Source organism: Ferrimonas sediminum, from assembly GCF_900100175.1.
GTDB classification, from domain to species: Bacteria; Pseudomonadota; Gammaproteobacteria; order Enterobacterales; family Shewanellaceae; genus Ferrimonas; species Ferrimonas sediminum.
The window spans coordinates 56719-114389 of the sequence record NZ_FNEM01000006.1 but is presented as its reverse complement, the minus strand read 5'-3'; the positions used below and the strand labels follow the sequence as shown (position 1 = coordinate 114389).

51 protein-coding genes and 1 tRNA gene (2 of these 52 only partly in view) are annotated in these 57671 nt (G+C 58.5%); 21 read left to right on the top strand and 31 right to left on the bottom strand.

What is annotated here, in order from left to right:
* Positions 1-740, top strand: the 3' portion of a protein-coding gene (locus BLT77_RS09400) for a DUF4785 domain-containing protein (RefSeq protein ID WP_143026601.1). 547 nt of this gene lie to the left of the window's left edge; only the last 740 of its 1287 coding nucleotides appear in the window; its start codon lies off the left edge, out of view; the stop codon is at positions 738-740.
* A 29-nt stretch (positions 741-769) separates the two neighbouring features.
* On the opposite strand, the gene BLT77_RS09395 is transcribed toward BLT77_RS09400, so the two are convergent.
* The 3 genes from BLT77_RS09395 to BLT77_RS20595 form a co-directional block, all read right to left on the bottom strand.
* The gene (locus tag BLT77_RS09395) at positions 770-1438 is read right to left on the bottom strand and encodes a LysE family translocator (protein ID WP_090365018.1); all 669 of its coding nucleotides are present in this window, start codon (positions 1436-1438) and stop codon (positions 770-772) included.
* A 39-nt stretch (positions 1439-1477) separates the two neighbouring features.
* On the bottom strand, positions 1478-2281 hold the full coding sequence (locus BLT77_RS09390) for a helix-turn-helix transcriptional regulator (RefSeq protein WP_090365017.1): 804 nt from the start codon (positions 2279-2281) through the stop codon (positions 1478-1480).
* Between the two features lie 85 nt (positions 2282-2366).
* Positions 2367-2888, bottom strand: a complete 522-nt coding sequence (locus BLT77_RS20595) for a sugar O-acetyltransferase (RefSeq protein ID WP_425431730.1) — start codon at positions 2886-2888, stop codon at positions 2367-2369.
* Positions 2889-3369: 481 nt separating this feature from the next.
* On the opposite strand from BLT77_RS20595, the gene BLT77_RS09380 reads away from it, so the two are divergent.
* The 5 genes from BLT77_RS09380 (at position 3370) to BLT77_RS09360 (ending at position 10157) form a co-directional block, all read left to right on the top strand.
* A complete protein-coding gene (locus BLT77_RS09380) occupies positions 3370-4302 on the top strand; it encodes a DmsE family decaheme c-type cytochrome (protein WP_090365015.1) in 933 nt (310 codons plus the stop codon).
* Positions 4303-4314: 12 nt separating this feature from the next.
* Entirely contained in the window at positions 4315-6312 is a 1998-nt protein-coding gene (locus BLT77_RS09375) for an MtrB/PioB family decaheme-associated outer membrane protein (protein ID WP_090365014.1), read from the top strand.
* A gap of 56 nt (positions 6313-6368) precedes the next feature.
* On the top strand, positions 6369-8789 hold the full coding sequence (locus tag BLT77_RS09370) for a DMSO/selenate family reductase complex A subunit (RefSeq protein WP_090365013.1): 2421 nt from the start codon (positions 6369-6371) through the stop codon (positions 8787-8789).
* 12 nt (positions 8790-8801) lie between these two features.
* On the top strand, positions 8802-9437 hold the full coding sequence (locus BLT77_RS09365; protein WP_090365012.1) for a DMSO/selenate family reductase complex B subunit: 636 nt from the start codon (positions 8802-8804) through the stop codon (positions 9435-9437).
* Positions 9438-9506: 69 nt separating this feature from the next.
* On the top strand, positions 9507-10157 hold the full coding sequence (locus tag BLT77_RS09360) for a TorD/DmsD family molecular chaperone (RefSeq protein WP_090365011.1): 651 nt from the start codon (positions 9507-9509) through the stop codon (positions 10155-10157).
* Between the two features lie 86 nt (positions 10158-10243).
* Here BLT77_RS09360 and torS read toward each other — a convergent pair whose 3' ends face one another.
* The gene (torS, locus tag BLT77_RS09355) at positions 10244-13060 is read right to left on the bottom strand and encodes a TMAO reductase system sensor histidine kinase/response regulator TorS (protein WP_176819259.1); all 2817 of its coding nucleotides are present in this window, start codon (positions 13058-13060) and stop codon (positions 10244-10246) included.
* A 77-nt stretch (positions 13061-13137) separates the two neighbouring features.
* On the opposite strand from torS, the gene torT reads away from it, so the two are divergent.
* Positions 13138-14112, top strand: a complete 975-nt coding sequence (gene torT / locus BLT77_RS09350; protein WP_176819258.1) for a TMAO reductase system periplasmic protein TorT — start codon at positions 13138-13140, stop codon at positions 14110-14112.
* Here torT and torR read toward each other — a convergent pair.
* The 3 genes from torR to BLT77_RS09335 all read right to left on the bottom strand — a co-directional run bounded on the left by torR (position 14082) and on the right by BLT77_RS09335 (position 16345).
* A complete protein-coding gene (torR, locus tag BLT77_RS09345) occupies positions 14082-14810 on the bottom strand; it encodes a two-component system response regulator TorR (protein WP_090365008.1) in 729 nt (242 codons plus the stop codon). The two genes, torT and torR, sit on opposite strands and share 31 nt — an antisense overlap.
* Positions 14811-14969: 159 nt before the next feature.
* A complete protein-coding gene (locus tag BLT77_RS09340) occupies positions 14970-15488 on the bottom strand; it encodes a hypothetical protein (RefSeq protein ID WP_090365007.1) in 519 nt (172 codons plus the stop codon).
* Positions 15489-15514: 26 nt separating this feature from the next.
* Positions 15515-16345, bottom strand: coding sequence for a cytochrome c3 family protein (locus BLT77_RS09335; protein ID WP_245709909.1), 831 nt, complete (start codon positions 16343-16345; stop codon positions 15515-15517).
* Between the two features lie 470 nt (positions 16346-16815).
* Here BLT77_RS09335 and BLT77_RS09330 point away from each other — a divergent pair, with 470 nt between their 5' ends.
* Together BLT77_RS09330 and BLT77_RS09325 are read left to right on the top strand one after the other, a co-directional pair.
* A complete protein-coding gene (locus BLT77_RS09330; RefSeq protein WP_176819257.1) occupies positions 16816-17529 on the top strand; it encodes a winged helix-turn-helix domain-containing protein in 714 nt (237 codons plus the stop codon).
* The gene (locus BLT77_RS09325) at positions 17522-18037 is read left to right on the top strand and encodes a hypothetical protein (protein ID WP_090365005.1); all 516 of its coding nucleotides are present in this window, start codon (positions 17522-17524) and stop codon (positions 18035-18037) included. The genes BLT77_RS09330 and BLT77_RS09325 overlap by 8 nt, the downstream gene beginning before the upstream one ends.
* A 509-nt stretch (positions 18038-18546) precedes the next feature.
* Here the strand turns inward: BLT77_RS09325 and BLT77_RS09320 are convergent.
* Positions 18547-18620: transfer RNA gene (locus tag BLT77_RS09320), tRNA-Cys, on the bottom strand.
* A gap of 150 nt (positions 18621-18770) precedes the next feature.
* Between BLT77_RS09320 and BLT77_RS09315 the strand changes: the two genes are divergently transcribed.
* The gene (locus BLT77_RS09315; RefSeq protein WP_176819256.1) at positions 18771-19628 is read left to right on the top strand and encodes a gluconeogenesis factor YvcK family protein; all 858 of its coding nucleotides are present in this window, start codon (positions 18771-18773) and stop codon (positions 19626-19628) included.
* Here BLT77_RS09315 and BLT77_RS09310 read toward each other — a convergent pair.
* Positions 19620-19970: an Hpt domain-containing protein gene (locus BLT77_RS09310; protein ID WP_176819255.1), complete on the bottom strand. Its 351-nt coding sequence runs from the start codon at positions 19968-19970 to the stop codon at positions 19620-19622. The two genes, BLT77_RS09315 and BLT77_RS09310, sit on opposite strands and share 9 nt — an antisense overlap.
* Positions 19971-20088: 118 nt before the next feature.
* Here BLT77_RS09310 and BLT77_RS09305 point away from each other — a divergent pair, with 118 nt between their 5' ends.
* Positions 20089-21147 (top strand): glycosyltransferase, encoded by a 1059-nt coding sequence (locus tag BLT77_RS09305; protein ID WP_176819254.1) that lies wholly within the window; start codon positions 20089-20091, stop codon positions 21145-21147.
* On the opposite strand, the gene BLT77_RS09300 is transcribed toward BLT77_RS09305, so the two are convergent.
* From BLT77_RS09300 to BLT77_RS09230, 15 genes are all read right to left on the bottom strand, one after another.
* Complete coding sequence (locus BLT77_RS09300; protein WP_090365002.1) at positions 21098-22522, bottom strand: sigma-54-dependent transcriptional regulator; 1425 nt, start codon at positions 22520-22522, stop codon at positions 21098-21100. The two genes, BLT77_RS09305 and BLT77_RS09300, sit on opposite strands and share 50 nt — an antisense overlap.
* Entirely contained in the window at positions 22488-24002 is a 1515-nt protein-coding gene (locus BLT77_RS09295) for a SpoIIE family protein phosphatase (protein ID WP_090365001.1), read from the bottom strand. Before BLT77_RS09295 ends, BLT77_RS09300 begins: the two co-directional genes overlap by 35 nt.
* Positions 23999-24658 (bottom strand): hypothetical protein, encoded by a 660-nt coding sequence (locus BLT77_RS09290; protein WP_090365000.1) that lies wholly within the window; start codon positions 24656-24658, stop codon positions 23999-24001. The genes BLT77_RS09295 and BLT77_RS09290 overlap by 4 nt, the downstream gene beginning before the upstream one ends.
* Positions 24655-26745 carry an SLBB domain-containing protein gene (locus BLT77_RS09285; protein ID WP_425431729.1) on the bottom strand — a complete coding sequence of 697 codons (2091 nt, stop codon included), beginning with the start codon at positions 26743-26745 and terminating at the stop codon, positions 24655-24657. The genes BLT77_RS09290 and BLT77_RS09285 overlap by 4 nt, the downstream gene beginning before the upstream one ends.
* 2 nt (positions 26746-26747) lie before the next feature.
* Positions 26748-27590 (bottom strand): OmpA family protein, encoded by an 843-nt coding sequence (locus tag BLT77_RS09280; RefSeq protein WP_090364998.1) that lies wholly within the window; start codon positions 27588-27590, stop codon positions 26748-26750.
* Positions 27587-27901 (bottom strand): STAS domain-containing protein, encoded by a 315-nt coding sequence (locus BLT77_RS09275; protein WP_090364997.1) that lies wholly within the window; start codon positions 27899-27901, stop codon positions 27587-27589. The genes BLT77_RS09280 and BLT77_RS09275 overlap by 4 nt, the downstream gene beginning before the upstream one ends.
* 171 nt (positions 27902-28072) lie before the next feature.
* Positions 28073-29839 carry a sugar transferase gene (locus BLT77_RS09270; protein ID WP_090364996.1) on the bottom strand — a complete coding sequence of 589 codons (1767 nt, stop codon included), beginning with the start codon at positions 29837-29839 and terminating at the stop codon, positions 28073-28075.
* On the bottom strand, positions 29830-30882 hold the full coding sequence (locus tag BLT77_RS09265) for a glycosyltransferase (RefSeq protein WP_176819253.1): 1053 nt from the start codon (positions 30880-30882) through the stop codon (positions 29830-29832). Before BLT77_RS09265 ends, BLT77_RS09270 begins: the two co-directional genes overlap by 10 nt.
* 35 nt (positions 30883-30917) lie before the next feature.
* Complete coding sequence (locus BLT77_RS09260; RefSeq protein WP_090364994.1) at positions 30918-32363, bottom strand: GumC family protein; 1446 nt, start codon at positions 32361-32363, stop codon at positions 30918-30920.
* On the bottom strand, positions 32353-32733 hold the full coding sequence (locus tag BLT77_RS09255) for a hypothetical protein (RefSeq protein ID WP_090364993.1): 381 nt from the start codon (positions 32731-32733) through the stop codon (positions 32353-32355). Before BLT77_RS09255 ends, BLT77_RS09260 begins: the two co-directional genes overlap by 11 nt.
* An 89-nt stretch (positions 32734-32822) precedes the next feature.
* A complete protein-coding gene (locus BLT77_RS09250; protein WP_176819252.1) occupies positions 32823-33938 on the bottom strand; it encodes a glycosyltransferase in 1116 nt (371 codons plus the stop codon).
* Entirely contained in the window at positions 33928-34599 is a 672-nt protein-coding gene (locus BLT77_RS09245) for an acyltransferase (RefSeq protein WP_218126920.1), read from the bottom strand. The genes BLT77_RS09250 and BLT77_RS09245 overlap by 11 nt, the downstream gene beginning before the upstream one ends.
* Positions 34596-35924 carry an O-antigen ligase family protein gene (locus tag BLT77_RS09240; RefSeq protein ID WP_245709915.1) on the bottom strand — a complete coding sequence of 443 codons (1329 nt, stop codon included), beginning with the start codon at positions 35922-35924 and terminating at the stop codon, positions 34596-34598. Before BLT77_RS09240 ends, BLT77_RS09245 begins: the two co-directional genes overlap by 4 nt.
* Positions 35921-37276 (bottom strand): lipopolysaccharide biosynthesis protein, encoded by a 1356-nt coding sequence (locus BLT77_RS09235; protein ID WP_090364990.1) that lies wholly within the window; start codon positions 37274-37276, stop codon positions 35921-35923. Before BLT77_RS09235 ends, BLT77_RS09240 begins: the two co-directional genes overlap by 4 nt.
* Positions 37273-38418 (bottom strand): glycosyltransferase family 4 protein, encoded by a 1146-nt coding sequence (locus BLT77_RS09230; RefSeq protein ID WP_090364989.1) that lies wholly within the window; start codon positions 38416-38418, stop codon positions 37273-37275. Before BLT77_RS09230 ends, BLT77_RS09235 begins: the two co-directional genes overlap by 4 nt.
* A 260-nt stretch (positions 38419-38678) precedes the next feature.
* Here BLT77_RS09230 and BLT77_RS09225 point away from each other — a divergent pair, with 260 nt between their 5' ends.
* Entirely contained in the window at positions 38679-39590 is a 912-nt protein-coding gene (locus BLT77_RS09225; RefSeq protein ID WP_090364988.1) for a glycosyltransferase family 2 protein, read from the top strand.
* Positions 39591-39618: 28 nt separating this feature from the next.
* On the opposite strand, the gene BLT77_RS09220 is transcribed toward BLT77_RS09225, so the two are convergent.
* Entirely contained in the window at positions 39619-40809 is a 1191-nt protein-coding gene (locus BLT77_RS09220; RefSeq protein WP_090364987.1) for an amino acid aminotransferase, read from the bottom strand.
* A gap of 178 nt (positions 40810-40987) precedes the next feature.
* Positions 40988-42334 carry a CDP-diacylglycerol--serine O-phosphatidyltransferase gene (pssA, locus tag BLT77_RS09215; protein WP_090364986.1) on the bottom strand — a complete coding sequence of 449 codons (1347 nt, stop codon included), beginning with the start codon at positions 42332-42334 and terminating at the stop codon, positions 40988-40990.
* A gap of 516 nt (positions 42335-42850) precedes the next feature.
* On the opposite strand from pssA, the gene BLT77_RS09210 reads away from it, so the two are divergent.
* A complete protein-coding gene (locus BLT77_RS09210; protein WP_143026599.1) occupies positions 42851-44149 on the top strand; it encodes a hypothetical protein in 1299 nt (432 codons plus the stop codon).
* 36 nt (positions 44150-44185) lie between these two features.
* Complete coding sequence (locus BLT77_RS09205) at positions 44186-44494, top strand: hypothetical protein (RefSeq protein ID WP_090364984.1); 309 nt, start codon at positions 44186-44188, stop codon at positions 44492-44494.
* A 58-nt stretch (positions 44495-44552) separates the two neighbouring features.
* Here the strand turns inward: BLT77_RS09205 and BLT77_RS09200 are convergent, their stop codons facing one another.
* Together BLT77_RS09200 and BLT77_RS09195 are read right to left on the bottom strand one after the other, a co-directional pair.
* Positions 44553-46316, bottom strand: coding sequence for an acyl-CoA dehydrogenase C-terminal domain-containing protein (locus tag BLT77_RS09200; protein WP_090364983.1), 1764 nt, complete (start codon positions 46314-46316; stop codon positions 44553-44555).
* 165 nt (positions 46317-46481) lie between these two features.
* Entirely contained in the window at positions 46482-47090 is a 609-nt protein-coding gene (locus BLT77_RS09195; protein ID WP_245709908.1) for a TetR/AcrR family transcriptional regulator, read from the bottom strand.
* A 199-nt stretch (positions 47091-47289) separates the two neighbouring features.
* Between BLT77_RS09195 and BLT77_RS09190 the strand changes: the two genes are divergently transcribed.
* Genes BLT77_RS09190 through BLT77_RS09160 form a run of 7 tightly spaced genes read left to right on the top strand, consistent with a single transcriptional unit; the run spans position 47290 to position 55707 of the window.
* Entirely contained in the window at positions 47290-48165 is an 876-nt protein-coding gene (locus BLT77_RS09190; RefSeq protein WP_090364981.1) for an SDR family oxidoreductase, read from the top strand.
* A 2-nt stretch (positions 48166-48167) separates the two neighbouring features.
* Positions 48168-49769 carry an acyl-CoA carboxylase subunit beta gene (locus BLT77_RS09185; RefSeq protein ID WP_090364980.1) on the top strand — a complete coding sequence of 534 codons (1602 nt, stop codon included), beginning with the start codon at positions 48168-48170 and terminating at the stop codon, positions 49767-49769.
* Positions 49770-49786: 17 nt separating this feature from the next.
* Positions 49787-50938, top strand: a complete 1152-nt coding sequence (locus BLT77_RS09180; protein WP_090364979.1) for an acyl-CoA dehydrogenase family protein — start codon at positions 49787-49789, stop codon at positions 50936-50938.
* Between the two features lie 7 nt (positions 50939-50945).
* Positions 50946-51770 (top strand): enoyl-CoA hydratase/isomerase family protein, encoded by an 825-nt coding sequence (locus BLT77_RS09175; protein ID WP_090364978.1) that lies wholly within the window; start codon positions 50946-50948, stop codon positions 51768-51770.
* A complete protein-coding gene (locus tag BLT77_RS09170; RefSeq protein WP_090364977.1) occupies positions 51767-53719 on the top strand; it encodes an acetyl/propionyl/methylcrotonyl-CoA carboxylase subunit alpha in 1953 nt (650 codons plus the stop codon). The genes BLT77_RS09175 and BLT77_RS09170 overlap by 4 nt, the downstream gene beginning before the upstream one ends.
* 9 nt (positions 53720-53728) lie before the next feature.
* Complete coding sequence (locus BLT77_RS09165) at positions 53729-54559, top strand: SDR family oxidoreductase (protein ID WP_090364976.1); 831 nt, start codon at positions 53729-53731, stop codon at positions 54557-54559.
* A 2-nt stretch (positions 54560-54561) separates the two neighbouring features.
* A complete protein-coding gene (locus BLT77_RS09160; protein WP_090364975.1) occupies positions 54562-55707 on the top strand; it encodes an acyl-CoA dehydrogenase family protein in 1146 nt (381 codons plus the stop codon).
* Positions 55708-55765: 58 nt separating this feature from the next.
* Here the strand turns inward: BLT77_RS09160 and BLT77_RS09155 are convergent, their stop codons facing one another.
* The 3 genes in view from BLT77_RS09155 to BLT77_RS09145 are tightly spaced (at most 17 nt apart) and all read right to left on the bottom strand, a layout consistent with a single transcriptional unit that may run on beyond the window.
* Positions 55766-56404 (bottom strand): DUF2987 domain-containing protein, encoded by a 639-nt coding sequence (locus BLT77_RS09155; RefSeq protein WP_090364974.1) that lies wholly within the window; start codon positions 56402-56404, stop codon positions 55766-55768.
* The gene (locus BLT77_RS09150) at positions 56405-57187 is read right to left on the bottom strand and encodes a glucosaminidase domain-containing protein (RefSeq protein ID WP_090364973.1); all 783 of its coding nucleotides are present in this window, start codon (positions 57185-57187) and stop codon (positions 56405-56407) included. It abuts the gene before it with no gap.
* A gap of 17 nt (positions 57188-57204) precedes the next feature.
* Positions 57205-57671, bottom strand: the 3' portion of a protein-coding gene (locus BLT77_RS09145; protein ID WP_143026598.1) for a hypothetical protein. 325 nt of this gene lie beyond the right edge of the window; only the last 467 of its 792 coding nucleotides appear in the window; its start codon lies beyond the right edge, outside the window — the gene reads right to left on this strand; it ends in the stop codon at positions 57205-57207.

The window sequence follows — 57671 nt, the reverse complement described above, 5'->3', positions numbered from 1 at the left end:
GCCTGAAGCCAGGGGCCTATCGTCTGACCGTCGGTCAACCGCTATTGGCAGACAGTCGCTACCTGGTGCACGTCAAGGAGAAAGGCAGCCCCCACCAGCTGGTGCTGACGGCCCCCTCCTCCCTCAGTCTCGCCGACACCGGCCTGGAACTGAAGATCGACTGGCCCGGGCAGCTGGTCGCCGACAACGGTCTAACGGCTTTTGTGGTACTGGAAAACGGCCAGCGTCGTGAGGTAACGCTTCACCCGCAGCAGGATCATTACACCGCCCGTTTCGACGTCATCGATGATCCCATCGTTGCCACCGGCTTCAGTGAAATGATGGTCGACAGTGTCAGCCTCATTGACGGTATTAAGGTAAAACGCAGAGTCAAAACGGCCTTTAAGCGAGTAGCACAAACCGCCGCTTTGACCGGGCTTGCCCATGAACAGTGGCATCAGGGAGAGTTACAAGCGCTGATCACCGATGTCACCGTCGCCAAGGCAGGACGCTATCAGTTGCGTGCGGTTCTCGGCGGTCACAATGTCAGCGGAGAGCTGCGGGCGGCAATGCGCAGTGACATCGCCCTGTGGCTGGAGCCGGGCAATCATCAGGTGACGATTCCGGTGGACCCGGCCCGGTTTCACGCCCGGGCCGTCGGGGCGCCCTATAGCCTGTTAGCACTGACCCTCACCGATCAAAGCCAGATGGCCGTGCTCGATGCTCTTAGCGAAGCCGTGACGCTGAACCCGCCCCGCTAGCCCCGTTAGGCGCTGATCGACCGCTCCGGCTAGGTCAGCGCCATCGTCAGGCTCTGCAGCACAATGGCGCCCCCCAACAGAGTGAAAATACCACCGCACACCGCATCAATGCCCAATCGGGCCCGGTTCAGTCGCTGCTGCAGTCGCTGACTGGTCAGCAACCAGGCCAGGGCGGCAAACCAGCCCAAAGAGAGCCCCCAGATTATCAGCAGCGCCATCAGTTTGCCCTGGGTCGACATCGACACCGGCACCAACGACGACATCAGGCTGACAAAAAACACCAATGCCTTGGGGTTAAGGATGTTGGTGGTGAACCCCTTAACCAGCGCCCGACCGGCACTGGCACTGGCGCTGCCGGCTGCGGCGGCCACCGGGGCCGCGCCCAGACTATGGCGCTGTCGCCAATGACGCATTACGTACTTCAGGGCCCCTACCCCCAGCCACAGCAGGTAACTGCCCCCGGCCAACTTGATGCACAGAAACCACAGCGGATGCTGCTGAATCAGAAAACTGACACCGGTCAGGCTGAACAGCGCATGCAACAAAATCCCCAATGACAGTCCCAGGGCAATAAACACGCCGGTGCGTCGGCCATGGCGGCCGGCACTTTGCACCACCAGGGCAAAATCCGGGCCTGGGCTCATTAAGGCAACAAAGTGTACTGACGCCAGGGTCAGTAACACGGTGGTCTCGTTCATGGGGTTCCTCGATCTATCAAACGAACGATCGCCAGGCGATCAATGGCGGGTGGCAAACAGCTGAGACGGTGCCACCAGAAACTGGCGCTTAAACGCCTTGGTAAAATGGGATTGATCATAGTAGCCGACCTGCAACGCCACCTCGGCAATGGGCAAGCCCTGACGCAACAGTGCCATCCCCTGCTCCAGTCGAAGCCGCGCCAACCAGGCGTAAGGCGTCATGCCGGTCAGGGCCTTAAACTGGCGCAGCAGCTGTGAGGGACTGAGTTGACACAAGCGGCTGAGATCCTCGAGCCGAATACGTTGGTCCAGGTGGGCCATCAGGTAGTCTCGAATCTCAAACAGCTGCCTACGCCCCAGCGGCGTGTGGCAATCGACGCTACGGCCGCCATGGCGCGCTAGGAGTAAACCGATGGCCTCCAGCGGCAAGCAATCCTCGGCTAGTTGCGCCAGCTCCGGCTGTCTGAGCCAATGGTGGCACTGGCTCAGTTGCGCGTACAAGCCGGGGTCGGTGATCTGCTGGCATGCCAGAGTGTTCCGATGATGATCTTCGGCGCCGGTTTGTTGACGCAACCACCCCGCCCCCAGGGCGAACACCTTGACCCGGTAACCCTGGTCCGCCTCGGGCTGACCATCGTGGGTCTCTCCGGGCGGCATGATCACCAACTGGCCGGGACCGGCGTGATGCCAGCTGCCGCGGCAGTAGTAGCGCTGCTCCCCTTCGGTGATCAGCCCCAGGTGATAATCCAGATGAAAGTGACGTTCAAAAGCAAACCGGCGGTAGTGGGCGTCAATGAGGCTGACGTCCTCAATACTGGTTTTATGATAACTGACTCGGTTCACTTCGGCTCCGGCCCTGCTCCTTGAATGGCGGTCATTACAGCACAGCGGGTTGACGTTGGCTTGTAAAAAAGTGACACGGACTGAATCAGCCAAGCACCCGTGCCGGATTGCCGCCAACCCGGGTACCGGCGGCCACGTCTTTCGTGACCACGGCGCCGGCGCCCACGATCGCCTCGGCGCCGATGGTGACCCCGGGCAGAATGATCGCCCCACCACCAATCCAGGCCTTATCCTCGATCACCACCTCGGCGGCAGTTTCCTCTCCGGCAGCCCGGGCGTCGGCATCCAGATCGTGGGCCACGGTGTAGATCTGCACCTTGGGGCCAATCATCACCTGGTTGCCAATTCGCACCCCGCCGTGATCCAGTATCACCGCGTCCCAGTTGACAAAACTGTGCTCGCCAATCTCGATATGGCAGCCATAGCAGGTGCGAAATGGCTGTTGAATGTGGGCACTGGGGTGCATCTTAATCCCCAGTTGCAGCAGGTAGTCGCGCCGAATCGTCGCATCCGGTTCATGATTGAATTGAAACACCAGCCGCTCGGCTTTTTTTCGAATCTCGTGCAGCTGAGGATCAAACAGATTATAGGGCAAACCGGCTTTCATCTTCTCAAGAGAGGTCATGGGAACTCCTGTAGGGCGTGACTGTTATTATTGCTGTAACCACCTGAGGCACAGAGCCAGGGATCTTACTCCAAAATACTGCTTCATCTATGATTCACATCAGCCATTGACCCTCGCCGTTCAATTAGCCGCCACTCCCTTATTTGGGCCGCCATCGAGAATGCCTCTCAGTCAATCAGTTCAGGGGATGGTAGCGGCAAAAAAAGTTCTATTACCCCTATTGAGGTAGCTCACGATTTTTAACATTACTCCCCCAATTAGCCTCCGGCTTTAGCGGCAAAACTTTGGCGCCAATCACAATATCGACGCCGCCATTCACATTTTTTCATAATTACAAGCCGCCCATTCATAACCACACCCAACTTATTCATATCAAATTTTTATTCTGTCCACTCTTGAATAACTAAGGTCTTGTCCCGTTTCGGGTTTGGCCGCCAATAACGCTGACATGAGAGTGAACCAGATGAAAAATCGTCTGCTAATCGCATTGCTGATCTCCGGCACCTCCCTGGGTGCCAGCGCCGCGCCCTGGAGCAACCAGAGCCAACAGCAGATCATGGATACCCTGGTCGAAAAATTTGAACAGGGTAACTACTCCAAAAAAGGCGCTGACAGCTGCCTGATGTGCCATAAGAAGAATGAAAAAGTGATGGCTTTGTTTAACGGGGTTCACGGTTCGCTGCAGGGCAACAGCCCCATGGCCGGCCTGCAATGCGAAGCCTGTCATGGTCCCCAGGGCAAACACAACCGCGGCGGTAAAGAGCCGATGCTGGATTTTGGCAGCCAGGCCCTGGCCACGGCCCAGGCACAGAACAGCGTCTGCCTCAGCTGTCACCAGGACAGCCCGCGCATGAGTTGGCACGCCAGCAGCCATAACCTGGAAGAGGTCGCCTGCGCCAGCTGTCATCAGGTGCATACCGGCCAGGATCCCATCCTCGACAAGCAACAACAAAACGGCGTTTGCACCGAGTGTCATAGCCAGCAGAAGGCCCAGATTCACCAGCGTTCCAGCCACCCGATGAAGTGGGACCAAATGCAATGCAGTGACTGCCATAACCCCCACGGCAGCCAGAGCGACGCCGATCTGAAACAGGTCACCCTCAACGACACCTGCTATCAGTGCCATGCCGAAAAGCGCGGTCCGAAATTGTGGGAACACGCCCCGGTCATGGACAACTGTGCCAACTGTCACAGCCCCCACGGCAGCGTCAACGACAACCTGCTTAAGGCGCGGGCACCGCTGTTATGCCAGCAATGCCACAGTGGCAACGTTCACGCCTCGCGTCCTTACGCACCTGGTGGCGATACCGGCTTCAGTGCCGGTGGCAGTTGCCTGAATTGTCACAGCCAAATCCATGGCTCAAACCACCCCCAAGGCAAGGCGCTGCAGCGCTAAGAGGAAAGGACGATGAAATACAACCTGATTACTCTGGCGATCATCGCCGCCAGCTCACCGGCACTGGCGGTAGACTTCGGCCTCGCCAACGCCAATACCGACGGCGTCAACACCAGTCAATGGCAGTGCAAGCGCTGCAGCCCGGCGACAGCCAACCACGGCCAACTGGAACTTGGCGCCGGCTACGCCGACATCGATGACGCCCACGCCCAAAACGCCCTGGGCAGCGACGACAGCGGCGCCGTAGCCAGCATGAGCGGCCAGGCCCGGGTGGCCAACGACTCCGGCTGGCGCCTGAAAGCCACTGCCCATGACCTGGGATTGGAACACGGTGATTTCGATGCCCGGTTGAGCAAAGACGATCGCTACCGGCTGACAGTTAACTATCGACAGCTGGCGCAGGTAGACAGCGATCAGGCGGTGAGCCAGTACCACTATGGTAACGACCAGTTGACTCCGGCGGCCCAGGCTTACCCCACCACACTTGGCATCAAACGGGAGCAGATTGGCGTCGGCCTGTCCGCCAACCCGCCGCTGGCGGGGTTGCCCGTCACCACCTACCTGGACTATCGCACCGAAGACAAAACCGGTCACCAGCGCAGTTCGGTGGTCACGCCCAGCCCGGTCAACCTGGCGAAGCGGGTTGACAGCACCACCGACACCTTTGCTGCCGGCGCACAGCTTCAGGGACAGCAGTGGCTCGCAGCTTTGGACTATCAGGGCTCGGTCTACCGCAACCACCTCGATGAAATTTACCATCAGACTTTTGGCAGCCTGCTGGCGATGGATCCGGACAACGAATCCCACCAGATCACCCTTTCCGGTAACCTGCTGTCGTCATTGGGTCAGTTCGACGGTCGCATCAGCAGTGGCCGCCTGATTCAGGACGACCAGCTGGTGAACGCGGCCCAAAGCCCAATCCAGAACTGGGACGGACAGATCGACACTCTGGATGCCAGCGGCCGCTACACCACGGTGGTTGGCGATGCCCTGAAACTGCAGGCCAGCGGCAAATACAGCGATCGTGACAACCAAAGTTCGGTGTTTGAGTTCGCCCAGTATGACTACAACGCCGTTACCGGCCTCGTCTCGGAAAATGTCCTGCTGGATCACCGCTCCAGCGACGCAAAACTGGCGGCCCAATATCGTGTCGCAAAAGGCTATCGTTTCGACGCCGAGTACCGTTACGACAGGGATGAGCGTTCTCACTCCGACCGGGAGGTCACCGAACAACACGGCATCGGTGCCGGCTTTAAGGTGACCGCCCTAGACCACTGGCGCATCGAATTTGATGCCGGTTTCAGCCAGCGCGATGGCAGTCGCTACCAGGCTAACTCGGTGACCTCCACCGAACAAAATGAGTTGATGCGCAAATACTACCTGGCCGACCGCAACCGGCTGGAAACCCGCCTGACCCTGCGTCACCAACCGACCAGCGCCCTGTCGATGGATCTGTCACTGCAATACGCCAGTGACGACTACACCGACACCGAGATCGGTCTGACCGATGCCAAGGATTACGGCTACCAACTCAATGCCAGCTACCTGGTGCAGCGTCACCTGTCGGTCTACGGCTTTGCCGGACAACAGTGGATCGATGCCAACCAATCTGGCTCCCAGGCCGGCGGTCTGGCGGACTGGACGGCACAGATCGAGGATCGCTTCGTTACCCTTGGCGCCGGATTTGAGTGGTCAGGGCTGATGCAGGACAGCCTGACTCTGGGCGGTGACTACCTGTTTGCCAACAGCGACAGCGATGCCAGCAACAGTGGCGCCGCCAGCACCGGCTTCGACGACTACTACAGCTACAGCCACTCTGTGGGCCTGTTTGCCCGCTACCTGCTGTCGCCGCGCAGCCATCTGAAGCTGGATTACCGCTACGAGCGATACTACGACACCGACTACGCCGACGTGGCCGTCGATGCCGTGAATGGCCTGACCACCCTGGGTGATCTGAACCACAACTACAACGCCCATCAGCTGATGCTGACCTATTCCATTTCTTTGTGAGCGACACAAGCCGGGCAGCCACCCTGCCCGGCCACCAATAAAAGAGGGTTTAACCTATGGAACGCCGCGAATTTCTAAAAATGAGCGCCGCTATGAGCGCCGCAGCCGCCGTCACCGGCTGCAGCTCCGAGTCTGCACAAACCACGCCGCCGGAAACGATTCCGGTTGAGGAGAAACTCAACTGGAGTGCCTGCCTGGTGAACTGCGGATCGAACTGCCCGGTCAAGGTGTACAGCCGCGACGGCATCATCACCCGCATCGAGTCTGAGTTCACCACCACAGACGAGTACGGCAACCACGACGTCCGTGCCTGCTTGCGGGGCCGCTCCTTGCGTAAGCGGGTTTATGCGCCGGATCGCCTCAAGTACCCCATGAAGCGTGTCGGTCCTCGTGGCAGCGGTCAGTTCGAACGCATCAGCTGGGATGAAGCCCTGGATCTGGTCGCCGAAAAACTGCAGACCACCATCGACAACTATGGCAACGAGTCTATCCACTTCACCTACAACTCCGGTGCCCGCTATCACTTCTCCGGCAAACAGTGTCTGTACCGTCTGATGAACCTCAAAGGCGGTTACCTGAATGCCTACGGCGATTACAGCTGGTCGCAGATCTATGAGGCAGCTGGACAGACATACGGCTCTGCCGGTCCTGGCTGGCAAGGCAGCAGCGTCTCCGAGATGCAAAACTCCGATCTTGTGTTGATGGTGGGCTACAACCCCTCCGAGATCCGAATGAGCGGCTCCGGTGAAGGCTACGACTTCCTGATGCAGAAACGTCAGAAACAGTTCAAGACCATCATCATCGATCCTCGCTACACCGATTCCGCTGTGGGTAAAGAGGATCAGTGGATCGCCATCCGCCCCGGTACCGATGCCGCGCTGTTTGAGGCCCTGGCCTTCGAGTGGATCACCAAGAACCGCGTTGATCAAGCGTTCCTGGACAAGTACTGTGTCGGCTATGATGAAAAAACCATGCCTGCCGGCGTAAGCTATGAAGAGAGCTACAAAGCCTATATCCTGGACAACACCACCATTGGTGACCTGACCCCGGGTGCCAATGCCAAGACGCCAGCCTGGGCCTCCGCCATCACCGGCATCGAAGAACACATTATCGTGGAACTTGCCCGTGAACTGGCCGACGCCAAAGCGCCCTTCATCCAGATTGCCGCCTCTCTAAACCGTCAGGCGGCCGGTGAAAACAACACCCGTGCAGGCTACATGCTGCCCATCCTGTTGGGTCAACTGGGTCTGCCAGGCACTAACTGTGGCGGCCTGTGTAAGGGTTCCTACCTGACCGCTCCCTTCATGCCCACCGGCTCCAACCCGGTTAAGAAGGCTATCTCCTTCTTCACCTTCACCCAGGCTATTGAAGACGGTGAGAACATGACCGTACTGGCGGACGGTGTTCAAGGTGTGGACCTGGACGAAAACGGCGACGGAAAGCTGGGCAACAGCATCAAGGCGATCATCAACTACGGTGGTAACGCCCTGATCAACCAGCACTCCGACGTCAATAAGACCACCAAGATCATCGCGGATGAGAGCAAGTGCGAATTCATCCTGGTGGTAGATAACTGGATGACCCCGAGCGCCAAGTTCGCCGACGTCCTGCTGCCTGATGTCTCCTGGTTGGAGTCCGAAGACCTTATCTACCAGAGCTACTCCGCTGGTGACACCGCCACTCTGGTACAGATGAGCTCCAGTGTTGGCCCCATGTTCGAAGCCCGCCCCATCTATGAGGTGTGTGTAGATCTGGCCAAGCGCATGGGGGTTGAAGCGGAATTTACCGAAGGCAAGAGCCGCGAAGACTGGCTGAACCAGTTCTATGCAGAGGCCAAGGCGGCTACGCCTGATCTGCCTGAGAAAGAGGTGATGCTCCAGCAGGGTATCCACCGCAAGTACCTGCCCAACGGCAGCTACATTGTCCTGGAGGATTTCCGTAAGGATCCCGATGCCAACCCTCTGGGCACCCCGTCCGGCAAGATTGAGATCTACTCCTCTCGTCTGGCAGAGAAAGCCAAGACCTGGCAGCTCAAAGAGGGAGACGTTATCTCCGCCCTGCCCAAGTATGTGCCTACCTGGGAAGGTTATGAGGACACAGAAACCAAGAAGAGCTACCCGCTGCAGCTGTTCGGTTACCACACCAAGGGCCGAGCACACTCCAGCTACCACAACGTCCCATGGCTGCGTGAAGCGGTACAGGACGCCGTATGGATGAACCCCATTGACGCGAACAAGCGCGGGCTGCAAACCGGCGATAAGGTTCACGTATTCAACGACCGCGGCACCATCGAGGTAGAGGTGAAGGTGACCCCTCGCATCATGGTCGGCGTGGCTGCTGTGGGCCAGGGCGCCTGGTTCCAGGGCGGAAACGTGGATAAAGGCGGCTGTGTCAACGTACTGACCACCCACCGTACTACCGCAATTACCAAGGGTAACCCCCAGCACACCAACCTGGTTGAAATCCGTAAGGCTTGATAGGAGTTTACAATGAGTACTAATGTTCAATACGGCTTTCACGTCGACACCAGCAAGTGCACCGGTTGCAAAACCTGTCAGATCGCCTGTAAAGACCGTTCCGACCTGCCGGTAGGCGTGAACTGGCGCCGCGTATATGAGTACGGTGGGGGCATCTGGAACGAAGCCGCCGACGGCACCGTCAGCCAGAATGTGTTCGCCTACTACACCTCTCTGGGCTGTAACCACTGCTCCGAGCCGGTGTGTACCAAGGCGTGTCCTACTGGTGCCATGCATAAGCGTCGCGAAGATGGCCTGGTGATGGTCGACGCGACCATCTGCATCGGCTGTGAGAGCTGTGCCCGCGCCTGCCCCTACGACGCACCACAAATCGACAGCGCCAAGGGTGTAATGACCAAGTGCGACGGCTGTTTCGACCGCATCAAGGATGGCCGCCAGCCCAGCTGTGTCGAGTCCTGTCCAATGCGCGCCCTGGACTTCGGTCCCATGGAGGATCTGAAAGCCAAATACCCCGGAGCCCTGGCCCCGAACTTTGCGCCCATGCCATCCAGTAATGTCACTACTCCGAATCTGCTGATCACGCCAAACCGACTGACTCGCCCCAGTGGCAGCAGCGAAGGCGAAGTATTAAATTCAGCCGAGGTGTAAGACGTACCGCCCCAAGGAGGGGAGCCTCGCTCCCCTGTTCCAAAAACCCACACAAAGAGAGTGACTGTGATGCTCAATTCCGACCAACTGGCGTACTACCAGGCCCAGGCGAACGTGCTGTACCACGCACTGTACTTTGAGCCCAGTGAATTTTTGCTGGATCAGTTCCGCGACAACCAGGTATCGGACACCTGGCCAACCACGGGCGAAGCCCGCAGTCGCCGTGATGCGCTGGCGCTACTGAAACCCGCATTGGCAGAGGACAATGAGACTCTGCTTCCGATCCTCAAGCGGGATTACACCCGCCTGTTCATCGGCCCGGGCGAACTGGCTGCGATTCCGTGGGGCTCGCCCTACCTGCATGAAAAGCGGTTGCTGTGCGGACCATCGACCGAGGCGCTGGCGGCCTTTTTGCAGCATCACGGCATTCTGGTCTCCACTCAAAGCAGGGAGCCGGTGGATCACATCGGCCTGATGCTCTCGGTGGTATCCGGGTTATTGGGGGATGAGATCAAGCAGCAAAATGGCATCGCCCTCAAGGTCCTGTCGGACTTTTTGGGCCAGCACCTGCTGCCCTGGGGCCTGCGATTTTGCACATTGATGTTTGAACAGGCTGACAGCGACTACTATCGGGCCATCGCCCTGTTAACCGGCAGCCTGTTGAAAGGGCTGCGCGAAGACCTGGCGGTTACGCCATTGTCCCTGCAACTGTTTCAGTAAACCGCATCCTCTCACGTTTCTCTGCAGCGGGCCGGCGGCCTCATCATCACCGCCGGTTCGCCCCCTTACTTCCCGTCCCGCCACCTCTACGACTGTTGCTGCAACCACACCTTTAAGGACTGCAGACCGGTCTCCACCTGCTGCCTCAGTTGCGGCATCAACCGGCTACGCTGTTCCGGTGCCTGCTCGTAACGACCACACCAGCGGGCCAGGGCCATCAGCCCCAGTGAACCGGCGCCACCTTTTAGGCGGTGCAAGCCGGATTGCCAATCGGCCCCCTGCCCCAGTTGCTGTAACAGCGCCTGAGTATCCTCCTCAAACCGCTGAATCATGGTGCTGATCACCTCGATACCCAGCACACCAAGGTCCTGCTGCAACTGATGGCTGTCGAGACAGTGATCCGACTCGGGCGCTACGGACGTCGGCTCAGCTTCTGACGAGTCGACTTCAGCACCATAACCGGCCAATAGCTGGCTCAGCGCTGCCAGCCGCAATGGTTTGGGCAGGAACGCATCAAATCCGGCGCCCAGAAAACGGTCTACCTGTTCACTGAACACATGGGCCGACATGGCGATACAGGGCAGCACCCGGTCAAACCGGCGTTGATGAACCTCCCGCAAGTGCTGCTGCAGTTCGCTGCCATCGGTATCCGGCAGATTGATGTCCACCAAAGCCACGTCGAACGGCCCCTGTTGGCACAGCTGCATCGCCTGCTTGCCGCTGTCGGCCATGCGATAGACCAGGTTCAGTTTCTGCAGGTAACCGGCAATCACCAGTTGGTTGGTTGGGTTGTCCTCCACCACCAGCAGGGTCAACGGCGCCACTGGCACCGGCACCTGGCTGTCCGCCACCGGCAAAGCACAACGGGGCAGGGTCAGTTCAAAGGTAAAGGTGCTGCCCCGACCCGGCTCACTGTCGACGGTCAGTCGCCCCCGCATCAGTTCGGCAATCCGCTTACTGATGGACAGCCCCAGCCCGGTGCCTCCCGGCGTGTGCTGGTGGCTGGCCTGTCTGAATGGCTGGAAGATGATCCCCTGGCGATCGGCCTCAATGCCGATGCCGGTATCGGCCACCATTATCCGTAACCGGTCGTTGTCTTGATCCCGTCCCAGGGTCTCGACCGTAACGGTCACCTGCCCCTGTTCGGTGAATTTAATCGCGTTGCTGATGAGGTTAACCAGAATCTGCCGCAGTTTACTGCGATCGCACAGGTAGCCTTCTGCCAGCGCGGAATCCAGCTGCACCCGCAACTCAATGCCCTTCTCTTCGGCGTTCATCGACAGAGTGGCGGCCACCTCCCGTACCAGCTCGTCCAGTGCCATGGGTTTTATGCACAGCTCCAGGTGGCCAGCTTCAATTTTGGAGTAATCCAGCACGTCATTGATCACCTCCAGCAGGGACTCACCTGACCGCCGAATCACCGCCAGTTGCTGCTGCTGTTCGGCGGTCAGGTTATGCTGGTCCAGCAGCTCGGCAGTGCCGAGGATGCCGTTCATCGGCGTGCGAATCTCGTGACTGATGGTGGCCAGGAAGGTGGTTTTCGCCCGGCTGGCTTCCTCCGCCTGACGACGGGCCCTGGCAGCAACCTTAAGCTGGTCACTGAGTTTTTGGTTGACCAGCGACAGCTCCACGGTTCGCTCGGATACCGTTTGTTCCAGTACCCGATGCTGCTGACGCAGTTCCTCTTCCGCCTTGCCCTTGGCCCGAGCGGTGTCTTTAAAGGTTTCGATGGCGCCAGCCAGCCGGCTCAGCTCATCCTGGCCCTGACGGCTCACCTGAATATCCAGCTCTCCCTGACTGAGGCGCAACAGCGCGTCGGTGTAGTAGTTGATGCGATACACCACGTCTTTGAGGACCACCTTCCACACCACCAACAGGCCGATAAACAGCGCCATCAGTCCGATAACCACCAACATGACCCGCGACAACCGGTAGGCATCGTCCGCCTGGGACGAGGCGCTATTGATGGCCAGGTTGGCACGGTTAAGCAGCTGATCCATGCGAGTATTGAGCTGGTCAAACTCATTCTCGATGTCGGCATTGAGCAGCACCGTACGATCTTCAAACAGCAACTGCTGCCGGCGCATGCTGTAAAGTTCTCGACCGCCGGCCACCTGGTTCAGCAAGCCGGTCATCTCCTGCCGGCGTTCGGGATCCTGCACCTCGCCCACCATCAGCGGCAGATAGCTCAGCAACTCTTTAAACCGTCGTTCGATGGCATCCAGGGCGATGGGATCCGCGGTCTGGGGCAGCAGCACCAACTGCTGTCGCAACCGCACCAGGTTGTACTTCAGCTCATTCATCCGCCGCAGTTGCAGCAGGTCAACCTCAACCAGATCGTCCACCTCCCGAGCCAGCTCGCCGCGGGGCTGATACAGGGCCAGACTGCGGGCCACGATGGCGGTTTGCGCATTCGCCAACTGGGAGTCCACCAGGTTGGCCACATCCAGGGCCAGCTGATTGACCCGGGCAAATTCGCGCTGGAAACGACGATTCAACTCGATGCGCTCACCCACCACCTCCACCAGTTGGTCGAGGATCCGCCGAATCTCATCCCCCCCCAAAAAAGCGCTTCGATTCTCCGGCCCCCCCTTGAGTTGCTCCAGTTGCGCCAGCTGACTGGCCAGGGCCTCAAGGTCGCGATCCAGAGCCTGGTTAACCCGGCCCAACTCTTTTGCGGACTGCACCTGGGACAGAAACTGGCCGGACAGCACGATCCGCCCCCCTTGTTCGGCAATGCTGCGTGACAGGTTAAGGATCGGCACCGCCCGCTGGGCCAGGCCATCATGACGGTCTTTCAATTGTGACAGGCTCATCCAACCGACAAAGGCGGAAAAGGCAGACAGCGAGGCCACAAACAGGAACGCCACCAGCAGTTTGCTGGCCAGTGAGGTCTTTGGCAAAAATCGATGGGAGATCAAAGCTAACCACGAATATCTGATACACTCACTACAGTGTACTCGAAATTAGGTTACTGCCGGTGCAATCCCCTGTCCGAGCCTTGGTGTTGATCCCGTTTTTACTGTTATCCAGCCCGATTGTTCAGGCTAAGCCACTGAAAGTGTGCGCGCTCTACCCACACCTTAAAGACTCGTACTGGCTGAGCGTCAACCAGGGAATGGCCGAACAGGCCAAACTTCAAGGGGTCACACTCAAGGTGATGGAGGCCGGCGGCTACCGCAATCAAGCGGTTCAGGTCAGCCAGTATCAGAAATGCCAGCGATGGGGCGCCGACGTGGTACTGCTGGGCAGCGTCAGCTACCGCCTGGATCCCGCCATCCACTCACAGCTTGGTCACACTCCGACTCTGGCGGTGGTCAACGCCGTCGAGCCCGACAGTGTCATCGCCACCATCGGCGTTTCCTGGTATGAAATGGGCCAAAATCTGGCTCGCTATATCAATCAAAATCTGGCCACCGGAGCACCTTTAGAGACTCTGTTGATGCCGGGGCCTGAAGGACGCGGTGGTAACCAGTTTCTGAAACAGGGGCTGCTGGATCACCTGCAGCCGGGCAAGCTGAACATTGTCGCCACCCTGTATGGCGGCAACAGCGTTGCAGTTCAGCGGCAGCTGTTGACCGATTACCTGGCCGACCACCCGGCCCCGCAGCTTATTATTGGCGGAGCGGTGTCTGCGGAAGTGGCCATCAACGAACTGCGCAGTGCCGGTCTGAGCGACACCACCCAAATCATCAGCTCCTACCTGACCCATGCGGTCTACCGCGGACTGATGAGGAACAGGGTGTTGATGGCCAACAGCGACCAGATGCGGCTACAGGGAAGATTGGCGGTGGATGCCGCCCTACGCGTCGCCGGCAACCAGCCCCTGGCAGCCCTGTCCGGTCCAGAGATCCTGAGCCTGACCCAGGATAACGGTCGGGAACTGATCGACGACAGCCTGTCCGATCCCCAGTTCAGAGCCGTCTACGAAGTCACCGCAGAGCCAAACAGATAACCCTCACCGTGCACCGTCACAAACAGTGTCGGGTACCCTTCCGGTTTCTCCATTTTCGCCCGCAGTCGCCGAACCAGCACATCCACGGTGCGGTCATTGGGCGCATCGACCCGATGGGAAATCAGCGCCAGCAGGCGCTCTCGGGCCAGCACCTGTTGCGGGTGCTGGACAAAAGCGGCCAACAGCTCAAACTCGGCGCGGGTCAGTTTGACCTGATGATCCCCGCGCCACAACTGGCGACTGGCAGGCTGAAACGACCAGCCGGCAAAGCTTAGAGCATCGGCTCCAGCCGGAGTTGGCATCGGTTCACTGGCCGTGGCCGCCAAACCGATACGCCAAAACAGGTTTTTTACCCGCACCAGCAGCTCACGCATCTCTACCGGTTTGGTGACGTAGTCGTCTGCCCCCATCTCCAGGCCGACAATTTTGTCTACCGAGTCGCAGCGACCGGTAACCAGAATAATGCCAATATCGGATTCACTGCGCAGTTGCCGGGTCAACATCATGCCATCTTCGTCGGGAAGGTTGACGTCCAGCAAAATCAGATCAAACGACTGCAGCCGCATCTGTTGCCGCATTTCGGCTGCGGTTGAGGCCACTTCCACCTCATAGCCGGCTTGTTGAAAGTAGCCGCTGTGTCGCAGTTGGGTTACCGGGTCGTCTTCCACCACCAGGATTCGCTGACCAACATGACCCATACTCGAGACCGCTTCTATTGATAAACAAACCTCGATTTTGCTTAAAGCGACCGCCCCTTGCAAGTGACCCACGCCGTAAATCCACGAATTGGCCGTTTTTGCAGCAGACACAAAAAAGCCGGCGCAAGCGCCGGCTAACGAGTCTAACAATGATGATTATTATTGGACGATTTCAGCCAAATCAGTCTTTGCTGTAATCGTTTCGTTACCAACGGACAATGCCGCCTTGATGGTAACCGGGGTGCCTTCCCAACCGAAGTTGTCAGGGGTCAGCGTATAGCTGCCAGGTGCGGCTTCACTTTCAACAAGAGCAAAGTTACAAGCTTCACCCTCACAGACAAACTGCTGCTGCTCGTGAACTGGCAGGGTCATCTTCAGAGTGCCGGCCATGTGGCTTCTGACTTTTGGCTCAGGCAAACCGATGTAAACCAGCTTGGCATCGGTCAGTCCACTGATGGCCACCTCTTCCTCTGTTGCCAGAGCAAAGGTTACCGCGCCAGTTTCGCCATTGAAGACAACGTCGCCGATGGCAATGGAGGTCGCTTCTGCGATATCCACAGTCTCAACCGGTTCTGGGCCTGGGCCAGGACCTGGATCAACGTCGTTGTTGTCATCGTCGCTACCACAGCCCACCAGGGCCAGGTTTGCGAGCAGCAAAGCGATTAATGTGCGTTTCATAAATATTCTCCTATCGCTTGCAGCAATTAGTCGTTACCGTGGCAGGTATCACACTCCATGCCAGACATTACGGACGCACCCATGGTGCCAGCAGTGTCATGGCAGCTGCCACAGGAAGTAGTCTCGGCAGTCTTACCTGGGAAGACGCTCAGGTCACCTTCAGCCAACGCGGTGTTCAGGATGACGGCAATCTGGTAAGCCATAGAAGCAGACAGCAGCTGACAACGCATGCCCTTCTGCTTGATGGTCATGTCATTGGCGTCGGCCCAGCGAGTCAGAGAGGCGTGGCACAGCAGGCTGTGAGCAACGGTAGGCTCACCCACTTTCTCAGCAAATACTTCAGGAGTCAGGGCAACTTCATCATCAGGGTCAGCAACACCAGCCAGGAACTCAGCGGTGTTGATAGGCAGTGCAGTCTGCTCATAGTAAGCAGAAACATTGGTCAGCAGAGGCGCGGCAGACGCGCCGTTAACGCTGATCAGCTTGAAGAACATGCCGGCGGCGTTGTTGTTACCACAGATGGTGCCCTGGCTGAAGATACCGCCACTGCCGTATACAGACAGCGCAGTAGGGATGGCGGCGAACTTGGCTTTATCTGGGCTTTCAGAAGCGGCCAGCGCAGTGATCAGGGCATGGAACACCTGGTACATGCAGCCTTTATTACGTACGTCGGCATCATAAGCGATCTTCGCTACTGCCATTGGGTCAAGCTCGGCGTAGGCCAGGGTACCCAGGTCAGCTGGAGTCAGGCTCCAGGCTTCGCCTTCGGCTTGGGCAGCAAAGGAAGGTACCAGGGTGGCGCCAGCAGCGCAGGTGGTGATACCAATAATGTTTTTCAGTGCGTTTCTACGGTCCATACTCATCATCATTACCTCATAGTAGGTTTAAACGGTTGTAGCCATCTCAGTAGCTTCGATATCAATGCTAGACATCCCACCGCCATGGTAATGTGACCAAGGTCGCGGTAATCTGCGGCATTTAGAAAATGCTAATATTACAAATGCTAAATAAGAAAAAGACACCCCAACAGCAGAAGTGTCGACCCTGGGCGCCAAGAGAAGAGATTGCATCTGGATATTCCCCATTAATAGCGATTACCACTGCGGTAATAATGGGAATCTGTGGGAGCAGGCTCACAATCGGTGGGAAATCGGCCTTTATTGACCCCGTTAACGGTTTCGATAACGCGCCAATTTTCCGGAGCAGAAGTTGGCACGGATCACTGTCCTTGTTACATTAAGTTTTTACAATGTACTTGCCATTACAAGAGTATAAGAAACCCTTTATGTTATTGGGAAAATTTAAATTTTTACCTGAATGCGGCTGTTTGCAGCATCAGGAAACCGGTGAGACAAAGACTCTGACCCGCAGTGAACTGCTGGTACTGACGCAACTGACAGAACATCAAGGGGTCACCTTGAGTAAGTACCGTTTGAGTTGCGGCGATGAGGAGGCTCCGGTGATCAGCGAGTCGGCGGTGGTAAAGGCGATCTTTACCCTGAGGCACACGCTGGGCGAACCTGCCGCCAACTGCATCCACACGGTACCCAAGGAGGGGTATCAATTTGTTGCCAACCTGAATGACACCCCGGTAAGTTCCCCAGCCCACAGTAAACTGTCGCCCAAGCTGGTTCGCACCATGCAGATCCTCAGCGTACTGGCGGTACTCTTAGTATCGGTGCCTGTGATGGTGCAGTCCTTCAGTCACAGCTACCAGGCTCCGCCACTTTCCACCGAGGTGATTGAGGTCAGAAATGAATTTAATCAGCAGATGGAGGTGGAGATCGTCACCAGCGCGCAATCCAATATAAAGATGATGCAGGTGTATGCGGACTACCTGACCCAGCACCTCGGGCATTGCGTCTACTCGCCGTGGAAGAAAATAAAGCTGGCCCTGTCCCACGACCAGCAGATGCTGAACGTGACCCTGTTTGGCGATGGCGAAGACAGTGATATTCGAAACATGAAGATCAGCGATTTTCGAGCCGATCCGGAGTTCATCACCCCTCAATGGCTAAAGCAGGTATCCATTTGTGAATAAATTCTATTTTCGGATGATCAATCTGTTTGTCCTGCTGTTGCTGGTGGCCGTACTGGTAAGCAACCGCTACAGCGACAGCATGGACGCCGATCTGACCCTGAACTGTCGCAATGAACTCTATGATCGCAACGGCCCCCAGGACGCCAGGCACTACTTAATTGCTGACTTTGTCCTTAAGCAGGATCAGGCCAGCATCAGTTACCGGTATTTTGGTCACGATGGTCAAGCTCACTCCCGCATCTCGATGACCGGCCAGATCGTGGATGGCTCTTTGAAGCAGAACATCTTCGAAATGGCCATCGACGAAGTTAATACCGAGTACTATCAGGCGGACGCCGCTCCGGTGCCCCATATGCAGTATCTGAACTCATTTGCCAAGAGCAACCTGGCTAACGTGGGTTCCCATAACCTGACATTACGGTTGCTGGAACGCAACGACGAGGCGGGTTACGCAGCGGTGTTTTTCCAACCCTCTAACGCCGTCTGCGGTTGCCGTTTGGTAGACTGATCCGGCGACAAAAAAAGTGGCCTTTACGGGCCACTTAAATCCTGGTTCCTAAGCCCACCCCTGAGAGGGCATTATCATCAGGAACAACAACAAAATTGCGAATGAGAACAGATAGAAACGAAAAAAGTGAATGACTTTCATGCCGAGCCTCCATGCTAAACCTCGCTCGCCGATATCAACCGATGAATCGGCGCCCCGCTTGCGACAGGGACTGGTAAGTGTAGACCCGGAACAGGCGTTGGCCATCTAGGCCGACGACAAAACTCCGGGCTTTCCCCTCACCAATGCCCGTCGACTCTAATGAGACGGTAGCCGGTTGCCATATCGAGCCCAAACGAAAAACGGCGACCCTATTTAGAGTCGCCGTTCGTCGAAATATGGAGGCGCGTCCCGGAGTCGATTGGGGATCACGAATTGGGGTCCACGGATTGCCCGTCCGCCTCAGCCAGGGTTGCGAGTCCAAACGAAAAACGGCAACCCTATTCAGGGTTGCCGTTTCTGCTTAAATATGGAGGCGCGTCCCGGAGTCGAACCGAGGTCCACGGATTTGCAATCCGCTGCATAGCCACTCTGCCAACGCGCCAGTGTTCAGTGGTTTGTGAACGCTGCGAATTAAAGCAAATGCCGCTGCCGGGTTCAAGTAACCACGCAGGTTTTGACGCATTTATTTTGAAGTCACGCAATAATGAGTCATTATTCAACGGAATGCGATGGACAAACAGACAGAGGATTCATGAAAATTGTCGCAATCGGAGGGGGGCATGGCTTAAGCCGGGTTCTGCGGGCCATGGCACCCTACCCCCATGACCTGACGGCCATCATCGCCACCACCGACAACGGCGGCTCCACCGGTAAGCTGAGGCAAACCTTTGGGGGCATCGCCTATGGAGACATTCGCAACTGCCTCAGCAATCTGGTTGCCGATGACCACCTGGGCAAACTGCTACTGGACTATCGCTTCGATCATGAGTCGGATCTGGATGGCCATAATCTGGGTAACCTGATGCTACTGGCGCTGGACAACCTATGCATTCGACCCAGCGATGCCATCGAGGTGCTGTGCCGGTTAATGGACGTCAAACAAACTCTGCTACCGATGTCCGATCAGCCGACACAACTGCTGGCCCAGTTCCCGGACGGACAGCAACTGATAGGGGAAACCACGGTGGATGACGCTTCAAGTCTGCCGACAGGCCTGAGCCTGCACCCCGGTGTTGAAGCCCCTTTGGCCGCGGTGGACGCACTGATGCAAGCGGAACAGATTCTGATTGGCCCGGGCAGTTTGCTTACCAGCCTTGCCCCGCCCTGTCTGGTTGAAGAGATACAGCTCGCCATCAACCGCAGTCGGGCACGCACCACACTCATCAGCAACTTAGCGGCGGAAAATGGCTGTGTCGGCAGCCTGTCACCCGAGGGGCAGAAACAGGTATTTGAAGCCCTTACCGGGGTGCAGATTGATCATCTGCTCAGCCACAGCACAGATGCCTTTGACCAACCCAACCACTGGCACCGGCCACTGCTGGCCAACCAGCAACGCTACCACTGTCCCATTCGACTGGGGAAAGCACTGCAGGAGCTGTGCTTACGCTGACGACGAACGCAGCTGTTCCAGATAACCCTGATAGCGGCTGCGGGTCTGAGCCAAACACTGCAACAAGACTGGCACCTGTTCGCTCACCTCGCGGCTGCCGCCTCTGGCTCCGGACTCCACCTCTTTGGCAATTTCAGCCAACGCCTCGGCGCCAAAGGTCATGGCCGAGCCTTTAATGCTGTGGGCCAGATCCTTATATTGCTGCAACAAACTGGCCTGTTTTACCTGTGCCTCTCGATGGGTCATCTCATCAATAAACACCGTGATCAGCTCTTCAAGCAGATCGTATCCGGCGTCACTGGCCAGGGCGTCGATGCAACGCTCATTGAGAATTTTCGCCATAACCTCTCCTTGTTGAATGTCACTGGCATTAACTTTGCAACCTCTGTGCCATGACCCGCTTTTCATGACCGCTGACGAATTGGCATATTGTCTCATCGCGGCCGAATGGGAGACCCTTATGACCCCTACCCTCGCAGTAAAACTGGTAATAGACGGCCGCCACTTCGGCGGTATCGAAGCCCATCTGTGCCTGCTCTACCAGCGTCTGCATCAACAACGGGTGCCCTGCCAACTGGTGCTGTTATCGGCGTATTCAGAGTCTAGTTTCAAAACGCAACTCAAGTTGCAAAAAATCCCCTTTATCGAGCTCAAGGGCAGTTGGCTGAGTAAACTGCGCCAGTTGGCCGCCCTGTCCCACCATTCTGTACTCCACAGCCACGGCTACAAGGCCAACGTACTGACGCGGCTGGCCTGCCGCTTGAGCGGAACCCGGCCCGTGGCCACCTTTCATGCCGGTGAGCCGGGCCAGGGCCGGTTGGCCTGGTACAACCGGCTGGATAAAGGCAGCGCCCGCTTCAGTCTCAATGTGGCCGTATCCCGGGCCATCGCCGAGCGTGTCCCCGGACCTTGCCCGGTCATTCGAAATTTCGTCTCGCTGGCCGCCACCGAAGCCCGAACCCCAAGCTCGTGCCTTAGGGTGGGCTTCATCGGCCGCTATTGCCGGGACAAGGGCTTCGATCGCTTCTGTCGCCTCAGCCAGCAGTTACCCCAGTATCAATGGCACAGTTTTGGCCAGGGGCCACTGTCCGGACACATCGACGGCAACGCCATCATCGACCATGGCCATGTGCACGACATCGGCCGGCATCTGGCCAACCTGGATCTGCTGGTGATGCCATCCCGGTTTGAAGGCTTACCTCTGGCCGCCCTGGAAGCCATGGCCGCTGAACTGCCCATCATCGCCTATGACGTCGGCGATCTGACGCAGTTGGTGAACCATCAGGTAGGTGCGCTGATCGACGCCGGAAACCATAGGGCGATGATCGAAGCCATCGAGCATTTTGCCACTCTCAACCATCAGCAGCGCCAACACTTAGGCCAACAGGCCCGGGCCCGGGTGGAGAGGGAGTGGAATGGTCAGGCCACCCTGGCCACCTACCTCTCTCTCTATCGACAAGCAGGACAATTCACGCCTGCTGCCAGACCTGCATTTTTCGATAGATGGTTGAAGGGCTAACCTCCAGCAGGCTTGCAGCCTGAGTAATGTTGCCCTCGCAGCGGGTGATGGCATCTTCGATGGCCTGACGCTCAATGTCGGCCAATGACTGCGGAGCGCCGGCCTCCTCGACAGGCGCCGGCGGCGGCGTGCTTGAATCACTGCCCGGCTGACTCCATTGAAACTGGGCCGGCGTGTCCCGGGGCGGCTCGCAGACCACCTGACTCAGCGGCGCAGGTAAGTCTTCTTGCGCCACTTTACCTCCGGGGTGGATCACCGCCAGTTGCCGCATCACATTCTGCAACTGCCGCACATTGCCCGGCCAGCCAAATTTGCTCAGAGTCCACTCCGCCTGGCGACTGAAACCAACGAAGCGTTTGCCCTCTTCACTGCCATACTGCTGCAAAAAACGTTTCGCCAGCAGCAGCACATCATCACCGCGACGCCGAAGGGGCGGAAGCGTAATCGGCACCACGTGCAGCCGGTAATAGAGATCCTCCCGAAACCGTCCCGCCTCGACCTCTTTCCAGGGGTCACGGTTACTGGCACAGATGATCCGCACATCCACATCGATCAGCGTGTCACTGCCCACAGGTTGAACCTTGCCGGACTGCAGACAGCGCAACAGTTTGGCCTGCAGGTCCAGCTCCATTTCGCAGATCTCATCCAGAAACAGCGTGCCCTTGTCGGCAGCCTGAATACAGCCCTGGCGGTCTTTCTGGGCACCGGTAAAGGCCCCTTTGATGTGACCAAACAACTCGCTTTCCACTAACTCTTTGGGAATGGCCGCACAGTTCAACGGTACAAACGCCTGCCCCTGGCGACTGCCGGCCTGATGCAGGGCTTCGGCGCACACCTCTTTGCCAGTCCCGCTCTCGCCAAGCACAAACACCGTGGCCCGACTGTCGGCACTGCGCTCTATCATCTGGTACACCGCCTGCATCGGCGTGCTGGCCCCCACAAAGCCATGAAAACCGGCCCGCGTATGCTGGGTTTCGTACTTATCCACCAGGCGGTTAAGGGCGTAAAAGCTGAGGGCATTGTTGACGGTGACCTGCAAGCGTCTGGCTTCCACTGGCTTACTGACGAAATCATACGCCCCCAGTCGCATCGCTTCGACGGCGGTCTCTACCGAACCGTGGGCGGTAATCACAATGACGGGAACCGTGCAGCCGCTGTTGTGAAGCATGCGCAGAATGTCGATGCCATCGTGGTCCGGCAGGTTCAGATCCAGCAACACCAGCGATGGCAGTTGGTTCGCCAATTTGACCTTGGCATCCGCGAAGGTGGTCACGTGTTCCACCACCACGGCACTGTCTCTCAAATACGCCTTATACACCTTCGCCAGTGATTCGGTATCTTCAATCAATAACACGCGTTGAATGGGGTTGGCCATCGTGAAGCTCCCTCTTTGCCAGTCCGACCAGCAGCAGTGTGGCATCATCCATAAAGGCGCCCTCGCCCTTACGCCATAACACCTCGATCATCGTTTCAGGGTCTTCCTGAAATCCAATCTCAGGAAACGTTAAAAACCTCTCCTGCCAACCGTCAGTGTAGAAAAGCAAACGAGAATTGTCGTCAAACCTATATGAAAATTCCTGATATTCCTGATTTTTTGCCAGTCCTAACAAGGGTCCTTCCACCTGCAGATCCTGGTTAATTCCCGGCCCCAGGAGGCGCGGCGGCGGATGGCCGGCCGCCGCCAGAGCCAGTGAGCCGTCGGTTTCAATCAGGCAGACTAGCGCCGTCGCCGCGGCATCAGGCACGTGGGCACAGCACTCCAGCGCATCGGACAACCGTGCCAACAACGCCCCGGGCCGCCAGGGGTGCTGAGACAACATGGAGTGAATCAAACCACAGGTGGTATGGGCAATGAGTTTGGCACTGACCCCGTGACCCTGGCTGTCCACCAACAACAGCATACGAGTCCCATCCGTCTGGTGCTGATCAATCAGCAGATCGCCTCCCCCGAGGGTCTTTGGCTGATGCCTCAGGCAAAACGATAACGCCGCGGTATTGGCCGGGCAACTGGGACTCAGGGGCTGGGTCAACTGCCGGGCGAGTCGATCTTCGCTTATCTGCCGTAGTTGTCGGTGACGGATCAGCGCCCGCTCGATGCTCTGTTGTAGGCGCCTGCCGGACAAGGGCTTGGTTAATACCTCATCGATGCCACACGATGCCAGCTCGGCCATGCGCTCGCCATCCGCATCACTGCTCATGGCCAAAAAGGGCAATGCCGCCCGCTCCGGCCGTGTCGACAACCAATGACGCAAAGCCAGCCCATCCCTGTCAGGCATGTGCAGATCGCTCAGTACCAGATCAATCGGCTCCTGATCCAGCCAGCGCTGGGCTTGACTGACGCTGGTGCAACTGATCACTCGATACCGGGGCGACAGCCAGGCATTGATGACCGCCAGTTGGCTGCGATCATCATCGATAACCAGAATATTGGCGGCGGTCGGCCGGTCATGAAACGGCAGTTCAAACAGATTCGCCTCGTGATGCCAGCGGTAATGGGCCCCGGGAACACAATGACTGATCAACCCCAGCCCCATGGCCGATTCCGCAAACGCCAAAGGCTGGTTCATCGCCTCTCTCAGGCGTTTATTCAGAGCCATAAACGGCGAGCCATTGTCCTTGATCTGCACCACATACAGTGCACCGGGCCGCCGGTACAGGTTAATTTGCACGACGCTCGGAGGGCAGCGGGTGTGCCCCAACAGGTTAGCCAAGTACTCCGACAGCGCCGTTAACACCGGATCGGTCACCCATTCTGCCAATCCCAGGCTCCGCATCCCTTCCCCCAGCGCTATCCTGGCCTGGCGAACGCCCGCGTTGGTCGGGGTCACATCCAGTTTCAACATTAACGCCTTCATCTCCACTCTCCATTGCAGTAAGCGGTACGAGACAACCAATTGGCAAGGCGGTCACACCAACCCGGTAGGCGATGCCGACGGGCCATAATGGAGGACGCCAGCGACTGCCCCAGCCTGGGCATAAAGCGGTTGTCCATCACCACCGCCAGCACCGTCAGGCCGTAATGAGACATCTCCAGGGAGAACGCCTGCAGCTCGGAATCGGTGGTCTGGCCAGCCGCGACCATCAGCACGACATGGCGACACCCGACCTGGGCACTGATGGCATCCGCGCCGGCGTAGTAATCGCAGCTAAACACCACACAACGATAGCACTGCTGCCAGCGAAGCAGTGCCTGGGCCACACTTTGTGCATTCAAACGGTCGCCGCCTTCCAAAGCCAACGATAACTGGTCAAACACCTGATCTTCCGCAATCAGGGTGTGACTTGAGATGTCATCGAGACTAAGGCAGGTGTTGGCGTCAGACGTCACCTCGCTTCCCATATCGACCATCAGGCTGTGGTGCTGGCACCGACTCAGCTGGCGACATAGCTGCGACGCCGCCGCTCTCGTGGAGTGCGCCTGACCGGCGCAGACGATGGCCACCTGGTTAACGCCCTGACAGGCGATCAGGGTGGCCAGAGAGGAAAACGCCTGTTTGCCGATATCATTCATATCGCTGCTCCCAGTGCAAACAGTGCCACAATGCTCAGGGCGTCGCGGACACCGTCAATGAAGATGCGCCAGTTGGATTGATCCTCGTTGGGCACATAAACGGTATCGCCGGGTCTCACCAACGGGATGCGAGCGTAATCCGGATCGGTGACAAAAGCCTGCAGATCAAACACCCGGGCCTGGGGATCGCAGCAACTGTGCTGTACCACGATGATCTTTTCGATGTAAGCGTTATCCGACGGTCCCCCGGCCTCTGCCAGCAAATCCAGCAGGTTCATCGAGTTATCAAAGCTGTAACGCCCGGGCTTGCGCACCGCCCCCATCAGTCGCACCACCTGCTCCGAGGGTTTTTCCAGCCACTGCCGCTCCCGCTGCGGCAGGAAGATGGTGTCGCCGGGCAGCACCTTGGGCAATACGCTTTCATCGCCGGTTTCAAAATAGCGGGCCAGGTTCAGTTGGGTCACCCGGCTCGTAGCGCCATTTCGATGAGTAATCCGAATCTGGCCGAGATCCGCCTCATCGGTAGGGCCATCGGCGGCTGCCAGTATGTCCAAAAAACCAAGCTGGTCGTTGAACGCATAACGTCCCGGAGACTCCACCTGGCCGAAGACGTAGATCGAGCTTTCCGGACTCTGACGCACCCAGGTTGACTTGTTGTCGGTGGGATCCCATGGCAACTCGTTAACCACCACGGTGTCGCCGGATACCAGGGTGGGCAGAGACGCGTACTCGCCCCCTTGCTTAATGAACTTGTCCAAATCAAATAGACGCTTATTGCCATTGTCTTTAATGATCTCGATCTCCGCCAGGTTGGCATGCTGCAAGGGGCCGCCGGCATGGGCAAACAGGTCGAGAAACGTCATGCTCTCGTCCCATTCGTAGCGCCCGGGCCGATTCATGGCACCGATGATCTTGATCGCCTTGTCCGACGGGATTTTCAGCCAGGACTTCTCATTGACGTCGGTTTTTTCCGGTACGAAAATCACATCGCCGGGTTCAATGGGGGGCAACCGGCCGTTGGCCCGGTTCTCGGTGTAAGACAGCAGGTTCACCTCCACCACCGACTGGTCCTGACGCAACAACCGAATGTTGCGGGTCTCCGCAAAGCGGGTCGGGCCGCCGGCATTGGCCAGCAAATCCAAGAAGGTCACGTTGTCGCCAGTTTCGTAAGCGCCCGGCGCCTGAACTTCCCCCATAACGTAGACCGTACGCTGGGTGTTGGAGACCACGTCCACCTGAATCGGGACATAGATCAGGGTTCCGGCACCGATGGGCGGCAGCATCTCCGCAGTCCCCTCATCAAGGTAGGTTTTGAGGTCAAACAGGTAGGGCACATTGTCACTGATCACCCGAATGTGGCTAACGTCGGCATACCGGGTCACCCCTTCGGCCCGCATCAGCGCATCGACAAGGCTCATTTCCCCCTTGAGGACAAAACTGCCCGGGTTGCGAACCTCGCCGAACAGAGTGATGGAATCGGCATCACCGCCGCCATCGCCACCGGCGATCAGCGAACGGGCATCAAAATTGACCTCGACGTTGCCGGTCAGCGGCGACGCCGGAACAAACAACTCATCTTCAGTTTGCAGTCGAGGCAACAGCTCGGCATCGCCACTGTCCAGATAGGCCTTGTAGTCAAAACTGAGCCGCTGTGCTCCCCGACGTACCTGTAACTTATCCAGCTGAGCCCCCGGGCGAAGGCCACCGGCCGCCTGTATCGCCATCTGCACATTGCCGTCGGCGGGCAGCAGCACCTCTCCGGGCGCCTGGACATAACCCAGCACCCGAATCAGTAACTGGCGCTGACTCAGCTCGATGTCAAACTGATCCAGGTTGAGGTACACCGTCGACAACGCCAACTGAATGGCACTGCGCGCCTGATCCAGAGTCTTGCCCCTAAGGTTGATCTTGCCCACTTCCGGCAAACGAATCTTCCCCTGCTTATCCAGAGAAAATGGCTGATCGAATGCAGACTCGCCCGGCATGATAATCACCACCGCATCGCCCGGTTGCAGCAATCGGTCACTGTCCTTGGCCACGCTCAATGTCGGCAACAGCAGTATCAGGATCATCAGCAGACGGGTCATCATCACTCCCTCCGAAACGACTCTGGCCACTGACTCAGAGTCAGGGGGGCGGGAGACGACGCCGTCTCGGACGGCAGAGCCAGCAGCTCAAAACTCACACGCCGATTCGCCAGACGACCGCTGCGGTTGGTATTCGGGGCCAAGGGCATGCTGGAACCGGCTGCCACCACCCGTAACTGCACCTGAGGGACGCCATCGGCTTGCAGATGATCGGACACCGCATTGGCCCGCGCCAGTGCCAGCGCCTGATTGTGCTGGTCATCGCCCTGGTCATCGGTATGCCCGGTCACCGTCAGCACCCAGCGTGGATTATCCCGAAGCATTTGCGCCATTTGCCGCAGCCGAAGCTGAAACTCCGGCAGCAACTCATCCCTATCCAGGGCAAACTGCTCGGATTGCAACAACCCCGGCGCCACCTCATTAACATTCACTCCGCCGGCAGTAACGACGCCCTGCTCGACACCACGACACCCCATATGCTGAGTAATGAAATTCAGTCGCACACCGAGGCGGTGAATCTGATCTTCAAGAATCAACAACTGCTCGCTGGCGTCGGCATACAACCCCTCTGCCACTTCACCACGAATCTGTCCCAGACGCTGTTCAGCCTGATACTGGCGCTCGGGCAGGCAGGCAACGGTACCGCGAAGTCGAAGCAGCTCCAGACCGATCTGGGCTTCTACCACCCGCTGCCTCAACGCCTGATGCTCCTGCAGAAAGGCAGGAGATAGCAGGTAACTGTCCCAGGGGGTGCCCTCGGCTGCCATCTGTCCCTGCCCCTCTTCAGGCCATTGCGCGCAGCCGGCCAGGAGCAGCATCAAGGTGATGCTCACTCGTTTCTTCATGACTGTTCCCCGGTGAATGCAATCGCCTTATCCACCTTCAGCATGGTCAGTATCCGTTTCGGCTGACCATGCACGTCCGCCAGTTGCAGCACCCGCTGCTGGCGCTTTAGCCTCTTAAACAAAAAGATGATGGCGCCAATGCCGGAGGAGTCGATGAATTCGGTGGCTTTCAGGTCGATGACCACCAGTTGGTTGGGTTCCTGTAACAGCTCTTCGAACTGCTCTTTAATACCAGCAACGCTGTCGATATCAAACTGCACCGGTGCCATGACCGTTTTTGGGTTAAGACTGTCGTTGAGATGAATCGCCATAGTTCACTCCCGTTACTCGGTTCAGAGAAGGGCTTATGCCTCTCCTATACGCAACCGTTGCAACAGCAGTGCCAATATTAAATTATCAATAAATACAGTTAGATAAATTTTTTGAAGAGGGGAATTCCCATTCTGCAACGGAAAGTTCGCAGAACAGGAACCCCGACAGGCCTAGTGGCCTTTGGCGGAAACCACCACCCATAGGGTGCGCATCAGGATCTGCGCCTCCATGGCCAGGTAGCTCTTAAGCCCGCCGAGACTGGCGGCATAGGCGTGATCAAACAGCAGCTTATTTTTCACATCATCGATGCTGGTGTCACCGGATTGATTTACCTGAGCCAGCCCGGTCAGGCCGGGGCGAAGTTCATAGGTGCGTTCCAGGTAATACGGCAATTGCCGCTCCAGAATGCCACAAAACTGCGGTCGCTCTGGCCGCGGACCAACGATGGACATCTCCCCTTTAAGCACCTGAAACAGTTGCGGCAGCTCATCCAGGCGGCTGGCTCGCAATAGCCGCCCGACCCGGGTCACCCGAGCGTCACCGGGCTTGGCCCAGCGCGCACCGGCTTGCTCGGCATCACTGGTCATCGACCGAAACTTGGTAACGTAAAACAGCTCTGAGCGGTCACTGTAGCGGGCACCGACCCGCATCTGCCGATAAAGCACACTGCCAGGAGAATCCAGCTTAATCGCCAGGGCGATCAGCGGAAACAGGGGCAACACCAGTATCAGCGCCAGCACCGACACCAGCAGGTCGATACCGCGCTTGACCCGCTTGACACCCACTGGCTGAAAATCTTCATGGGGGCGTTGTCGCCAACCCACTCGCACGCCAACCAGCTGACACCATGCACCGGTGCAGGCCCCGGCCACGGCGCGAAACAAGTTGCCGACTCGGCTCTTGGGACGCAGGCTGGCATAGGCGATAGCCAATACGCCACTCACGGCCAGCAGTGACGCCACGCCGACACTCTGAGACAGCAACAGTGCTCCACCCAGACCCGCTATCAGCCACAGTGGCAACAGCAGCGGCAGCACTGCCCTCAGCCCTTTTCCGGCAATGGCCGCAACCCTGGCGGCGAAACAGAGCGAAGGCAGCGTGCTCAGCAACGACGGCAACTGGGCCAGGTTTCCGGCGGCGATTCTGGCCCGTTGGCCAAATAGGTTCTCATTGGCTCTGGGGGCAATATCCACCGCCCGCAACTGCGGTTCAAAGTCAGACCGATAGCCTCGCCTCAGTACCTGCATCACCAACTCAAAATCGTCGTTGACGCACCCTGGTGGCAACGGTTGAATCAGAGCCAGCCTCAATGCCATCAGCGCCCCGGTGGCCCCCATGACCGCTCCCAGCATCGCCTCCCCCTGCCTGTTTCGATTGAGCCTGGCCCAGTGACCGGCCAACCGACTGTCGGTGCCATGAACGTAGCGTCCACACAAGGCGCCGAGCCGATCATCCATAAATGCCCGGCTGATACGGGACAGAGCATCATGGGCCAGCAGGGCGGAACAATCGGACAACACCACCAATTGTCGCTGCTGCTTCAATCGCTGCAGGTGCTGATTCAGGCGATGGATCTTGCCGCGATTGCTGCCGTGGTTGTGAAGGGTAAACTCGATCCCCTGCTGCTTAAAACGGCGTTCAAATCCGGCGGCCACCTCGGCGCTGGCGTCGGTACAACCATCAAGAATCAGCTCAATCCGCCATCGGTCAGAGGGATAGTGCTGCTGCAACAGGTTGTCCAGTTTAAACGCCAGTTCCCGGGCCTCGTTGAAACAGGGAATCACCACAGTCAGGTCCGCCGGTTGCTGTCCCGTTTGTCGACCCGGGGGTTCTTGCAGGGGTACACGGCGGGCCAGCCATCCCATCCAGGCCGGGTACAACAGCAGGTGCGTTGCCAGCAGCAACGTCAGTAGCGTAAACAGCATCATCAGCAACATGGTGCCTCCCTTTGAAACAGCGAGTGGTAGCGATTGGCCATGACCCGGTCACTGCCGGTTTGACTGACGAACTGCCGTAGCTGGGCGGCGTGGCGTCCGCGGCTCTGCAGCATTCGGTCAATGCCTTCGATCACCTCTGACTGGGCATTCGCAGCAACCACATGACCCAAATTGGTACATACCATTTGGCGACAGTTACCGGTATCAGGCGCGACAACTGGGACACCACATGCCTGCGCTTCCAGCAATGTCATGGGGGCGCCTTCATTATCGCTGACCAGGCAAAAGAGATTCAACGCCCGGTAGAGGCGGTGCACATCGTCCACCCTGCCGAGAAAATGACACCGTTTCTGCACCCCAAGCTGACAGGCCAACTGCTCCAGGGCACAGTGCTCACTGCCCTCTCCCGCCACCACCAGGTGGACTCGCTCCGGCAACGCCACCAAGGCACGCACCAGACGATCCACCCGCTTTACCTTCTCCAGGCGACAGACGGTACCGACCAGATCCAACTCCAGTGGCAAGCCAAACTGGCGCCGCGCCTGTTGAACATTGCCCGGAGTAAAACGGCCCATGGCGATGCCGTTGTTGATCACGCAATCAATGCGACATCCGGCCTGGCGGAACTGATCCGCCACCAGGGGAGCATCGGCAACACTGATGGGGGCAAACAGCCGCAGCGCCGAACGGGTGATCGTCCTGACCCTGGGTAGAGACAAGCTCCAACCATCGTGGTGAGTGTGAACATGAGTGATCCCCAACCCCATACTGGCGGCGCCACCGTAGAGCAGCGGCCCCACGTGGTGCGTATGCAGGTACTGAACCCGGTGGCGACGCATCCACTGCCTTAAGGACGCCACCGTGGACAGGGATACCCCCTGGGGCTTGGACAGGGCGTCAAAACGCGGCAAGCGGTTCAGCACCGGCCAGTTGGTGACAAGTTGCGCCTTGTCGCCCTCCAGTGACAGGTAATGAACCTGGTAATCCCGCTCCAACTGTTCCCCCAGGGTCATCACCATGGTTTCAAGCCCACCAACCCTCATATTCTGTACTAATTGGACTAATACCGGTTTCGACATTACAGCCCTCCTGTTGACGACGAGTTCACCAGCACCGGCCCCAACCCCAGCTGCATCACTTGCTGTTTGTGGTACACCCGCCGATCCAGCAGCATACTGGCCGTGACAATGGCCAGTCCGAATCCAATACCGCCAAGCAGACCCAGCAACCCGTTTAACCACCAGGGCCGGTTGATGGATCGCTTGGGCAGGTTCGGCTGATCGATCACCCGAACCTTATCCGGCGCTTCAAACCGGCCCAGCTGACCGGTGACCTGTGCCTTTTCATAACGGGTCAGTAGCTCCTGATACAGCAGCCTCCGGCCTTCGGCCAGACGCTCCAGCTCCATCAACTCCCGCTCAACATCGGCACTTTGCCCCATTCGATCCAATATTAATTGCTTGTGCTTTTTGACTACCTCCAGCTCCCCCTTGAGCGTCGCCACCCGATTACTGGACTCCTGCAACTGCTGCAACTGGGACACCAACAATCTCGGCTCACTGCTATCAGCCTGATTCGGCTCAAACGAGGTGGCCAACTGCCACAGTTCATCCAGGTGTTGCTCGGTATCCACCGCTGTAGCGCTCATCAGCTTCTGCTTCTCCTGCTGCAGTTGGCGGATTCGGGCTTCCACGCCCCGTACCTTGGAATGACGACTGGTGTACCGGCTTTTGAGCATCGCCAACTGAGCCCGGGTTCGGACAATCTGTTTTTCAATCTCCCCGACGATGGGGTTGGCGGTACTGAGTTGAGTTCTGAGGCCGGACAGCCTGGCCTGGGCCCCTTCAAGCTCGATACGCTTGGTACGGATCTGAGTCTCCGCTTCCAGCAACGCCAAATTGGTGGCTCCCAGCAGATCCGGCAACAGGTTGGCATGCTTCTGCTTAAAGGCGGCCAGTTCGGTTTCCACTTCAGCCAACGCCTGCTCCTGACGCTGCAACTGGGTCTTAAGGAAGATTTCGGAGTTCTCTACCGCACGCTGCCCGGGCGCCATCAGGCGTTTTTGAAAACTCTCACTGATCGCTTGCAACAGCTGCCGGGCTTCAGCAGCATCCGGCCATACCAGCGACAGCCTGACCAGCGCATCGCCCACCAGCTCCATCTGGGTGGCCTGCGACAGCCGCTGCTGAATCAGCTCCTGTGTAGCCGCCGATGTGGTCTCGGTCACCAGCCCGGTACCCTGGGCCACTTCGGCCATGACGTAACGGGAGTGAAGCAAGGCGTTGAGGCCGGCGATGCGCTCTTTCAGTTTGACCTCTACCGACAGATCCTTAAGAAACGGGTTCGCCAGTGCCGACTCCTGCAGCAGCAGCGACGTCGAACTTCGATATTGGGTACGGCTGAAAGCCGACAGACCGGCCATCGCCATCGCCACGACCAAAGCCGGAATCACGATCAGGTAGCGCCAGTGCCAGCAATGACACAAGAATCGATACAGGTAGAAATAGGCCCACTCAGCCGCCATACGCCATCCTTAACACAACCTCTCCGTCGCGGCTGTCGGGCAGATAGCGTCCCTGAATCTGTCCCTGATACCCAAGTGTTCGCAGAGACTCAATCACCATCTCCAGACGGTTCTGGGCCTGGTAGGCTGCCGCCCATTCAGGCGCATCATCGACCGGGCCAATCTCTACCTTCAATCCGGGAGAACGGAACAGCAACGGTGTCATTTTCTGCTGCAACAAGGCAACCAGACCCGGTTGCCCCAACCACACCACTCGAATGAGTTGAGGGTCCTGTTGCCTGGCTGTCGACAGCACCTTAGATTTGGCGTTCGGAGTCGAGCTGCAACCGGCCAAGGCCAGCAGCATTACCATCGCCATAAACAGTTTCACGGCTTACCTCCGCATCGATTGCTCCTAGTTTGTTGACAGAGTCTCTGCAGGAGTTGCGCCACAATTTAAAGCGGCTAATTTTCAGTGCCTTATGCCATTGCTCTGCGACAGGATTGCAGCTTGCAACGGTCTGGTTGCAATTTGCTAAGCACCAGTTCGGCCCGATCGTCCCAACCCTGCCCCAGCACCTGCATTCGAATCTCGGCAACTTTAGGCCTGGAAAGCAGACTCATCAACACCATGGCGACAAACTCCTCCCTGGTCGTAGCCAACTGCACACCGCAGGCATAGCCCCGGGCGGCGTCGAAATCTGTGCCTACCACAGGCACTCCCGCCGCCAGATACTCCCTCAGTTTCAGCGGATCACAGGCGGCAATCTGTGGGGTCGGTAAAAACGGCAGCAAGGCCACATCGAAATGCTGGGCATAGGCCGCCAATTCGTCGTGTGGCAACCGGCCAAGGTGGTGGACATTGGCCTTGTCCAGCAACGCCCGGGGACAACTCTGGTTATCGCCAATCAGCACCAGTTGACACTCGGGCAAGGCGGTGGTCAACGTATCCAGCAAGCCATAGTCCAGCCAGGGCGCCAACGAGCCGTAATAGCCTAATACCACGCCCCTTGGCAGCGGCCCCGGCCGGGAACAAGGGCGGCTGAAATGGCGCAGATCCACACCGTGGCGCACGGTGAACACCGCGGGATGGTCAAACCCCCGGGTTAGAATATCGCTGGCGCAAAATACCCATTCGGCCCGGGCCACCAACCGCTGCTCCGCTCGCAATACCTCGGCATGATCCACCCCGCTGAGGCTGCCAAAATCGTCGCCACAGTAGTAGATGACCCTGGCGCCTGGAAACAGATCCAGATAAGCCTCGGCACTGGGCAGAGCGCACCAGACGAAATCCACCGGCCCGACATCGGCCAGCGAACGGCGCATCCGGGCGCGGTTAAGGCGCTGCAACCAAGGAGACCGGGCCAGCGGCCAGACTTTGGGCGCGATCACTTTAAACGGTGCCTGAGAAGGGCCGGGTGACCGCGCTACCGCTTTACTGGCCAGGCGTGTGAGGTCTTGCCAACGTGGCTGGCGCAGACCGATGGAGTTGATCCACACCACCTCAAAGTGCTTCGCCAACGCCCTTATCAGATGCTGACTGCTGGAGGGATGGCGGCCCCAATCTTCGCCAAACACGACCATTTTAGGCTTCATCAGCGGCCTCCAGGTTACGGACAACTCGAGCGGGATTGCCCGCCACCACCACACCTGCCGGTACATCACGACTGACCACCGCCCCGGCAGCAACAATACTGCCCCGGCCGATGGTCACGCCCGCCAGGATAATGGCGCCGGTGCCGACCCACACATCCTGATGCAGGGTAATCGCCCGGGCCTGATGAGGCCGTTCAGGAAGCCCCTTTGCCCTGGCCCTCGCCTCGATCGGATGACCCGGGTAACCGGCAAGAAACACCCTTCCAGCCAATCTGACGTTATTCCCCAGGGTGATGCGGGTACCACAGGCGATGGTGTTCTGCCAACCGATATCGATGTTGTCCCCCAACTCCAGCACACTGCCTGGACGACCGCAGATGGTACTGACCCCGCTGATGCGGCAATCCTGGCCCAGAGTGACCTTAACCGGTCCCAGCAGCTGTGGCAGTCCGTCGTACAGATACAACCCCTCGCCCCCGGTCACCTGGCTGCGAAACATCGGTGTCCAGATGAGCACCCGCATGATGCCGGCCCCGGCCAGACGCAGACTCAAAAGTAACCAGTGCAGCGGGCGGTAAATCAGGCTGACGGGTGGAACCTGCCAGCGACGTATCACCAGGTAGGCTGGTTTTAACCATTGCTTTATTGCGAAAGCTGTCATCGTCTTTGCCTCACAGGTTGAGATTCAATTCGGCAGCTTGCCCACAGCAGGGCTGCCAGGATGTACAAGGGCCAGGTAAACGCCTGGGTTAAAAATGTTGCGCTGATTCCAAATCCCACCAACCCCGAGTACAGGGCCAATGACCAACAACGGGCTTCCCACCGCTCACTCACCCGGTTGAGCAGCTTCCGGGAACGTCTAAGCAGGGCGACATAAAACGCAACAAACAGCATCAGACCCACAATCCCCATCTCTGCCAACACCTGGAACCATGAGCTGTGGACGGCATGACTTTTTCCGTCCCAGTGGGGAGAATGAAAGAAATAGTTGGAGAAAAAGTTGTCCAGGCCGACCCCCAGTACCGGGTGTGACCAAGCCATGGATAGCGCCGCCTGCCAGGCATACAACCGACCCATGGCCGACTCATCGATGCCCGACTCGGCCGCACCGCCAGATTGGCGTTGATCGATTCCCGCCACCATCAACAAAACCAGGATCATCACTGGCGCCAGCAGCCATACCCATCGGGGCAGGCGGTAGCGCCACAACATCACGCTGCCGGCGACGCCGCAGATCCCCAGCAAGCCGCCCCGGCTCTGGGTGGCGATGATGGCCATCACCAAGGTCAGCACAATCACACCGGCAACCAGAGCTCCGTTGCCACCGTACAATGCCCGGCTAAAGGCAAAGCTCAGAGGCAGGAGCAACACCAGCGCCAGATCATTGGGGTCACCCAGGGTCGAGCCCCAGCTTCGGCCAATGGTCACTCGGGTTCCCTCCACCATCTCCAGACCGTGAGCACTGTTGTAGAGGGCACAACTGGCCACCACACTGCCTGCAAGAATGATCAGCCAGGCCACCCACCTCAACTGGGTCCAGCTTTGAATCAGCCAGGAGATGGTAAAACACATCAACACCACCTTGATCCAATTGCCACTCCAGTAAGCCAGCGCCAGTGGCCGGTTGGTTGCCAACACCACACCGATGGAGCTCAGTGCAAACAACAACAACAGGATTCGCCCTTCCGGATAAAGGAAGATTCGAGTCTCTCGGACGACGCCCACCTGCCAGAACAGCACCGCCAGAGAACCCAGCGCCAGCAGTTGCGGAATCCTCAGTGACAACAGTGCCGGGTTCAGTTCATGCAAACGAAATGCGGAGAACAGCACAAACAACACACACAACATCACCGGCCAACGCTGGGCCAGGATCAGCGCCGGCACCAATAACCAGCCCGCCAGCAACAGCAGCGGACTCAGCCAGGTGCCCACCGCAATCAGGCTGGCGCTTACCAGAGCGATCCCCAACGGGTAGGAGCCAGTCATGATTGCCACTGCGCCGCCGCTACCGATCCGGTACCGGTTTTCAGCGTCCTGATGCCGTACAGGGCTGCCACTAGGGCCAGGGTGAGCAATAGGGCAGGATGCCCAATCCATAACGCCAGAGCGGTACAGACGGTCAGCCCCAACAGCAACCCGGGTGAGTACGGCAGACGCAGGTGCCGCTGGCTAACGCGATAGAACAGCAGGGCCCGGGTGGCCATCAACATACCCATGGCCACCAGCAATCCCGGCAAGCCGTCAAAGGCGATCGCCAACGGCAACACGATTAATGCAGGCACCATGACGATGGCGTTAAGCATCAGCGCCAGATTCCCGGTGATTCGGTGATAGACGCCGATACTCAGTAAGGCAGGAATCTGCCGCAACAGGGTAATCATCAGCAGGATCGGCAGCCAGGCCTGTCCCTGCTGGTAAGTTGAATCAAACAGCCACGACAAGATGAAGGGAAGCAGGGTCGCCACGATACCAATGATGGCCACCAACAGTGCCACCCCAGCAGTGGTGACCCGAGCCAGGGTCGCCAATTGGCCGTTATCGGCCAGCTGATGTCGAAGAGGTCCCCACCACAACATGAACGGCTCCATGGCATACGCAGGTAGCAAGCTCAGTTGCCAGACCAACACATAGGCCCCCAGAGCCTCAAGACTGACGGCATCGGCCAGCCAGGGGCGTTCGTAGCCATTAAGTACAAAGGTGATGCCGGTGGACAATGCCAATGGCAGGCCATAACCGACAATGGGCTGCCAGGAGCCAATTGCACTGCGGGCGGCACGCACCAACATAGGACGAGCGTCCCACAGCAACACGGCGACCGTGGCAACCACGCCGCTGATCATCAACGCATCGACCCCAAGCCCCAACAGCAGCAGTAACAGAGACAGGCCAGTTTGCAGTGCCGACACCGATACACTGACCCGGAAAAAGCGATCAGGCCGGTTGTTGATTCTCAAAGACACCAGTCGCAGTGCCAACCAGGTACCCGCAGACAGGTTTAACAGCAACATCTGTAACCAAAACCAGTGCAGTTCACCCGGCAGCAAACGCGCCAGCCCCCAAGCCAGCAGTGGCGATACCAGGATAAGCACACACCCATAGCGCCAGCCAAATGCCAGAATGCGGCGCTGCATCGCCGGATTCGACGCATAACGCTGGCAGCACTCGGTTAGACCCAACGACGCCACCAGGCTGCCCACATTCGCCACTGCCACCAACAGCCCTAGCTGGCCAAACGCCGCCACGCCGAGCAAAGAGGCCGTCATTGGCAGCATCAGCAGTGCCAGTGATTTCTGGATCACACCACCAGCGGCGTAATAGTACATGGCTGATCGATTCATCCCAGCGACTCCATCCAGCCGGACAGACGCCGAGCTTGAAGTTCCACATCAAACAGCCGGCGGGCGCGCCATTTAGCCTGCAACGCCATACGCCGATAGCGGTTTTCGGAAAAACCCGCCAATTTGCGGATGGCACGGCCGAGGGCTACGGGACAATCCGGGGCCACCTGAAAGCCGGTACGGCGGCTGACGATCTCCTTGAGGCCCATGATGTTGCTGGTGATCACCGGCAAACCCATGGCCATGGCTTCTTTCACCACCAGAGGACCGGTATCGCGATCGCCATTGGCGGCGATTCGAAACGGCGCCACCAGAGCCAGGTAGCCGTGGCCATGCTGAGCCAGCCAATCCTGGTTACGAACCCCTAAAAACCGGACCGACTGCAGGCCTAAGGCCTCAATCTGGGTCCGATAGCGGTCCGCCAGAGGGCCGTCGCCAACGATGTCCAGCCCCAGCTCCGGGTCATCAATCCTCGCCAGTGCCTGCAACAGCGTATCCAGGCCCTTTTTCTCAACCAGGCGACCAATGAACAGCAGTCGCTTGCTGGTCCGCTGGCGGTCGCCGGGTGTGAACAGGCGAGTGTTAATGCCGCAGGGGATCAACGCTGCCTGGCAGGCGCCCTGTTGTTCGAACAGCTGCCGCATCTCACGACACACCGCCACCGCCAGATCCGCCGTACGCAACTTCACCGCCAGATCATGGGGATTGGCATAGACATCGGCGCCATGGCCGACAAAGGAGACCGTCACCCCCAGAATTCTGGCTGCGACGATAGCCACCGCGGCCGTATGCTGGGCGAAGTGGGCGTGGAGATGATCGCAGCCCCGGGCCCGGGCAGCGACCCGGGCCGCCAACAACAGCAGACTGCGGCGAGGAAACGCCTGTTGAGCAAAAACAAACTTCCACACCGGCGGCGTCAGTGTGGCCAGGGTCATCGCCAACGTCACCTTAGGGCCCAGTTGGGCCGGCGGCACCACCCTGGCCAGCCAGGGCTGGTGCAGGGAGCTGTCGATGGCCGCTGCCGACTCCAGGGCGATGGGCAGGATTCGATGTCCCAGCTCGGCCATGGCGTTCATCTCATTGACCACGAAGGTTTCTGTTAGTACCGGAAAGCTGGGAATGACATAGGCGATCGCTTTCATGGCGGCTCCGACTCAGGAAAGAACTGACTTCCTTAATTCAAGAACCACGCCAACAAACTTACTTATTGAATAACTAGGATTATTTTTATTTCAATCCCGCGGCCGTTGCAGTTTGCAACAGCCCCTGACCGATCAAGTAGCCCAACCATTGCAATTCAAGCGGCCTCAAAATTAATCCCTTAAAAACAGTAAATTAAATTTGGCACTTTTCCTGCAGCCCGTTTGACACTGTTCAAGAGTTCAACAGTTCAGGAGTCACTATGGAACCAAGCATCTGCGTCATCGTACCCAGCTTTAACTGCCTCGAGTACCTGCCCCAGGCACTGGACAGCATCTGGGCCCAAAGCATGAAAGTGAAGGAGGTGTGGGTAGTGGACGACGGATCCAGCGACGGCACCGCAGAGTGGCTTCAGCAACAGCGACTCCTTCACCCTGTCCTGCATTCTCTGCGGCTGGAAAAAGTGGGACCGTCTGCCGCCAGAAACGCCGCCCTGCAGCTGTGTCAGAGTGACTGGGTGGCCTTTCTGGATGCCGACGACACCTGGTATCCCGATAAGCTGGCGCGCCAATGGGCCGCCCTGTCCGCTCACCCCGATGCGGCATTTTGCATCAGCAACTATCTGCACATCGATGAGCAACGCCGGCCGATCATCGACTGTTTCAGTTACTGGCCCGAGTATGGGCGCCAGCCGTGGAACAGCCTGAGCGCTGACCAACTGTTTGCAGAAAATGTGGTAGGAACCTCGACGGTGCTGGCACGAACCCAGGCTCTGCGTCAGTGCGGCGGTTTTGATGAGTCTCTGCGATCCGCATCAGACTGGGATCTGTGGCTGAAGTTGATCCGAACCGGTCAGTGTGTGGTGGATCCGGAGTGTCAGATGGATTATCTGATGCGCACCGGCTCGATGACCCGTGCCAGGCTGAAACGTCTGATGGCCGTGGAGCGCATCATCGACCGACACCAGGCCAATCACAGTGCCGGAGCCAATGACAGCGCCCGCGCCGTTCTGGCCCGCAACTACGCCGAGTACTATCAGGAACAGGAGTTGTATGCCAAGGCCTGCTGGCACCAGTGCCAGGCGCTACGACTGAAGTTTCACTTTCAGGGGGTGCGTCACCTGCTGGCGGCGTTGAAAGGCGGGATGCTGGCCGTGGCCAAGCCCACCCGCTGAGCACGATGGCCCAGCGAGTGACATCGACCTAGAGTACCGAGGCGATGGCGCTGACCAGATACGGCAGGTTCGCTTCGGTCATGCCTGCCACATTGATGCGGCCGGAACGAACGATGTAGATGGCAAACTCCTCTTTCAGGGCCGCCACCTGATCCGGGTTGAGGCCGGAGAAGCTAAACATGCCGTTTTGCTGCTCAATGAAGCTGAAGTCGCCGGCCACCCCGGCGGCTTTCAGTTGCGACACAAACTCCAGGCGCATGGTTTTGATACGAGCCCGCATCTCTGCCAGCTCATCGAGCCACATCGCCTTAAGTTCGGCATCCGCCAGAATGGTCGCCACCACCATGGCGCCATGGGCCGGTGGATTGGAGTAGTTGGCACGAATCACTTTCTTCACCTGGGAAAAGGCACTGTTGGCCGCTTCGCTGGTTTGTGCCAATAAGGTAAAGGCGCCGGTGCGCTCATTGTACAAGCCAAAGTTTTTGGAGAACGAGCTGGCAACCATCAACTCTTCCAGGGCGTCGGCAAACAACCGCAAACCTGTCGCATCCTGTTCCACATCCACGGCAAAGCCTTGGTATGCAAAGTCAAACAGAGGCAGCCAACCTTGGGTTCTGGCGATGTCCGCCAGCTCTGCCCATTGCTCCGCCGTCGGGTCAATGCCGCTGGGGTTGTGGCAGCAGCCGTGCAGGATAACCACATCACCGGCCTCCACCTCAGCCAGGTCGGCCTTCATGCCATCGAAATCCAGCCCTTTGGCGTCGGCATCGTAGTAGCGGTATTGCGCCACTTCAAAGCCTACTGCCTGGAAGATCTGCGCGTGATTGGCCCAGCTCGGATTGCTGATCCAGACCTTTTTGGTGTTGAGGTTGCTGAAGATAAAGTCCGCCGCCACCCGCAGCGCACCGGTGCCCCCGGGCGCCTGCGCCGTACGGGCCCGTTGGGCGGCGATAATGTCACTGTCGGCACCAAACAACAGCGCCTGGACCGCCGCCGCGTATTCAGGCAATCCATCGATAGAGAGGTAACTCTTCGTCTTTTGTTGTTCCAGAATCTTGGCTTCCGCCAGCTTGACGCAGCGCAGTACCGGCGTGGTGCCCTGAGCGTCTTTGTACACACCGACACCCAGATTTACTTTACTGGCACGGGGATCGGTTTTAAAAGCTTCATTAAGGCCAAGGATAGGGTCGGCGGGAGCCTGAGGAATAGATTCAAACATTGTGCTACTTCGAAGACGGAAAGGTGATTGTCTTTATAACATCTTCGTGACCACATTGGCAGACGGTGGCCGGATTAATGCGGCAAAAAAATACCCCGGTTGCCGGTGCAACCGGGGTAATCTCATTTACGATTATCAAACCATAACCGGGCAATGGCCCGCTTAGGCACAAACCGTGTTACAGCAGGCGTTTTAACAACAGATCGGCCCGAACCCGCCGCAGCCGTTTCAGCAACTTTTTCACCGGCTCAGGGTACTCATTCAGGGTCTGCAACTGCTCAAAACTGGCCACTCGCGTGGTGTGCGTCAGAATCGCCTCCTGCTCCCTGGCAAACTTGTCCGCCAGCTGCTGCTGTTGATCTTCGATCAGCAGGCCATTCTCCAGATCCAGGGCCCAGGCTCTCGGGTTGAGGTTGTTGCCGGTCAGCAGGTAGTAGCGATCGTCAACTTGCATCCCTTTGAGGTGATAACTGTTGTCGTCGTGCCACCACAGGTGCAGATTCAGCAATCCTTCGGTGATGGCCCGCTTATGTCGCTTGGCAAAACGGCGCAGATTCTGTTCATACAGGTAGGGTAAGGCGCCCACCGGACTGAACTCCTGAGACGGCGGGATGTAGAAATCGTTGGCGGTTTTGTCCCCCACCACCAAGACCACTTCGATCCCACGCTTGAGCAACTTGTTGATAGTGGCCATCAACGGTTTAGGCAGGTTGAAATAAGGGGTACAGATAAACACCTTTTTCTGCGCCGACGCCAACAACCGCTCAATCACTTTGTTCAGTTGGTTATCGGTGCGCCCCAGCCCGGCCAATGGGTACACCATCAGCGGCCCACGTTCGTCGTTCACCACCCGGTACTTCGCCCTGGATAGTCGCTGACGCAACTGACGAACCGCCAATTTAAGCTGCTTCATCGACGGAATGTCGTTGCTGAGCAGCGACGATACTGCGCTGTTGTTGATCAGGTTGTCGCGCATGTAGTTGACCATGGCGTCGGCCAGTTTGGCACAATCAATCAAATGGTAGCGGTCGTAACGGTAGCGGTTCAACTGATGCAGATAGACGTTATTGATGCTGGCACCACTGTAGAACACGGTGTCATCGACGACGAATCCCTTAAGGTGGAGTACGCCCATCCACTCCCGGTTTTTTACCGGTACACCATGAATCTCAATACCGTGCTCGTACTGGGCGGCGGTGTTGCGATAAAACTCATCGTTACCCACCTGGGGGCCTTTGCCAATCAGCCCGCGCTGGGCCCGGTGAAAATCCACCAAAACATGGATATCCAGCTCAGGGTTGGCCTGTTTGGCCTGATACAGGGCGTGCAGAATCTCTCTTCCAGCTTCATCATCCTGAAGATACAGCGCCGCCAGGTAGATACGCTTACCGGCCTGTTGGATGGCCTCCAGCAGGCGCGTTTTAAATTCGGCGGTCTCCAGCAGGATCTCGACGTCATCCGCCTTGAGCTGCGCGCCCGGCAGATCATGGATCCAGCTTTGCACCGTAGAAGGCGTCATTTTCATAATAATGACGATACTCCAATGATAGAAATGGCCACCGGCCGCCACCAAGGGCGTCCCGTGCAAATAGGCTAACGTTGGCCACCCCGGAGGATCGGCGAACGGATTTAGCAAGCTAGTAAAGCAAACCCTTGATTGGCGGGCAAGTGCTGAGGAAAAAGTTGGACGCTAAATGTTGAATAACTGAACAGTATGGCATCAGGGAGGGAGCCAGGTCACACAGGACACCGTGTGACTGCACCTGGCGAGGAACATGGCGGGGTCAAAATTGCACCGCCTTGACGCCGTCCTCAGGCGTAACTGATGGCAACCAGGCCCATCAACAGGATAGTGGCTAAGATCGCAGCCGAACTGATCAGCGCCAGCTTAAGATTCAAATTCATGGGTGCTCCCTATTTTACTGTTGAACCCAGGTTCATTATTGGCAATGATTGAAGCAGGGATCAAGCCGGTTCCCTTCCATAACCGGGCAAGTTTAGACTAAAGTCTGACTATCAATGGGTTACATTGGGGGTGGTGATGGAAAACCAACTTCTGCAGGACAAGGTCAAAGAGGCCGATGTATGGCGACGCATGGCTCAGCCCGCCTGCGGCGATGCGCTGATGCATCAGATCGCCCACTGCCTGTATCGACTTCAGGGCTGGCCCTGGGTAGCACTGGCCGAAGTCGATCATCAACAGGTACACCTGAGGGTGCTCAGTGAAGCGGGAAAGCCCAAGCCGGTGTTCTCCTACCCGCTGGAGGAAAGCCCCTGCCGCCTGCTCTATCCCGTTGGCCAGCAAGCGGACTTTCAGGTGTTTTGCAACAACCTCAAGCGCTACCCCCACTGGCGATTAATGCAACAACTTCCCGCCAGAACCTATTTTGCCCAGCGCCTGGGCGACGCCATCGACCATCGCCAGTATCACCTGATCGCCCTGCACCACCTGTTGGTGGATGAAGCCCGGCTGCCCAAAACCCTGATGTCCACCGCCATGCGCCAGATCGCGCAGGACAAACAACGCCACCGTGAGTCAAAGGAGCTGTTGCAGCTGCAGCAAATCACCCAGCACCCCAGTGTGGCCATGGCCTACGTGGACAGCCGACAACGGCTGGGCTGGGCGTCTCCAGGCCTGTGCCAACTGCTGGACAGCCCCCTTAATGCCCTGCTGCTGCAACCGGTAAGCACCCTGTTTTCCAGCCTGCAAGGCAGCCATCTGGCGATGTGCCGTGAGCAACCTCTGTCGCTACGCCAACACTGGATCTGTGCCAATGGGGAACATAAAGATCTGACACTCTCCCTGGCATCGCTGGCCGATGGCGTGCTTATCCATGTGCACGACCCCGTTCACCCGGATCTACCGGACAGCGACAACCAGCCAGAGCAACTGGCCAACCGGCTCGAGCAGGAGTTGGCACGGCTGCAACGAAAGCAGGAGGTGGCCGCCCTGCTGTTCATTGAGTTTGCCCTCAGCGACACCCAAACCGATCCTGAGCTGGCAGTAGACCAGCTACAGCAACTGAGTCTGCCACTGCTTCAGTCTGTGGTTCGTAAAGAGGATTACGTTGCCCTGCTGGGGCACCGGTTGGTGCTGTTGACGGCTTGTTTCGACAACCAGGGCGAAGTGCCCCGCAACCAGCTCACCGCCATTGCCGACAAGATAAACCAAAAACTGGCTCCGGCACTACGACACGCTGACTTTTGCCACAGTTACCAGATTAAAATTCGTCTTATCACCAGCTGGGACAGCGATATTGAGCAGGTGCTGGATAGCGATAATGCTACGGTTTGGATGTCAAATGGGGCAAATAATCAAGAAGTTGCTATAACTAATTAACAACTATCAAAAGTAATCCAAGTATGGGAGAGCCATATGTCGATGAAGAGCGCCAAAGAGTTTGCTGTGTGGATGAAGGATCGGTTCGGATCCCATCCTCAGGGGTTGTATCTGACCAAAGCCGACATTCGCGAGCTGTCGGGACGACAGACGTTTCGCCAGGACTTCATCGCCGATGTGCATTTTGAACTCTGTCGTCACGGCATGGGCTTTATTACCGATGCACTTAAGGAAAACTACTTCCTTATTCACCTGCCCAACACCTACTGGAAAGAGGTCTCAGACCGCTACGCCGCCGAATCCAATGTCCACGCCATCCCCTTTTCCCAGCAAAAACAGCGCTAATAACTCCACCCAACAAAAAAACGGGGCCCAAAAGCCCCGCGCGTTTCTGCTGCAATGATCAGAACCACTCATTGGGCATCGACATGATAACCGAAGGGTCCTGGTTGATGATCTGCAGGTGGTAGTGGGCCTTGGGCAGTTGCCGCTCAAAGAAGTAGCGGGCCAACATCGCCTTTCGCTCCACAAAGTTCGGTTGCTGGTTACCCTGCTCCGCCGCCAACACCATCTTCAGCCACATCCAGCCGTAGACGGCATGGCCGGTAGCGTGCAGATAGTCGGTGGCCGCACTGTTGATGGCGTCGGCCTTGGTACTGCTGTTTGCCAGCTCCTGTGCCTTTTCCAACAGGGCATCAAACAACGCCAGCAACTGTTGCAGTTGTGGCTGCCAGGCGGCACCCAGATCGGCCAACTCCCGTTCGATCTGGTGCTTGAGTGCCAGCAAACCGGCGCCGCGATTGGCCACCACTTTGCGACCGAGCAGATCCAGCGCCTGGATGCCATTGGTCCCTTCATAGATCTGAGCGATGCGCACGTCGCGAACCAGCTGTTCCACGCCCCACTCCCGAATGTAGCCGTGACCGCCAAACACCTGCTGGGCGTTGACTGTGGCCTCCAGTCCCTTGTCGGTAAAGAACGCCTTGGCCAGCGGTGTCAGCATCGCCACCTGATCGGCGGCGCGTTTTTTCACATCGCCGTCGGCGTGTTTGGCCAGATCCAGCTGCATGCCGGTATAGACCGACAAGGCACGGCCAGCTTCGGTCAGCGACGCTATCTCCAGCAGCATGCGGCGAACGTCACCGTGCACGACAATGGCGTCGGCTTCGCCGCCCAGACCACGACCGCTGCCCTTGCCTTGCTTACGCTCTTTGGCGTAACTGGCGGCCAACTGATAGGCGGCTTCCGAGCACCCCAACCCCTGAATACCGATAGAAAGGCGTTCGTAGTTCATCATGGTAAACATCGCCACCAGGCCTCGATTGACCTTGCCGACCAGATACCCCTGGGCGTCATCAAAGTTGATGACGCAGGTGGCCGAAGCCTTGATGCCCATCTTGTGTTCAACCGCGCCACAACTCACGCCGTTGCTATCGCCGACACTGCCGTTGTCGTTGACGCGACGCTTCGGCACCAGGAACAGCGAGATACCACGGCTACCACCGGGCGCATCCGGCAGCTTGGCCAGCACCAGATGCACCACGTTGTCGGTGAGATCGTGATCGCCGCCGGTGATGAAGATCTTCGAGCCGGTAAGACGGTAACTGCCATCCTCCTGAGCCACCGCCTTGGTGCGCAACTGGCTCAGATCGGAGCCGGACTGGGGCTCGGTCATGTCCATGGCACCACTCCACTCGCCGCTGTACAGCTTCGGCAGGTAAGTCTGTTTCAATTCTTCGCTACCATGGGCGGCGATGCACAGTGCCGCGCCGGCAGTCAGGGATCCATACAGGGCAAAGGCGTTGGAGGCACTGTAGACCATCTCGTCGAACAGTACCCCCAGCATTTTGGGCATCCCCATGCCGCCGTATTCCGGTTCACCGGACAGGCCGACCCAGCCGGACTCCGCGTAGGTGGTGTAGGCCTCTTTGTACCCCTGGGGAGTGATCACCTGCCCCTGGTCAAATTGCACCCCCTCCTCATCGCCACTGCGATTGAGCGGCGCGATCAGGGTTTGGGTGATCTTGGCACCCTCTTCCAGAATCGCGGCAGCGGTATCCATATCGATGGCCTCAGCCAGTGCCGGCACCGATTGCCACACCTCTGAAGCCCGAAACACATCCTTGAGCAAAAACTGCATCTCTGTAAGCGGGGCGTTATATTGCATGGTCACTTCCTGATGAAGAATCTAAACGATAATTTAAAACACTCGTTTAGTTTCAGAGATAATGGGGAGGAATTCAAGATGAATCGCTCTCAATGAAACGATGAACAGGCCAGAATAAAAAGAGCGCGGTCACCCCAACGCTCCTTGAAACCGGGCATGGCTGCCTCAGGCTTTGATGGCCAGATGCAAAATGTCGTCGGTCAGTTGCTCATAGGAGAGAGGGTCGCCGGCCCGGAACCACTTATCGGTCCAGGTGATCGAACCGTACAGCAGTTTACGCAGAACCTGGGGCGATGCCGAGATCAATCTCTCGTTTTTTGCCTGTTCGAGGACATCGATCCACATCTGCTCGTACTCCTCCCGCAGCGTCAGAATGTCGGCCTGGCCGACGTCGGACAGAAAGCGCCATTCGTTGATCACCACCGCCATGGCGTCACCCCTGTTGCCGTTCATCGAGTCCAGTTCGCAGGCGATCAGCGCCCGCAATTTGTCGACGGTAGTCTCTGCCGCCGCCAGCTGGGTGCGCATCCGCCCCATGGAGAAGTGGATCCCCTCCAGCATCACCGCCTTGAGGATCGCGTCTTTATTCTTGTAGTGATGAAAGATGCTGCCGGAGAGGATGCCGACCGCACTGGCCAGATCCCGCACCGTGGTACTCTGATAGCCCTTTTCCCGGAACAGCCTGGCCGCCTGGCCCAGCAGTCGGCCCCTGGGACTGGCGGGATCCGCGAGAATGCCGTCATCGATTAGTTGTTGTTCTACTGTTTCAAGCAAGACGCTCTCCCGAGTTCTGATGCGCATAAGTCGTTGCCAGGCGCCGATGCTATCACTGTTTTTCCCTTTGCTGAATAGACAAAAGCCAACTCCATAGTTGCAAACCAAGCGCTTGCTAGGTAGGTTTAAGGTAACACAGTTTTCAAGGACAGACTACGGTTGAGTCACCACGACCAACCGCTCACAACAGGAGTGTGCAATGGCCTACCGTTCCGTATTTGCCGAAGGCCTGATGGCCGGCAAAACCCTCATTGTCACCGGCGGAGGCAGTGGCATCGGTCGCTGCTGTGCCCACGAACTGGCGGCACTGGGCGCCACCGTGGTACTGATTGGCCGTAGGATCGACAAGTTGCTGACGGTGCAGGAGGAGATCACCGAGGACGGTGGCCTGGCCGATGTCCTGTCCCTGGACATTCGCGATGAGGCGGCGGTGACCGACGCCATCGGCCTGCTGATCAGTAAACACGGGCCGATCCATGGCCTGGTCAACAACGCCGGCGGTCAATACCCCGCCCCGCTGGAGCAGATCAACCAAAAGGGGTTTGAAACCGTAGTGCGCACCAACCTGGTGGGCGGATTCCTGATGGCCAGGGAGGTCTTCAGGCAATCGATGAAAACCCACGGTGGCGCCATCGTCAACATCACCGCCGACAACTGGGGCGGGATGCCCGGTATGGGTCACTCCGGCGCGGCCCGGGCCGGCATGGACAACCTCACCAAGACGTCGGCCTGGGAGTGGGGCCGCTACGGGGTTCGGGTCAACGCGGTGGCACCGGGCTGGGTGGCCTCCAGCGGCATGGACACCTACGATGAGCCGATGCGATCGCTGATCCCAACACTCAAGCAGGCGGTACCGCTGAAGCGAATGGCCACGGAATCGGAGGTCAGTGCCGCCATCGTATTTCTGCTCAGCGACGGCGCAGGGTTTATCTCCGGCAGCACATTGCGGGTCGATGGCGGCGCCTCCCAGGGTTCGGCCACCTGGCCCATTCACCAACAAAGTGCCAGCAACAGCACCAGTTATCAGGGGTTTCACCGGGCCACCCTGCCCGACGTCCTCACCACCGGAGAGTAGCCATGGCTGTGATCGAATCCCAATTCGACCCTCTGAGTGCCGAAGGTCTTCGCAATCGCACGGCGATGGAGTCCGCCATCGACCGCTTCCGCCAGGTGGAAGCCTTTGTCGAAGACACCGCCAACCGGGCCGCCGACACCTTTGCCCGGCGGGGGCAACTGCTGCCGCGGCAACGACTGGGCCGGTTGCTGGATCCCGGCGCTCCCTTTATCGAACTGTCGAGCCTGGCAGGCTACCAGATGGACGACGATAAGGACGGCAGCGGCGCCGGAGGCGGCTGCATCGCCGGCCTGGGTTACGTCGCCGACATTCGCTGTCTGGTGGTGGTGGACAACTGCGCCATCAAAGGCGGCACCATCTCACCCATGGGGCTAAAGAAAAAACTCAGGGTGCAACAGATCGCCCTGGAGAACCGGTTGCCGATAGTGACCCTGGCCCAAAGTGGCGGCGCCAACCTTAACTACGCCGCCGACACCTTCTGCGAGGGTGGACGGGCCTTTGCCAACCAGGCCCGGCTCTCCGCGGTCGGCATCCCGCAAATCACCGTGGTTCACGGCAGCGCCACCGCCGGCGGCGCCTATCAGCCCGGACTGTCGGATTACGTCATCATGGTAAAGCGCCAGGCCAGTATGTATCTGGCCGGGCCGCCCCTGCTTAAGGCCGCCACCGGCGAGATCGCTACCGATGAGGAACTCGGCGGTGCCGAGATGCACATCGAGGAGGTCGGCAGCGGCGAATACCTGGCGGACAACGACGCCGACGCCATCGAGCTGGCCCGCCAGGTGATGGCTCAGATTGGCCCGCCAACTTCCACTCAGGAATCACAGGGCTTGCCGCCACGCTACGACGAAGAGGAGCTGCTGCATCTGGTACCTGAAGATGCCAAGACCGGCTACGACGTACGTGAACTTGTCGCCCGCATCGCCGACGACTCGCGGTTTCTCGATTTTAAAGCCAGTTTCGACCGCCAGACTGTGTGCGGCCATCTCAGCATTGGCGGACATCGCTGCGGTTTGATAGGCAATAACGGTCCCATTACCCACAAAGGCGCCAACAAAGCCGCCCAGTTTATCCAGCTGTGTGAACAGAGCGGCTTGCCGCTGCTGTTCTTCCACAACACCACCGGCTTTATGGTCGGCACCGAATCGGAGCGCAGTGGCATCATCAAACACGGCTCCAAGCTGATACAGGCCGTCGCCAACGCCAGGGTCCCCAAACTCAGTCTGCTGGTCGGCGGCTCCTACGGTGCCGGCAACTACGCCATGTGCGGCCGCGGTTTCGATCCCCGCTTCATCTTTGCCTGGCCCAACAGCCGCACCGCCGTCATGGGGCCATCCCAGGCCGGCCAGGTTCTGAGGATCGTCGCCGAAGCCAAGATGCAGCGCGCCGGCCAGGTGGATGACGCCCAGCTGGATGCATTGCAACAGCGCACCGAAGCGATGATGGAAGCCACCTCCTCGCCCCTGGCCTGCACCGCCAGGCTGTGGGACGACGGCATGATCGATCCCCGCGACAGTCGCCGCTTACTGTCGTTGCTGCTGGACGTTTGTCTCCATGCCGACCGCCAGCTTACCCCCAACCATTTTGGTGTCAGCCGATTCTGATCCCTCAGGAGCAAAGAATGTTTACTCAGGAACATCAACAACTTCGCCAAACCGTACGCCAGTTCGTCACCACCGAAATCAACCCCCATGTGGCACAGTGGGAGCGGCAAGGCCACTTTCCCGCCAAGACGGTATTCAAAAAACTCGGCCAGCTGGGGCTACTGGGGATCACCAAGCCACAAGCGTTTGGCGGCCTGGGCCTGGACTACAGCTACCAGATCGCCTTTGCCGAGGAGATCGGTGCCGCCCATTGCGGCGGTGTGCCCCTGTCCATCGGCGTCCAGACCGACATGGCCACCCCGGCCCTGGCCCGCTTTGGCAGCGACGCCCTGCGGGATCAGTTTCTAGCGCCGGCCATCGCCGGAGAGATGGTTGCCGCCATCGGTGTCAGCGAACCCGGCGCCGGCTCCGATGTGGCGGCCATAAAAACCCAGGCCCGTAAAGACGGCGGTGATTACGTCATCAATGGCAGCAAGATGTGGATTACCAACGCCACTCAGGCGGACTTCATCTGCCTGCTGGCCAATACCTCCGACGACGCCGTTCACAAAAACAAATCCCTGATCATCGTCCCTACCAACGCCCCGGGTATCAGTTTTTCCGACAAGCTTGATAAGCTGGGGATGCGCAGCTCGGACACCGCACAGGTCTTCTTTGACGACGTTCGGGTTCCCCAGTCCTACTGCATCGGTCAGGAGGGCGCTGGCTTCACCATGCAGATGCTGCAGTTTCAGGAGGAACGACTGTTTGGTGCCGCAATGTGCATAAAATCGCTGGAAAACTGCATCACCCAGACCATCGACTACACCCGCGATCGTACCGCCTTTGGTCAATCGGTGCTGGATAACCAGGTGGTGCACTTTCGCCTGGCAGAGCTGCAAACCGAGCTGGAGTGTCTGCGGGCACTGGTGTATCAGGCCACCAACAGCTACATCCGCGGAGAAGACGTCACCACCCTGGCCTCCATGGCCAAACTCAAAGGCGGTCGATTGTGCCGGGAAATCACCGACAGCTGCCTGCAGTACTGGGGCGGCATGGGCTTTATGTGGGACAACCCGGTCTCCCGGGCCTATCGGGACCAGCGCCTGTGCTCCATCGGCGGCGGCGCCGACGAAGTGGTGCTGGGCATCATCTGCAAGAAGATGGGCATTTTGCCCAAGCGAGGGTGATCCCGCGATGAGTGGTGACAACCGAACCGTGCAGGTCTGCCTGGAACCAGCAGTACTGCAGCTGACCCTGAACCGGCCGGAGTGCGGCAATGCCATGAACCTGGCGATGGTGGCCGAACTGCGCCAAGCACTGAAATCGGTCAGAGACGATCGCCGCTGCCGGGCCATCGTCATTCGGGGCCGCGGCGACCACTTCTGCACCGGCGGTGACATCAAAGAGATGGCCTTGGCCGGTGGACGAGCGGCAAACGGTGACGGCGAGGCCGCCTATGAGCAGCTTAACCGGGCCTATGGCCAGTTGTTGGTGGAGCTGAACCAGGCACCGCAGTTCACCCTGGTATTGACTCACGGTGGCGTGCTCGGCGGCGGCCTGGGACTGGTTTGCGCCAGCGACCTGACCATCGCTCAAAAAAACAGTCAACTGGGGATGCCGGAAACCCGCCTGGGGATCCCGCCAGCCCAGATCGCCCCCTTTGTGGTTGATCGCATCGGCCTGACCCGGGCCAGATCTCTAGCACTACTGGCTCGCCGGGTTGACGCCTGCGCCGCCCTGGCGCTGGGCCTGGTACAACAGGTCGCCGACGATGACGCCGATCTGACACGACAGAGCAATCAGATTCTGGCCGAGCTGGCCCGGTGTGCGCCGGAGGCCACCGCACAAACCAAGGCGCTGCTGCTCAACGCAGGCCACCTTTCCCGGCCACAACTGCTGGATCTCGGCGCTCGCCAGTTTGCCTCGGCGGTGTGTGGCAACGAAGGCCAGGAAGGCACTCGGGCGTTTACCCAAAAACGTCGTCCCGGCTGGGCCGATGAGACGATGGAGGTGAGATGAGGTTTCACACAGTATTGATTGCCAACCGCGGTGAGATCGCGGTACGCCTGCTCAAAGGCGCGCGCCAGCAAGGCTACCGGACGGTGGCCGTGTACTCCGACGCCGACCGCCAAGCGCCCCACGTCGAGCTGGCGGATGAAGCCGTCTGCATCGGTGGCGGCGATGTAAAAAGCAGCTACCTTAATCCGCAGGTCCTGCTCGATGCCGCCCGCCAAAGTCGCGCCGATGCTCTGCACCCCGGCTACGGCTTTCTGTCCGAAAACGCCGACTTCGCCCGCCGATGCAGGGCGCAGGGCCTGACTTTCATCGGCCCAGGCGCCGACGCTATCGAGATGATGGGCAACAAACGCCTAGCGAAGCTGGCAATGCTGGAAGCCGGTGTGCCCTGCATTCCCGGCTATCAGGGCCAGGATCAGAGTGACGGGCGCCTGATGGAAGAAGCCGGCCAGATTGGCATGCCGGTGATGATCAAAGCCGCTGCCGGCGGTGGCGGTCGCGGCATGCGCCTGGTACAGGACGAGGAGGCGTTGCTGCAGCAGATCGCCAGCGCCCGTTCCGAAGCCCTACACGGCTTTGGCAGCGACGAGCTGATCCTGGAAAAGGCGCTGATCTCCCCCCGTCATATCGAGATACAGATTTTGGCCGACACCCACGGCCACTGCATCCATCTGGCCGAACGGGATTGTTCGGTACAGCGCCGGCACCAGAAGGTGCTGGAGGAGGCGCCGTCGCCGGCAGTCTCCCCCGAACTGCGCCGGCGCATGGGTCAGGCGGCGATCCTCGCTGCCCAAAGCTGCCACTACCAGGGCGCTGGCACGGTGGAGTTTCTGCTGGACAGCGACAACCGGTTCTATTTTCTGGAGATGAACACCCGCCTGCAGGTGGAACACCCGGTGACCGAGATGGTCACCGGCCTCGATCTGGTGGAGTGGCAACTGCGCATCGCCGCCGGAGCGCCCCTCGATGTCCCCCAGGAGCAGGTGCAGATAAACGGTCACGCCATTGAAGCCCGGCTGTATGCCGAAGATCCGGCCCAGGCGTTTCGGCCCCAGACCGGGACCGTTCGGCTCTGGCAGCCGAGCCAGGCCGACGGCATCCGCATCGACGCCGGCATTGACGAAGGCCAGGCCATTGGCAGCCATTATGACCCCATGCTGGCAAAACTGATCGCCTGGGCTCCGGATCGCACCACCGCGGTGCGGAGGTTGAACCGGGCGCTGCTGGACTCGCCGTTGTTGGGCGTAACCAACAATCGCCACTTTTTGTCCAACCTGCTGTGCCATCCGACCTTTATCAACGGCCAGGCCAGCACCGGCTTTATCGCAGAGCAGTTCAGCAACGACCCCAGTATGACGACCACCAAACCGGAATCTAAACTGTGGGCCATGGCCGCCGCCCTGTTCTCGGAATCTCAGCGCAACAGCACTGGCCTGGCGCCGCTGCGACACGGGCCGGCCCAGAGCTCGATATTTACCCTGGCGGCGGGCGAACACCCCTGCGCGGTGACGGTCACGGCCGAAGCCGGCACTCTGCGAATTCAGGCCGAGGGCTGGCAACATCGCTGCCGGGTGGTTCGCCGACAACAATACCGATGGCTGGTAGAGATCGATGGCATTGGCCTTTGGGTTGCCGCCGTGCATCAGGACAAGCAGCTGTGGCTGGATTTTCGTGGCCAGCAGTTCCATGTTAAGTCCATTGGTCACCAGCGTCGTGACACCAGTTCACAACAGGGCGATGGCGAAGTTCGGGCGCTGATGGACGGCTGCGTTCAGACGGTGCACGTCAGCCTGGGTGATGAGGTCACACAGGGACAAACCCTGCTGGTGATGGAGGCGATGAAGATGGAGATGCCACTCAAAGCCAATCGCTGCGGCAGAGTCTCGCGGCTCCAGGTCCAGGAGGGGCAACAGGTAACATCCCGGCAACTGCTGGTTGCCATAGCCGATTAAGGAGAGAGTATGAACAACCTACAAGGAAGAACCGCTGTCATTACCGGAGCCAGCCGCGGGATCGGCCGGGCCATGGCACTGAAGCTGGCCAGCCATGGCGCCAATGTGGTGATCGCAGCCAAGTCCGATACCGCTCATCCCAAATTGCCGGGCACCATTCACAGTGTCGCCGACGAAGTAGAAGCCCTGGGCGTCGACGCACTGGCAGTGAAGGTGGACGTGCGCGATCAGGCCTCGGTGGCCGAGATGGCCAAAGCCGTTGAAGCGAAGTTCGGCAAACTGGACATTCTGATCAATAACGCCGGCGCCATACGGCTCACCGGGGTGGAACACACACCCATTAAGCGCTATGACCTGATGTATCAGGTCAATAACCGGGCGGTGATGCTGTGCAGCCAGACCCTGTTGCCGCTGCTGTGCCGATCCGACAACGCCCACATTCTCAACCTGTCCCCTCCCCTCAACCTCGACCCCAAATGGTTTAAGGATTACGGCCCCTACACCACCACCAAGTACGGCATGTCGATGCTGACCCTGGGGATGGCCGAGGAGTTCCGCGACCGGGGCATAGCGGTAAACTCCCTGTGGCCCAAAACCACCATCGCCACCGATGCGGTTAAGTTTGAAGCCGGCGGAGAGAAGCTGTTTCCGGTCAGCCGGACCACGGACATCATGGCCGACGCCGCCCACGCCATTGTCAGCCACACCGACAACCAACTCAGTGGCGAGCTGCTGATCGATGAGCAGATCCTAAGGCGCATGGGGCAGACTCAGTTCGATCATTACGCCTACGTGCCCGGCACCACCCGCTTCTTTACCGATCTCTTTGTCGAGGAGTAACCATGGGCCCGTCCCCCTATTTTGACGAGCTGTCGCAGATGATTCGCCAGACCACGGCCCGGTTTGTCGAACGGGAGGTGGCGCCGGGGATCGATGAGTGGGAGCGTCAGGGGGGCTTTCCCCGCTCGCTGTACCGCAAGGCCGGTGCTGCCGGCTTGCTGGGACTGGATTACCCCGAGCAGTACGGCGGCACGCCCTGCGACCTGTTTGGCCTGATCGCCATGAGTGAAGCCCTGATGCGCTGCGGCTCTGGCGGTCTGTTCGCCAGCCTGCTGTCCCATAACATCGGCCTGCCGCCGGTAGTCAACTTCGGTTCTGAGGCACTCAAACAACGGGTCATTCCACCGGTGCTCAGCGGCGACAAAATCGCCGCCCTGGCGATCACCGAGCCAGGGGGCGGCAGTGACGTCGCCAACCTGCGTACTACCGCAGTTCGGGACGGCGCTCATTACCATATCAATGGCGCCAAAACCTTCATCACCAGTGGTAGCCGCGCCGATCTCTTTACCGTGGCGGTTCGCACCGGGAAGGTGGGTCACCACGGCATCAGCCTGTTGCTGGTGGAAGCGGATCGCCCCGGGTTCAGCCGGGGCGGCAAACTGAACAAGATGGGCTGGCACGCCAGTGACACCGCCGAGCTGTTCTTCGACGACTGCCGGGTGCCGGTAGACAACCTGATTGGCCGGGAAAACCACGGCTTCCCCATCATCATGTCCAATTTCCAGAAAGAGCGCATGAGCCTAGCGGTCATGGCCAACGTCACCTCGGAACTGGCGTTGGAGGCCAGTCTGGAGTACGTGCGGCAGCGGCAGACTTTTGGCCGGCCGCTGGCGGATCATCAGGTGATACGCCATAAACTGGCGGAGATGGCCACCCGACTAACCGCCAGTAAGCAGATGCTGTATCACACCGCGTCCAGGCTCAATCAGGGGGAATCAGTGTTGATGGAGATGTCGATGGCCAAGAACCTGGCCACCGACACCAGTGATTTCATTACCCACGATGCGGTGCAGATCTTCGGTGGCATGGGCTACATGAGCGAGTCACTGGTTGAGCGCCTGTATCGGGACAGCCGCATTCTTTCCATTGGCGGCGGCACCCGCGAGATCATGAATGAGATCATCGCCAAATGCCTGATAGGGCATTAACCATTACGCACAAAAAAGGGGGCCGGTGGGCCCCCTCTTTGGCATCTTGACGCTAAGGTTACATGAGCGGTGAGATGCTGTGGGGAGCCTGGCTGAACACCAGTTCGGCCCCGGCCGGAAACTGGTCCACCGTTAACGTCAGCCGGCCGTTGTCATCGACCACCAGGGCTTCGGCGCCCGGGGTAGAGAACCGGGCGTTCGAGTGCGACGACAAGGTAAAGGTCAGCCCCTTCACCTCGGGCTGCAGCCAGCCAAAACCGATCCCGGCATAGGCCCGCATCAAGGTGTTCATCTGCAGCTGAATGTCCGCCACATCCTCAGCACTGTAGTGAGTCTTGTCGAGCACTTCGGCCTGCAACTGCATGGCAAAATCGCACTGGTTTTCGTTTTCCAGCTCCACCCGAATGACGGCACTGCTCTCGCGCAGACTGCGATCAAACGGCAACAACAACTGCTGATCATCTCCAATCAGCAGCGGCAACCGCTTGCCATGGCTGAGAATCGCCCCATCGTCGATACGGCAGGGTCGGTGCTGTTTACGGTGGTTAAAATAGAACACCAGCTTCATGCGATTGACGTCCGGCTCATACAGCTTGTCCATCCGATCGTAGAAGCCCTTGTAGTCCAGCGTCAGCGCCGAAGCAGAGAATGGCAGCGCCAGCGAAGCGGCCAACAACATCCCTGTGAGTGTTTTCATTTACATATACCGTTGGTTGGTTTCTAACATCTGCAACAGCTCATCGATGTAAGCTTGTTTGCGTTCGGAGTAACGAATGAGTCCCGGAATCAACGCCGCTGCGGTCACGTCCATCTGTTGCTGCCTGAGATCAAAGCGAATGTCTCTCAACTCCTGGTAAGCGGGATTGGAGTTGAGGTTCCTGACATAGGACGCCACCGAGGCACCGACGCTGTCAAACTTTGCCACTTCGTGGTTTCGCCCGCTATCCCGGCTCAGCGGCACCAGTCCACAGCCAGCCTTAAAGCACCACTGGCCGAAAAAGTTCAGACCATCACGGGCGAAGCGGGAGCTGCCCCAGCCGGTTTCATTGGCAGCCTGAACCAGCACCATCTCCACCGGCAGAGTGTCGACCCGCTTCAGCAGCGGCTCCAGAGTCTCCAGCGATAACTGGCGCAGATCGTAGCCGTATTCGCGGGCAATCAGATCAGCCTGGTTCATCTCTGCCTGGCCGATGGTACGCCCCTGCTCCAGCCTTGACTGTAACTGCAGCAAAAATTGGCGCTGGGAGTCGATGCGCTGATTAACCAACTCCACCTCGGGGCGAAGGTAGTTGAAGAAGGCTTTTTTCTTCTCTTTGACGTCGGCAATCTCGGCAAAGTCAGGCAGCCGCTTGACCGATTCGTTAGGCTGAATCGGCAATCCGGACTGTCGGCTACTGGGTTGATCCAGCATCACCTGAACCAGCAACACACCGGAGGCCACCAGCCCCAGGGCGATGATAATTCCTGCTAAGGGTCTCATAAAGATCCTCCTGAACATCACGCTTCGAAGTGGCCGTTGCCGGCACCCGGTTCTGATGGGCTGGCTTCGTCGCTGCTCTGGGTTTCCGGGGTCACAAACAGGTGCTTGTACACCACCCCCTTAAGCTGGAAAAAGAACGGGATCACCCAGCAGAGTGCGGCCAGGGTCACGGTAGCAGCCATCATCTCGGTGGTACCGTCCACCGGCTGGTCACTGGCATGACTGGCGATCACCATCGCCATGGGCCAGAACGCCAGCAGCAAGCCGATGATACCAACCAGGTAGGCTCCGGACAGTGGCAGCAACTGCTTAACCATCACCTTAGCGCTGTCGATGATGCTCTTCAGCGGATTAGTGCGCTGAACCACAAAATAGAGGTTGGCCTGACTCAAGACCACCAACAGCCCAATCCCCAGCACAAAGAACAGGGCGAAACCCAACTGCGATACAAAGCCGGTCATCAGGCTGATCAGCAGCAGTGGCG

Coding starts and splice junctions, on each gene's coding strand:
- BLT77_RS09180 (WP_090364979.1), top strand. CDS start 49,787: ATGTTTACTCAGGAACATCAACAACTTCGCCAAACCGTACGCCAGTTC.
- BLT77_RS09160 (WP_090364975.1), top strand. CDS start 54,562: ATGGGCCCGTCCCCCTATTTTGACGAGCTGTCGCAGATGATTCGCCAG.
- BLT77_RS09300 (WP_090365002.1), bottom strand. CDS start 22,522: ATGGCCAACCCCATTCAACGCGTGTTATTGATTGAAGATACCGAATCA.
- BLT77_RS09245 (WP_218126920.1), bottom strand. CDS start 34,599: ATGACAGCTTTCGCAATAAAGCAATGGTTAAAACCAGCCTACCTGGTG.
- BLT77_RS09310 (WP_176819255.1), bottom strand. CDS start 19,970: ATGGCGAAAATTCTCAATGAGCGTTGCATCGACGCCCTGGCCAGTGAC.
- BLT77_RS09285 (WP_425431729.1), bottom strand. CDS start 26,745: ATGACCCGTCTGCTGATGATCCTGATACTGCTGTTGCCGACATTGAGC.
- BLT77_RS09250 (WP_176819252.1), bottom strand. CDS start 33,938: ATGAAGCCTAAAATGGTCGTGTTTGGCGAAGATTGGGGCCGCCATCCC.
- BLT77_RS09295 (WP_090365001.1), bottom strand. CDS start 24,002: ATGAAGGCGTTAATGTTGAAACTGGATGTGACCCCGACCAACGCGGGC.
- BLT77_RS09260 (WP_090364994.1), bottom strand. CDS start 32,363: ATGGCGGCTGAGTGGGCCTATTTCTACCTGTATCGATTCTTGTGTCAT.
- BLT77_RS09220 (WP_090364987.1), bottom strand. CDS start 40,809: ATGTTTGAATCTATTCCTCAGGCTCCCGCCGACCCTATCCTTGGCCTT.
- BLT77_RS09365 (WP_090365012.1), top strand. CDS start 8,802: ATGAGTACTAATGTTCAATACGGCTTTCACGTCGACACCAGCAAGTGC.
- BLT77_RS09280 (WP_090364998.1), bottom strand. CDS start 27,590: ATGAAGAAACGAGTGAGCATCACCTTGATGCTGCTCCTGGCCGGCTGC.
- BLT77_RS09210 (WP_143026599.1), top strand. CDS start 42,851: ATGGAAAACCAACTTCTGCAGGACAAGGTCAAAGAGGCCGATGTATGG.
- BLT77_RS09335 (WP_245709909.1), bottom strand. CDS start 16,345: ATGGACCGTAGAAACGCACTGAAAAACATTATTGGTATCACCACCTGC.
- BLT77_RS09315 (WP_176819256.1), top strand. CDS start 18,771: ATGAAAATTGTCGCAATCGGAGGGGGGCATGGCTTAAGCCGGGTTCTG.
- BLT77_RS09185 (WP_090364980.1), top strand. CDS start 48,168: ATGGCTGTGATCGAATCCCAATTCGACCCTCTGAGTGCCGAAGGTCTT.
- BLT77_RS09375 (WP_090365014.1), top strand. CDS start 4,315: ATGAAATACAACCTGATTACTCTGGCGATCATCGCCGCCAGCTCACCG.
- BLT77_RS09290 (WP_090365000.1), bottom strand. CDS start 24,658: ATGAATGATATCGGCAAACAGGCGTTTTCCTCTCTGGCCACCCTGATC.
- BLT77_RS09170 (WP_090364977.1), top strand. CDS start 51,767: ATGAGGTTTCACACAGTATTGATTGCCAACCGCGGTGAGATCGCGGTA.
- BLT77_RS09240 (WP_245709915.1), bottom strand. CDS start 35,924: ATGACTGGCTCCTACCCGTTGGGGATCGCTCTGGTAAGCGCCAGCCTG.
- BLT77_RS20595 (WP_425431730.1), bottom strand. CDS start 2,888: ATGAAAGCCGGTTTGCCCTATAATCTGTTTGATCCTCAGCTGCACGAG.
- BLT77_RS09275 (WP_090364997.1), bottom strand. CDS start 27,901: ATGGCGATTCATCTCAACGACAGTCTTAACCCAAAAACGGTCATGGCA.
- BLT77_RS09190 (WP_090364981.1), top strand. CDS start 47,290: ATGGCCTACCGTTCCGTATTTGCCGAAGGCCTGATGGCCGGCAAAACC.
- BLT77_RS09380 (WP_090365015.1), top strand. CDS start 3,370: ATGAAAAATCGTCTGCTAATCGCATTGCTGATCTCCGGCACCTCCCTG.
- BLT77_RS09205 (WP_090364984.1), top strand. CDS start 44,186: ATGTCGATGAAGAGCGCCAAAGAGTTTGCTGTGTGGATGAAGGATCGG.
- BLT77_RS09360 (WP_090365011.1), top strand. CDS start 9,507: ATGCTCAATTCCGACCAACTGGCGTACTACCAGGCCCAGGCGAACGTG.
- torR (WP_090365008.1), bottom strand. CDS start 14,810: ATGGGTCATGTTGGTCAGCGAATCCTGGTGGTGGAAGACGACCCGGTA.
- BLT77_RS09150 (WP_090364973.1), bottom strand. CDS start 57,187: ATGAGACCCTTAGCAGGAATTATCATCGCCCTGGGGCTGGTGGCCTCC.
- BLT77_RS09370 (WP_090365013.1), top strand. CDS start 6,369: ATGGAACGCCGCGAATTTCTAAAAATGAGCGCCGCTATGAGCGCCGCA.
- BLT77_RS09230 (WP_090364989.1), bottom strand. CDS start 38,418: ATGAAAGCGATCGCCTATGTCATTCCCAGCTTTCCGGTACTAACAGAA.
- BLT77_RS09270 (WP_090364996.1), bottom strand. CDS start 29,839: ATGTTGCTGATGATGCTGTTTACGCTACTGACGTTGCTGCTGGCAACG.
- BLT77_RS09175 (WP_090364978.1), top strand. CDS start 50,946: ATGAGTGGTGACAACCGAACCGTGCAGGTCTGCCTGGAACCAGCAGTA.
- BLT77_RS09235 (WP_090364990.1), bottom strand. CDS start 37,276: ATGAATCGATCAGCCATGTACTATTACGCCGCTGGTGGTGTGATCCAG.
- BLT77_RS09165 (WP_090364976.1), top strand. CDS start 53,729: ATGAACAACCTACAAGGAAGAACCGCTGTCATTACCGGAGCCAGCCGC.
- BLT77_RS09395 (WP_090365018.1), bottom strand. CDS start 1,438: ATGAACGAGACCACCGTGTTACTGACCCTGGCGTCAGTACACTTTGTT.
- BLT77_RS09200 (WP_090364983.1), bottom strand. CDS start 46,316: ATGCAATATAACGCCCCGCTTACAGAGATGCAGTTTTTGCTCAAGGAT.
- BLT77_RS09340 (WP_090365007.1), bottom strand. CDS start 15,488: ATGAAACGCACATTAATCGCTTTGCTGCTCGCAAACCTGGCCCTGGTG.
- BLT77_RS09265 (WP_176819253.1), bottom strand. CDS start 30,882: ATGAGGGTTGGTGGGCTTGAAACCATGGTGATGACCCTGGGGGAACAG.
- BLT77_RS09225 (WP_090364988.1), top strand. CDS start 38,679: ATGGAACCAAGCATCTGCGTCATCGTACCCAGCTTTAACTGCCTCGAG.
- pssA (WP_090364986.1), bottom strand. CDS start 42,334: ATGAAAATGACGCCTTCTACGGTGCAAAGCTGGATCCATGATCTGCCG.
- BLT77_RS09155 (WP_090364974.1), bottom strand. CDS start 56,404: ATGAAAACACTCACAGGGATGTTGTTGGCCGCTTCGCTGGCGCTGCCA.
- BLT77_RS09305 (WP_176819254.1), top strand. CDS start 20,089: ATGACCCCTACCCTCGCAGTAAAACTGGTAATAGACGGCCGCCACTTC.